Genomic DNA, 57,671 nt, shown 5'->3' on the forward strand with positions numbered 1-57,671 from the left:
AAATCCGGCGAGGAAAAGAAGGAAGGCTCCGTCGTTTCGCTGGATGCGTTCCGCAAGAAGCAATAACGGCCTCTACCCTAAGCCTGCGAAACCCGAGGAGACATATCCCCATGGCGGCCGATATCGTCAATCTGCGTCAGTTTCGGAAACAGAAAGCCCGTAACGAAAAAGAAAAACAGGCGGAGCAGAACCGCCTGTCTTACGGCCGCACCAAGACGGAAAAAAACCTCACCTCGGCCCTGAACCAAAAAGCCGAAAAGGCGCTCGATCAGGGGCGGCTCGAAAAGGGCGAAGACGCGGACGGGAAAGACTGACGGGCCGCTGCGGATTTCGCGACTGCCGGAAAAGAATCACAAAACAGGGACTTGCCGGGGAGACATGATTCAGACCTCTAACCGGACCCACCGGAGACCGATCTGATGATCCGCAAGCACTCCGCGACCCTGCACGGCCACCGCACCAGCATTTCACTCGAGGATGCCTTCTGGGACGAGCTGAAAATCATCGCGGAGAGGCGCAAGATCAGTTTCGCGGCCCTGCTTGCCGAAATAGACGACAACCGCTCCGCCGACAGCAACCTCTCCTCGTCCCTGCGGGTTTACGTATTGAACTGGCTGAAAAGCCACTGACCTTCTCGGTACAGACTGCGATAGCTAATCCGAATATTATCATCCTCGACTATAAGAATTTCCGCCTAAAACTCGTAACGGCGTGAAAGCATTCATTAAACATTGGCAGCCTAGTTTGCGTTACAAGGCATTTCCGTATTGCGTAGCCTTGCTTTCAAAGATTGTTTTCCGAGCCCTTCATTCCCCGCACTCACAGTCTGGCGATCCGAGGTTTCTACCGTTCCTGAGGCGAATGAATACGGCCGTTATCGTCCCGGATAGAGCCCGAGGACGATGCCATTTCAGGGAACAACCCCACATTCTGCAAAACTGAAGAGCGATCGGCTCCTGCCTGACCGCAAGCTTACGGCGTGGCAGGAGCATTTTCCGGCGCCAGCTGCCGAATGGCATTTTCCGTCGGGGGCACCACCAGAACCGGCGCGGACTGCCGCTCGGGTACCGGCTGCTGCTCCTGCTCTTGCTGTTGTTGCAGCCGTTCCTGCTGCTCCTTTTCCTGGCGAAGACGTTCTTCGGCCTGGGCCTTCAGACGGGCCTCTTCCTCAGCCTTGGCCCTGGCTTCCGCCTCCGCCCGTTCCTTCTCCGCCTGTCGCTCGGCCGCCTGGGAGCGATAAAGCGCCACTTCGCGGCGCAGTCGCTGCTTTTCAAGAACGCTGGCCTGCATGGCTTCCACCCGGCGGCGCTCCTTTTCGAAGGCGCGCAGCGACAGGTAGTTGCTCAGCGCCGAAACATCTGTTGTCAAAGCCGGAGCGGCAAGCGGGCCATTATAGTTCAGACGCACCGACGGCTCGGCGCCCGCGACCGTTTCGGTGCCGGGATTGAATAGAAGATCGAGATCGCCATTCACGGTCGACGCCGCGAGATCGACCGTCGCATCGGCGGCCAGCGTCACCGGGTCGATCCCCGCCCGCAGATTCTGGAAATGAAGCGCGCCACCATTCAGCGAGAATGGCAGGGCGACATCGCCAAGCCCGATTTCACCCTGCCACAGGCTCTGGTCCACCAGCGGCCGCACCTTGGGCGCGTCAATCGGCTGCTGCAAGCCATCGGCCGCCTGCAGGATCGGCGGCAGGGCCCCGGGGTTCAGCCCCTTCAACACCAGCCCGCTGGCACGGATTTCACCCGAACCGCCCGCCGATTTCAGCATTTCACCGACACTTTTGGCGGTCGATTCCGCCGTCAGGTCGATGGCCACCCGGCCTGCCGCGACGGGACCGTTGGCATTGGCCCACAGGATCGGCTCGGGATTGGCATCGCTCACCGCGATCTTGGTGCGGAAAATGCCCGCCCCCTCGCCCGTCGACATGGCGAGCCGTCCCGTCAGCTTGCCGCCCATGAAGGTGCCGGCAACATCATCGAGCGAGAGACTGCCCGCATCATGCGTGACCTTGGCCGAAACGCCCGTGATCGTGCCGAAGGGGCCGGCTTCGAAGCTTTCCGCTTTCAAGGCAAGCGAGGCCTTCAACTGCGGGAACGCCGCCATGGCCAGAGGCTTGGCATTGAGTGCGCCGGTTTCCGGATCGATCACCGGACCGTAGATCGCATCACCCAGCCAGGCGAGATCGGCGGTTCTGACCGCAAGATCGCCGGTGACGGGATAGGGCGCGGCACGCTGGAACGCCAGATTGCCGGAAAAGGGATTGCCGCCCGCCTGCCCGCCGATTGAGGAAAGCGTGATCTTCTGCCCGTCGACGGCCACCTTGGCGTTGGCCTTCAATGCCATACCGCCGCCAAGCTGCGGTAAACCAACGGCATTCATGATGAGATAAGGCTCGATATCAGCGCTTTCGAGCGCCATATCGGCGCTGCCTTCGCCGAAATTTGCGGCGGCAACGGAAAAGGAACCGTTCATCGAAAAATGCGTGCGTTCCGTCGAGAATCGCAGTTCGGTCTGGGCCGGTGAACCAAGAGTGCCGTTGAGCTTGACGGAGAGAAGCCCCTCGCCATCCGCATCGAAGGGCAACGGATCGAGCCCCGCCTGACCGAACAGGATGGCGGTCGACTGGTTCTTCAGCACCGCCTCCAGCGACATGGCCGTATCATCGGTGATAGCAAGGAAATCCGGCATCTTGGCGATGGCCGACAGGCGGCTGCCATTGACCGTGCCGGAAACGGCAAGATTGGCTCCGCCATTTTCGCTATTGACCGAAACATCGACGGCAAGGTCGGAATTGGCATACCACGGCGCGCTTACCGCCAGACGGCTGAGGAACGGATGGTTCGGCAGTTTCTGCTGCAACATGGTGAAGAAGGGCTGCATATCGGCCGCATGCAGGTTCACCGTACCCTTGCCCGCATATTTCAGCAGCGAGCCCTGTAGCTGGCCCGTCGCCCGCACCTCCGCACCGGCTATGTCGCCGGCCGTCATGTTTTCAAGCGAGAGAACCCCGCCCGCCATGGTAAAGGCGGTCTCGACATGATTGGCGGTCACCCCGGCCATGTTGAAGCGGTCGGCCTTGAATTTCGCGGTGATTCGATGGTCGAGCACCGAGCTTCCGACCTGATCGCCAAGCGCCAGGCTGCCGAGCGCCTTCAGCGCATCGAGATCGATTTCATTACCGGCAAGATCGATGGAAAGATTGGAGGTCTTGCCGTCGGAGCGCCGCTCCAGCTCACCCTTCAGCGACGCATCGCCGACTGCAAGCTCCAGATTGTCGAAACGCTGGTTGAGCGTCGTCAGCGAGACATCGGCGGAAAAACCGGCGGCATTGAGCTGGCGGATCGCCGGATCGACGGAACCGGAAAGCCAGTTCGCCAGACCCGAGGGCTGGTTGGAGGCGAGAAGCAGATTGCCGTTGAAGGCGGGGCCGCCGAGAAGCGTCAACGACCCCTTGGCTTCGAGTTGCGTCCTGCCCGGCAGGGTCGCCACGGCATTCACCACCTGCCAGCCGCTGCCTTCCGGGCGCACATCCAGCCTGATGTCGCGAATGGTCGTATCATCGGAAACGAGCGCCGGAAGGCTGATGCTGGCCTTGCCCGGCACCGGCGGCACCGGAATGCGGGCCACCATGGCCGCAAAGGCCTCGATACGCTGGCGCACCGAGGCGGTGGGCTGGCGCGAGGTCTTGCCCGCCTGCACAACGGGCGGCGCAAAGCGGGCGACATCGATCTGCTGGCCATCGGCCGTCAGCAGGAATTCCGGCTTGGCGCCGGTATCGAGTGTCGCTTCCCCGGTCACGACATAGGGGTTTTCGCTGCCGCCGAGCTCCATGCGGTAGCTCGGGATACGCACGCTTTCATTGGTGAGTTCAAAGCTGCCGCGGGTGCGCGGCGAGGAAAACAGCGATTGTCCGACCTGCTGCTTCTGCTTTTCGTCTTCGCGGAAGCTGAAGGAGAAAGAACCGCTATAGGCCGGCTTTCCCGCCGTTGCGGCAATCGCGCCATCGAGATCGACCTCGACCGGATGTTCGTCCGGCACCAGCCGCACCCTGAGCCCCATGCGGCCGGCGGCATAATCCGGCTCGCTGCTGGAGAGCGAGAAGGAGCCCGGATGCCCGTCAACGGCGGCGCGTCCCTCAGCCTTCCATGGCCCGGCCAGCGAATTGGCGGACATGTCGGCATTGAGGCCGGTCACGACACGGTTACGGCCGGATTGCTCATCGATGAATTCGATCTGCCCGCCTTCGATCTGCACGCTTTCCAGAACCACGGTGCGGGCGGGAATTTCCGCGCGGCTGCCGCGCATCCAGTCCAGCGTGCCGTCCTTCAGCAGCCTTATCTTGGCCTTGGGCTCCTCGATGCGCATGTCGAAGATGCGCGCCTCGCCGGAGAGGAACGGCGCAAGCTCGGCATCCATGGAAAAACGGGCGACCTGAATGAGCGGCGATCCATCCGCATCCGTTCCGGCGCGCACATCATGCAATGTTACCGAAGGGAAAGGCAGGATACGGGCTTCGACGCGGCCATGCACCACCACCTTCTTGCCGAGAATACGGCTTGCCTGATCCTCGAAATCGCGGCGGAAATCCGTCCAGTCGACGAAATAGGGAATAAGCAGCGCCGAAAACAGCACCACGGCCAGCAGTCCGCCCAGAAAAACCAGAATACGTCCGAGCACTGACCTGCATCTCCCTTCGCGAACGCTGCAAACCTATTCTTTTCTGCCTTAACGGCAAGCAGCCTTTTGTACCAATCAAATATGAGAATGATCAGACAAGACGGAACAACTTGCCCGGATTGAAGATGTTATCGGGATCGAGCGACGTTTTGATGGCACGCATGAGATTCAGTGCATTTCCCGCCTCTTCGGCGAGAAAACTCATCTTGCCCTGGCCGATGCCGTGTTCGCCGGTGCAGGTGCCGTCCATGGCGATGGCGCGGCGGTTGAGGCGGGCGACGAAGGCTTCGGTTTTCGCAACGCTTTCCGCATCCTTGCCGTCGAACAGAATAAGGACGTGGAAGTTTCCATCGCCCGCATGACCGACGATCGGCGCCAGAAAGCCGTTTTCCTCGATGTCCTGCTGCGTTTCCACCACGCAATCCGCCAGCCGCGAGATCGGCACGCAGACATCGGTGGAAAGCCCGTCGAGATGGGGCGCAAGCGCGCGGGAAGCCCAATAGGCGTCATGCCGCGCCTTCCACAGCTTGTTGCGCTCGGCCGCATCGCCCGTCCAGCGGAAATCGACGCCGCCGCATTCGGCGGCGATCTCGGCGAACTGCTGCGATTGCAGCGCCGCCGTTTCCTCGGTGCCATGGAATTCCACGAAAAGCGTTGGCTTCTCCGCGTAGTTCAGGCCGGAATAGGCGTTGCAGGCCCGCACCTGCACCTCGTCGAGCAATTCGATGCGGGCGACCGGAACCCCCATCTGGATCGTCATGATGACGGCGTCGCAGGCCGTCTTGATGCTGTCGAAGGTGCAGACGCCGCCGGCGATCTTTTCGGGAATACCCTGCAGCCGCAGCGTTACCGAGGTAATGACACCCAGCGTCCCCTCCGCGCCGACGAAAAGCCGCGTCAGGTCGTAACCGGCGGACGACTTGCGGGCGCGGCGGGCGGTGCGGATTTCCTCGCCATTGGCGACAACGGCGGTAACGGCCAGCACATTGTCCTTCATCGTGCCGTAACGCACGGCATTGGTGCCGGAAGCCCGCGTCGAGGCCATGCCGCCGATGGAGGCATTGGCGCCGGGATCGATGGGGAAAAACAGGCCGGTATCGCGCAGATAGACATTCAGGTCCTCGCGCGTCACGCCCGGTTCCACCGTCACGTCAAGATCTTCGGCATTCACCTCAATGATGCGATTCATCCGGCTGAAATCGATGCAGATTCCGCCGTTCGGAGCATTCACCTGCCCTTCCAGCGAAGAGCCCGTTCCGAAAGGAATGACCGGCACCTTATATTGCGCGCAGACCTTTACCACGGCCTTCACATCGTCCGCACTTTCGGCAAAAACGACGCCATCAGGCGCCTGCAGCGTCAGATAGGTGGTGGTGTGGCCGTGCTGCTCGCGAAACGCCTGTCCGGTCTGCAGCCTGTCGCCAAGCTGCTGCTTCAGCACCGCGAGCACAGACGCGATGCCCTCTTCGTTTCTCGTCCCTGCCACCACGTCTTTCAGCGCCATCGTCCGTCTCCACCGCAACATCTGCCCGTAAAGGATTCGATCCGTTACGAAATTCCGTCAGGTGGTATGGGATAAGGTTAACGCTTTGTCCAGCATCGCAATTGTGCCGGATGCCGTTTGGCGAGAACCCCATGCTATTCCGCAGCGAGCAGCGGCTTGTCTTCCTCCAGCGCCTTGCGGCGAGCGGCAAGTTCGAGTTCACGGTGAAGGCGAACTTCCTCATCCGCCTGAGGTTTGGCGAAACGGGCAATCAGCAGGTAGGAGACCGGCGTGATGTAAAGCGTCACCAGCGTCGCAAAGCCGAGGCCGCCAACGATGACCCAGCCTAGCGCGATACGCGCTTCCGCGCCCGCGCCCTGCGCCAGCACCAGCGGTACACCGCCGAGAATGGTGGCGATCATCGTCATCATGACGGGGCGCAGGCGAATGCTGGTGGCCTTTTCAATGGCTTCCCGCACGGTTGCGCCCTGATCGCGCAGGTGATTGGCGAATTCGACGATGAGAATACCGTTCTTCGCCATCACCCCGACGAGCAGCACAAGACCGATCTGGCTATAGACGTTGAGGCTCGAGCCGGTGACGAGCAGCGCGATGACCGCGCAGGCGAGACCGAGCGGCACCGTCGTCATGATGATGACCGAACTGAGCACGCTTTCAAACTGCGCAGCCAGCACGAGGAAGATGATGGCGATGGCGAAACCGAAGGTCAGCAGCATGCCGCTCGAATTTTCCTCCAGCGTCGCCGCTTCGCCGAGCGGCAGCAGGCGCGCGCCGGGTGGCAGGACGGATTGTGCAAGTTCATTCACCTTTTGCAGCGCCTCACCCAGCGAAACGCCATCCTTGAGATTGGCGGTAAAGCCGACCGAGGGAAGCTGCTGTTCGCGATTGAGCTGCGGTGCGACCGCATTTTCCTTCAGCGTTGCGATGACCGACATCGGCACGATCTTGCCGTCGCCCGTCTTCAGGAAGACGTTTTCGAGATCGGTCGGATCGTTGATCGGCCGGGTGGAGGAGAGAAGCCGCACCGGGATCGCATCGCCATCCACGAAGACATCGACGATGGAGCGCCCTTCCAGCAGCGACTGCATGGCGCGCGACAGGCCGGTGATATCGATGCCGAGATCCGATGCGCGTTCGCGGTCGATGGAGACGGAAATCTGCGCCTGATTGGGCTCATTGTCGAAACGCGGCGTATCGAACAGGCCGCTTTCCTCCATGGAAAGCAGCAATTTCTGCGTCGCCTCAGTCAGCGCCGGATAATTGCTGCCGACCATCGCCATCTGCAGGCCGCTGCCGGCGCCGCGAATTCTGAGGCTGTTCGGCTGCATCGCGTTGCCGCGCAGCGCCGGCACCCGGTTGGCGGCGGAGGTGACATCGGCGGCGATCTGGTTCTGCGCCCGCTCACGATCAGCCCAGGGAGCAAGCGTCAGCACCATGAAACCGGTATTGGACGAACCGTTCATGCCGGTAATGGAGTAGATATTGCGGATTTCACCGCTGTCGCGCAGCGGCTGCAGGTTTTCCTCGATCCGCTGCAGCTGGTCGCGGGTATATTCCAGACTGACGCCCTGCGGCGCGGTGACCCGCATCATGATCGAGGCGCGGTCCTCGCGCGGTGTCAGCTCGTTCTGGATCATGCCGAAGGCGATCCAGGAAAGGCCGGAAAAGATCAGCGCCACGACGATGACGATCAGCGGATTGTTGAGGCAGGCGGAAAGCGTCGACTTGTAGGTGGAGGCAAAGACATTGCCGAACCATGCGAGCGGCCCCGTCGGTTCCTTCAGCCCCTCCTTCAGCATGCGGGAAGCCAGCATCGGGCAGAGCGTCAGCGCCACGATGGAGGACAGGCCCACCGCGAAGGCCAAGACGAAACCGAATTCACGGAACAGGCCGCCAAGCTGACCCGGCAGGAAGGAGAGCGGAATGAACACGGCGGCAAGCGTCGCCGTCGTCGCGATGACCGCGAAGAAGACTTCCTGCGTGCCGAGAACGGCGGCGGCGCGCGGCCCCATGCCTTCCGTCCGGCGGCGCACGATATTTTCCAGCACGACGATGGCGTCATCCACCACGAGGCCCGTCGCGAGAACAATGGCAAGCAGCGTCAGGATATTGACCGAGAAGCCGACCATGTAGATGGCGACGATGGTGCCGATCAGCGCCACCGGCATGGTGATCGCCGGAATGAGGGTGGCGCGCCAGTCACGCAGGAAGAGATAGAGCACGACGACGACGATGATCGCCGAGAGACCGAGCGCCAGCTCGACCTCGTGCAACGCGCCTTCGATGAAGACCGCATCGTCGCTGGTCACGACAATACGCGTACCCTCGGGCAGATTGGCCGACATGGTCTCGACCGCTGCCTTCACACCAGTGGAAATGCTGAGCGTGTTCGACTGCGCCTGACGGATGACACCGAGACCGACGCCCTGCACGCCGTTGGAGCGCAGCGAGGTGGATTCGTCATCCGCACCCAGCATGACGGTCGCGACGTCGCGAAGGCGGATATTGTTCTTGATGAGAAGATTGGAAAAGTCTTCGGGTTTCGTCAGGCTGGCCGTAGCGCGCACGACGATGTCCTGCGTCGTGCTTTTCAGCGATCCCGCCGGCACATCGAGCGCAGCGCTGGCCAGCGCATTGGAAACATCGGTCACGGTCAGACCACGGCTCGCCAATGCCGCCTGATTGAGATCGACGCGGAAGACCTTTTCCTGGTCGCCGTAAAGCTCCACATCGGCCACGCCGTCGACGGCGGCCAGACGGTCGATGATTTCGTCATCAACAAGCTTGGTCAGGTCTTCCATGCTGAGCGTGGAGGAGGTGACGGCAAGGCGCATGATCGGCTGGCTGTCGGAATCCGCCTTGATGATCTGCGGCTCGTCGGCATCGTCAGGCAATTCGTTGGTAACGCGGCCGATGGCGTCGCGCACGTCGTTGGCGGCGACGGCCAGATCGACATCGTCGCCGAATTCCAGCGTCACGCGGCTGGTGCCGAATTGCGAGTTGGACGAGATGGACTTGACGCCGCTGACACGCGCCACCGCGCCTTCGATGGTCTGCGTTACTTCCTGATCGATGGTTTCGGGCGCAGCCCCCTCATAGGTGGTCCTGACGCTGATCGTCGGCCGGTCGACGTCAGGCAGTTCGCGCACTTCGACGCCCACTAGGGCGGCAAGGCCGGCAACGACCAGCAGCGTGTTGAGAACCGCCGCCAGGATCGGCCGGCGAACGAACAATGCGGTAAAGGCGAGCTTGGAATCCTGACCGGAGGGCGGCTGCGTCGTCATTGGCTGGCAACCTCTTCGGGTTTCGGTTGATTGCCGACGCGGACCGCGCCGCCTTCCCTGACACGCTGCAGGCCCTCGATCACGACAGGCTCGCCATCCGCCAGTTCCGCCTTGACGAGAACGGCATCCGGGTTGCGCTGCACGATCTGCACCCTCACCTTGTTCGATTTATTATCGGTCACGCGCCAGACGTAGGAGCCTTCAGCATCCCACTGCACGGCCAGCGGGTCGACCGAAGCATAGGTCTCCCCGGCAAAACGCATGGTGACGCCGAAGGACATGCCCGCCCTCAGCTCATCCTTCTCATTGCCGAATTTCGCCCGGATGCGGATCGTCCGGCTCGCCTCGTCGACGCGGTTGTCGACGGCTTCGATTTCGCCCTTGAAGGTCTCGCCCGGCCGGGAAATCGACGTCGCCTCCACCGGCATGCCGATCTTGATCGCGGTTGCGAACCTTTCCGGCGCCCAGAAATTGACGAGAATTTCGGAACGGTCGTCAATGCTGACGATGGTCGACTGCGTGGTGACGTTATCGCCGATATTGGCGGCGACAATACCTGCCACGCCTTCAATGGGCGCGACGATGTCGCGACGCTTGAGATTGAGTTCGGCGGTGCTCAGCGCAAGCTTGGCGGCTTCCTCGGCAATCTGCGCATCCAGCACGTCAAGGCGGGACACGGATTTCAGGTTCTTGTAGGAATTGGATTTTTCAACGGCGCTGCGCAGCGCCACCTGCGCCTTGTCGCGCTCGATCACCTGCTCCTCGTCATCGAGCCGCGCCAGCACCTGCCCCTTCACCACGCGGGCGCCGGAGGAGGTGCGGATTTCCGAAAGCGTGCCTGAAGCCTGCGGCATGACGACGACCGACTGGATCGCCTCGCCATTGCCGATGGCGTTCAGCCGGTCATTGACCGTGCCTTTCTTCACCGGGGCCGTCACCACCAGTGTGGCGTTGCCGTTGCGGCGCGCACCGCCGGCATTCTGTCCCGTCGGCGCACCGGCCGCCGAGCCGCCGGATGCAGCGACTTCAACCGCCCCGGCAGGCGTTTTGCCAAGCCCGATCGCGGTGAGCACATTGCGGGCTTCAGGCGAATAAAAGCCCCAGAGACAGAGCCCTGCTCCCACCACGGCAACACTGACACCCACCTGTTTCCAGACCCGCATATATTTCTCCGGTCGATCCGCGCAGCATAAGGAATTCCCGGAAGCGCACGCCCCGGGACATATGCGCAGTATTCCCGCTCGCTTGAAACGAGGCAACGCACAAATCCGTTTCTTACGTAATTGTAATTTGTGATGGATTCTCGTCGAACACACGACAAACGCCATTTTTATCGCAAATATTCTTCGGCGCGGTAATCTGCCCCCAGGAAAAGAGCCGGAGGAAACCATGAGCACTGTAACGAAAGCCCCAAATCCCGAAGCCGACCCGCGCGTCAAGGCGGTGTTCGATGACATCCGCACCACCCGCAAATCGGATTTTATCAACAATATGTGGCTCTACCTCGCCTTCGATCCCGATCTGCTTGAAAAGACCTGGGCCGAGGTCAAGGCGGTGATGGCGACACCTTCGGCGCTCGATCCCGTGGTGAAGGAAATGCTCTATATCGCCGTTTCCGTCACCAATGGCTGCTCCTATTGCGCCCATTCCCACACCGCCGCCGCCAAAGCCAAGGGCATGACCACCGAGCAGCACGCCGATCTCTTGCGGGTCATCGCGCTTGCCGCCAAGACCAACCAGCTTGCGGTGGCGCTGCAATTGCCCGTGGATGCCGCTTTCGACGCCGACAGGCAGGCATGAAGTGAAAAAATGCCTTGGAATGGGCGTTTTGACTGATGATACTGGAATAAAAGCAGAACACGGTTCTGGCCTTTATATCCCGAATCACTACATTGGGCCGCATGAGCAACAGTTTTGACGATATGCCGTTCTTCGATGAAGAACCCGTGACGCCGCGCAGGGCGACGAACAATGCCGGTGCGGAAAACGGCGGCGGGCTTGGCATTGCCGCCCGCGCCATGGCGGCGCGCGATCAGGCGCGTGCTGCGCCCGACTATCTTTCCGGCCTCAACCCGGAACAGCGCGACGCCGTGGAAACGCTTGACGGACCCGTTCTCGTCCTTGCCGGCGCAGGCACAGGCAAAACCCGCGTTCTGACCACCCGCATCGCCCATATTCTCGCCACCGGCCGCGCCTATCCGAGCCAGATCCTTGCCGTGACCTTCACCAACAAGGCCGCCCGCGAGATGAAGGAACGTATCGGCGTTCTGGTCGGCGGCGCTGTCGAGGGCATGCCCTGGCTCGGCACCTTCCACTCCATCGGCGTCAAGCTGCTGCGCCGTCATGCCGAACTGGTCGGCCTGAAATCGGATTTCACCATTCTCGATACCGACGACGTGGTGCGGCTGATCAAGCAGCTCATTCAGGCCGAAGGTCTTGATGACAAGCGCTGGCCGGCAAAACAGTTCGCCGGCATGATCGACGGCTGGAAGAACAAGGGGCTGACGCCGCCGGATATTCCGGAGGGCGACAGCCGCGCTTTCGCCAACGGCAAGGGCCGCGAACTCTACGCCGCCTATCAGGCCCGCCTGAAGACGCTGAACGCCTGCGACTTTGGCGATCTTCTGATGCACCCGATCAGCATCTTCCGCCGCCACACCGATATTCTGAAGGAGTATCACCAGAAGTTCCGCTACATTCTGGTGGATGAATATCAGGACACCAATACGGCGCAATATATGTGGCTCAGGCTGCTTGCACAGCGCGCCAAGGGTGAGCCGCAGAATGTCTGCTGCGTCGGCGATGACGACCAGTCGATTTATGGCTGGCGCGGTGCGGAAGTGGACAATATCCTGCGCTTCGACAAGGATTTCCCCGGCGCCAAGGTCATCAAGCTCGAACGCAACTATCGCTCCACCGAGCATATTCTCGGCACGGCCGGCCATCTGATCGCCCATAATGAAGGACGTCTCGGCAAGACGCTGTTCACCGAACGCAGCAGCCCGGATGACGAGAAGGTCATGGTGCATGCGGCCTGGGATTCCGAGGAGGAAGCCCGCGCTGTCGGCGAGGAAATCGAACAGCTCCAGCGCAAGAACCATAATCTGAACGACATGGCGATCCTCGTCCGCGCCTCCTTCCAGATGCGCGAATTCGAAGACCGGTTCGTGACGCTCGGCCTCAATTACCGCGTCATCGGCGGCCCGCGCTTTTACGAGCGCCTCGAAATCCGCGACGCCATGGCCTATTTCCGTCTCGTCTGCCAGCCGGCCGACGATCTCGCCTTCGAGCGGATCGTCAACACGCCCAAGCGCGGCCTTGGCGACACGACGATCCGCAATCTGCATGATTACGCCCGCGCCCGCGATATTCCGATGCTGGCGGCAGCCGCCGACATCATCGAGACCGACGAGCTGAAACCGAAGGCGCGCAAGGCGCTGTTCGACGTGGTGCAGGATTTCCGCCGCTGGCAGGGCCTGCTGGAAAACACCGAACACACCACGCTTGCCGAGCAGGTCCTCGACGAAAGCGGCTATACCGCCATGTGGCAGGCCGACAAGAGCGCCGAAGCGCCCGGACGGCTGGAAAACCTGAAGGAACTCATCCGCTCGATGGAGGCCTTCGAGAGCATGCGCGGCTTCCTCGAGCACGTCGCGCTGGTCATGGATGCCGAGCAGAACGAAAATCTCGATGCCGTCTCGATCATGACGCTGCACTCCGCCAAGGGCCTGGAGTTCGACACCGTCTTCCTGCCCGGCTGGGAAGAAGGCCTGTTCCCGCACCAGCGGGCGCTGGACGAAGGCGGCCGCTCCGGTCTGGAGGAGGAGCGCCGTCTGGCCTATGTCGGCATCACCCGCGCCAAGAAGCTCTGCCATATCTGGTTCGTGTCGAACCGGCGTATCCATGGCCTGTGGCAATCCACCCTGCCCTCGCGTTTTCTCGAAGAGCTACCGCCCGCCCATGTGGATGTCGCGGCGTCCGACAGCAATTACGGCGGTTATGGCGGACGCGGCGGTTATGGCCAGTCGCGCTTCGACAAGGCCGACCCCTTCACCAACAACTATTCCACCCCCGGCTGGAAACGCGCGCAGCAGAACCGCAGCGATGCCACCCGCGACAATTGGGGCACCCGCTCCGGCCATGCGGTCGAACGCATCGGTTATGGCGAAAGCGGCCCGCGCAGCCGCACGATCGACGGCGAACTGGTGGCGAAATCCGTCGCCGACACGCCATCGAAATTTTTTGTCGGCGACCGCGTCTTCCACCTCAAATTCGGCAATGGCAACATCTCCGCCATCGAAGGCAACAAGCTGACGATCGACTTCGATCGCGCCGGCCAGAAGCGTGTGCTGGACGGATTTGTGGAAAAGGTCTGATTCGACAACCATGAGTGCCTGAAGGCGGCTTTTTCCATAGCCCGCGTCATGCCGTTGCAATAAAGGAGTTGCAATGGGGACCTGAGAACCGGGCGAGGACTGCTTTGCATATATTACCGAAAAGTCAGCGCAGGCTCGCCGTTTTCCTGATCAATATGGACAGCGCCACCAAACGCCTCGCGGATATGACCGCGCGCCTCGACGCCATGGGGCTCAAGGCGGAGCGTGTCCCCGGCGTCAATGGCCGCGAACTGAATTATCCGATCCCGGAATTCAGCGAGATATCCTACATGCTCATGCATGGCCGCCGTACCTCGCCGCCGGAAATCGGCTGCTATCTCAGCCATGTCGCTTGCGCCAATAAATTCATGGCGGGTGATGCAGATATCGCGCTTATCCTCGAGGATGACGTGGTCTTCGACGATGATTTTCTCAACGCCATAGACGAGGCGGTGCTGAACGACGGCGACTGGGATTTGCTGCGGCTCACGACCGTCAGCAATGGCCGGAAATTCCCGTTCCGCCCGCTTTCCAACGGTCGTTCGCTCGCCATTGCCATCACGCGGGAAAAAGGGTCGGGAGCCTATCTCGTCAACCGCCGCGCCGGAAAATGGATATCGAAGCTGATCCCCATGCGGCTCGCCTATGATATCGCATTCGATCTCGAATATCTCGCGGGGCTGAAGGCGGCCTTCCTCTACCCGCTCTGCGCCACACAGGATGCGGATGGGGAAAGCCAGATTCAGAACAATCTGCGCATCTACCGCCTGCCGCGCTGGCGCTATTTCACCGTACTGCCCTATCGTGCCTTTCTGGAAACCAGCCGGTTCCTGCTTCACGGCATCCGTTATTTAATGGCGAAGACACGCGTGGCGATGGAACGCGGCAAGAACACGACCGCCCCGGCCGGTCATTGATCGATCCGCTTTATACTTCGCCGGGCGTGAAGCCGACCAGATAGACTGCCGCGACCACGGCTGCGAGAATAAAAAGCGAAATGACGAAAATCGTCATCCGGTTCAATGGTTTGCGCGTCGTTTTCTGCATATTGCAATAATGCGTGGCAGGCTCGCTTGTTCCGTAGCGCACAGGATAATGTCGCCCGACGCGGCAAAGCGGTGCAATTCGATTCCGCTTCAGGCACATATCGGCTAAAGCTCGGGTTCCTCTTCAGCTTTCCGGCCCGCCATGACAGATACGACGCATCCCCGCCTCAACCCGCTGCATCTTGCCGCCGCCTTCGCCAGCGGCTGCCTTTTGACATTGATGGTGCATTTCAACGGTCAGCTCGCCCACTACGGCAATGCGTTGTTTTCCTCCTGGACGGCGCACGGCACCGGCACGGTGGCGGCGCTGATCTATCTCGCCATCATGCGCCCGAAAAAAGACGCCGCGACACCGGCAAAGCCGAAAGCGCCGCTCTGGGCCTATTGCGGCGGGGTCGTGGGTGCGGCCATCGTCATCCTCACCTCGACCGCCGTCAATTCGCCGCTGGCGCTTTCCGGCACGATTGCGCTCGGTCTCGGTGGACAGGTAATCTTCAGCCTGCTGGCGGATCTTTTCGGCCTCTTCGGCCTGCCCAGAAGAAAGCCGGACCTGCGGGACATGGCGGCGGTGGCGCTGATCCTGTGCGGCAGCGCGCTCATCATCCTTGTCGGGAGAACGGCATGATTGTCTGGATCGCCATGGCCTTTGCCGGCGGCGTCTTCGTGGCGCTGAGCCGCCAGATCAACGGCCGCCTCAGCCTCTCGAATTCGCCGCTGATCGCATCGTTCTGGAACCACATTGTCGGTTTTGCCGTGCTGACGGTCATCGGCCTCATCGTCGGCGGCCTCATTCCGCCGGGCGCGGCCGATGCCCCCTGGCTCGCCTTTATCGGCGGCCCGATCGGCGTCGTCTTCATCGCTTCGGGAAGCTGGCTCATTCCGCGCATCGGTGCGGTCAATACCGCCCTTCTGGTCATCAGCGGCCAGATGGTTTCAGGCGTGGCTCTCGATCTTTTCAGCGATCACCCGCCGAAAATCTGGGCAAGCGCACTCGGCATCCTGCTCATCCTCGCCGGCATGGTGCTGACACAGCGGCGCGGTCGCTAGAGCATTTCCATTAAAAAATGCGCTGCGGTTTTACGTCCGGAAAATGCGTGGAACGAGGAAAGCTCAGGAATCGCTGCCGCGCGAGAACATGCCGAGCAGGGTCTTGCCGCCGCTTTTACCGCCACTGCTGGCCAGCGTCGGCCGGTTGCCGTTCAACTTCGGCACCACCACCATGCGCTTGACTTCGCCGCGCTTGAAGGCCGCAAGAAAGCGCGGGTAATCCCGGAACACCACGCAGCCATTCGATTCGCCGCGTTTCGCCAGCATGTAGGTATGCGCCAGAAGACCGTCGCGGCCGTGCGGGTTGACGCCGTTTTCCGGTGTCAGGCGAATGGCCTCGACGCCATGGAACCGCGCCTCGCGCATCGTCAGACGATAGCTGGAAGGCGGCGTCGAACCGCGCATTCTCACATGCACATAATCGGGGTTGTCGCGCATCTTGCCAATGCCGGAATGCGCTTCGAGCTTCTCGCCATTCGGCATGTGCACGACGCCAGAGGAAATATCGTAGATCGCCGTGCCATTGCCGCGATCCGGCCACGGAACCGCATCCATCTTGCTCGGCTCGTGCATTGGATTGTCAGGTTTTGCAAAGGCGAGCATGGCGCCGGTGCTCTGCTTCGGCGGCGCAGGCGCACGAAGGGGGACCGGCGCATCGAAAGCCGGTGCCGAAGCGACGGCCGGAACATGTTCCTCGGTCTTGGACGATGTCGCGGGACGCGGTGACGGCTCAACGGTCTGAGCCGTCGCAACCTCGGGACGGAAGCTTGGCAGCGGCACATCATCGGGCAGCAGGCTGCTTGCCTCTTCCTCGATCTGCGGCCGCGCCAGCGCCACTTCAAATGCCGGATGCTGCGGAACGGCGCTCCGATAGGCAACCTCGGAGGTGCGTCCAAGCGCCGAATCGACGATCGCCGAGGGATTGAGCGCAGCAAGTTCCTTCACCCTCGCCTGCCCCTTTGCATTGGCAGCCGCGCCGAAGCGCTCGCCGAATTCCTTCGCGCCGATCTCGGGCATGATACCGGCAAGTCGAACCGCCTTCTGCTGGCCCTGGCTATGGTCGCCCAGGCGGGAAAACTTGCGAACGTGAATATCCCGCGCAGCCGTGTGGGCAATCGCCGTCTCAGTGGAAGCTAGTCTCGTCACCAGCGTCTTTTCAAACTGACCGGCACCATGCGAAGCGGCAGCCATGCTGTGCAGCGAGGCGAAGGCGGCGAAGGCGAAAAGCCCGGCAAAGGCGCCGCCGCCGAGCAGGGCGGACATTCGGCCGAACGAAAAGGATTTGCCTCTCTTGACGGAAGACGAACCGGCAAGACCGGCGCCATTATAGGCCGCAGCAGAAAACGCCATGATACTCGTTACTCGAACCGTTCACGCACACCCGGCCGATGCCGGTGGGATTTTGGGGCATCCGAAAAGCGGGCGGACACCACGCCGGTTTCGGAACTGACTGGTTCGAAGCATGACGAATTATGGTAACCAAAGTGTTTACGAGTCCCTGCAAAAATAATTCATTAAGGTCTGCGCATTGTCAGGCGAAGGCAAAACAATGACTTGCGCGGGTACTGCGTGCATCCGCACCGCATCGTCCCGGGAAATGCCCCTGAGGGCGTCATCGGCCCTTAAAATTTCCGTCGCCGCATCGTCAGGTAAATTCCGACTTGGCCGGAAGTTTGCTGCAAATACGGCAGGACTGCGGCTGGGCGGCTCCTGCCCGACCCCCTGCCTGCCGGATAGGTCGAAAGGGGCTTGATCCGTCAAAGCCGGCTTGGCATCCTGCGATAAAAGGGAGGCACATCATGAAGGCGCTGCTGCTCATCGATATCCAGAACGGTTTTTGCCCCGGCGGCAATCTGGCCGTTGCCGATGGCGACAGGGTCGTGCCCATCGCCAATGCCCTCATCGACAATGGCGGCTACGATCTCATCGTCGCCTCGCAGGACTGGCACCCGGAAAATCACGGCAGCTTCGCCTCGCAACATCCCGGCAAGAAACCCTTCGACATGGGCGAACTCTCCGGAAAGCCGCAGATGATGTGGCCGGACCATTGTGTTCAGGGCACGCCGGATGCGGAATTCCACCCCGATCTGAAGACGGAAGCCTTCGATTACATCCAGCAGAAGGGCGAAAACCCCGCCGTCGACAGCTATTCCGCCTTTCGCGACAATGACCAGGGGGCGACGACGGGACTGGCCGACTATCTGAGCCGCCAGGGCGTCACGCAACTCGACGTCTGTGGCCTTGCCACCGACTATTGCGTCAGTTTTTCGGTGATCGATGCCCTCGACATGCTACCCGGTGTGAATGTCCGTTTCATCGAGGACGCCAGCCGCGGCATCGATCCGCAGGGCATCAAGGCGGCGATTGTGACAATGCGGGAAAAAGGCGCGGCCATTCTCAAAAGCCGCGACATATTGCGGGACTGAGAGACGAAGCACCCTTAGCGCGGCTTCGGCTTCTCCAGCACGTCGATATCGCCTGCCGCGTCCTCAAGGCGTCTCAGGATCGCCGCATGCGCATCCCTGAGCCCCTCATTATAGAAGGCATGCCCCAGCTCCTCGGCCAGAAAATCCACAAAGATTTCCGCCTGCAGCAGGCCGATTTCGGCTTCGGTCTCACGGGCGAGATAATCCCTGATGCGTGCGGCCAAAGCGGCCTTTTCCTGCTTTTCCAGCATCGATCTTCCAAAATCTGACTATCGAGGCGCACGGAGGAAGCGCAAGGCCCCTCCATCGCGCCAACCGCAAGAGGCGTTACCGTAACGGAAGCTTCAAGTTAATCAATCGATCCATTCATGCAATTCGTTTGTCAGCCGGACGTGACGGCGATAGAGCGGCGGACAAGGAGTTTCCAGACATGTTCAATGCAGATTTTCGCGAAGGATTGAAGAGCGGTTTCCCGATCGCCCTCTCCGCCGCCCCCTTCGGTGCGCTGTTCGGCGCGGTTGCAGTCGATAACGGGCTGAGCATCACTGAAGCCACGATCATGAGCGGCACCGTCTATGCCGGCGCCAGCCAGCTTGTCGGTATCGAATTGTTCGGCCAGAAGGTTGCCCCCTGGCTGATCGTTCTTTCCGTCTTCGCCGTCAATTTTCGCCATATCCTCTATTCGGCCGCCATTGCCCGAATGATCTCGAACTGGTCTTTCCTGCAGAAGGCCGCGGGCTTCTTCGTGCTGGTGGATCCGCAATTCGCCGAGTCGGTCAGGAAATACGAAAATACCGGCGCGGTCGGCTTTTCCTGGTATATGGGCTTTGCCGCACCGGTCTATGTGCTGTGGCTGGCCATGACCATTCTCGGCGCATCGCTCGGCAACCTCGTCGGCGATCCGAAAGCCATCGGTCTCGACGTGCTGCTGCCGATCTATTTCATGGGTATGGTCTTGAGCTTCCGCCAGCGGGAGAATTTTTATCCTGTCATGCTGGCCAGCGCGGTTGGTGCAACGGTCGCCTATCATTTCGTCGGCTCGCCCTGGCATGTCAGCCTCGGCGCGGTCGCCGGCATTCTCGTCGCGGTACTTTATCCACCGAAACCGGAAGCCGCGACGGATTCTGAAAGCAAGGTGGAAACGCCATGAGCGACATGCTGCACGCCGATACGCTGATCCTGATCGCACTCGCCGCCATCGCCACCTATATCACCCGCATCGGCGGTTACGTGCTGATGACGCGGATGAAATCCATCCCGCCGCGCATGGAGGCGGGACTGAACGCCGTACCGGTGGCGGTCCTGACCACGCTGGTCGCACCCGCCTTTTTCGAAGGCGGGTACGAGGTGAAGATCAGCATGGTGGCCGCCCTTCTGGTCTGCCTGCGGTTTCCCGGCCTGACGATGCTGGCCATCGGCTGGGCCATCGTCATCATCATCAGGCACTTCTCGCTGCTTTAAGCGCTCCGCTCCAGTGGCTTCGTCGCGGCAACCAGCCACGCCCTTACGTCCTCATCGGTGATCAGGGGAGAGAGCTTCTCCAGAACCCGGGCGTGATAGGCGTTCAACCAGCCCAGCTCCTCGTCGGTCAAAAGCGCCGCAACGACAAGCCGGCGGTCAATGGGGCACCAGGTCAGCGTTTCGAAGGAGAACATCGGCTGGTCGCCGCCGGCGACCTCCTCCGCCTCGCGAACATAGATCAGGTTCTCGATGCGGATGCCGAATGCGCCGGGGCGGTAATATCCCGGCTCGTTCGACAGGATCATGCCCGGCAACAACTCCTGCGTCGAAAGCCTGGATATGCGCTGCGGCCCCTCATGCACGGAGAGGTAGGAACCGACACCATGGCCGGTGCCATGGGCATAATCCGCCCCCGCCTTCCACAGCGCGATACGCGCCAGCGGATCGAGATCGCAGCCGCGCGTTCCCTTCGGAAACCGCGCGGTGCTGATGGCGATCACGCCTTTGAGCACCAGCGTGAAGAAACGCCTCTGTTCTTCCGGCACCGCGCCGATCGCGACGGTGCGGGTGATGTCGGTGGTGCCGTTGACATATTGCGCGCCGGAATCGACGAGGAACATCTCGCCATCGGCAAGCGTACGATCCGTATCCGTCGTGACGCGGTAATGGATGATGGCGGCATGTTCGCCAGCGCCCGAAATCGTATCGAAAGACACATCCTTCAGCGGGTTCTGCATTGCTTGCCCCACCTTCACCCGTGCGGCTTCCAGCGCCTTGACCGCGGCGATTTCGGTGACGCCGCCCGGCGGCTGACGATCCAGCCAGCTGAGATATTCGACCATGGCCGCACCATCCTGCACATGGGCGGCGGCCGAGCCGGCCAGTTCCGCCTTGTTTTTACGCGCACGCGGCAGGCGGACAGGATCGGCCTCCTCGACGAGCGAGCCGCCCGCCGCGGTGATTGCGCCGGTGAGCGCCACCGGGGTCAGATCCGCATCCACCATGACGCGGCCTTTGGCGCTGGCGATGGCATGCAGACGGTCAGCGATCTTCGATGGCGGCAATTGCGTCGCAAGCTGCGCCAGATAGGCCTCGGTCTCGATGCCGGTCTTGCGCTTGTCGAGAAAAATATCCGCCCTGCCATCCGCATAGATGATGCCGCGGGCAAGCGGGTGTGGTGTGTGCGGCACGTCATTGCCGCGAATATTGAAAATCCAGGCTATGGAAGACGGGTCGGTGACCAGCAGGGCATCCGCGCCTTTGGCCGAGACCGTTTCCGCCAGTGAGGCGATCTTTTCCTTCGCCAGCACGCCGGTAAAGCTCTCCGGCTGGATGACCACGGCTTCCAGCGGCTCGGCGGGGCGATCCTGCCACAGGGCATCGAGCGGGTTTTTCTCCAGCAGAACGACCGATCCGCCCTTGCCGGCCAGCACCTTTTCCAGCCGCTTCAGTTCAGCGCCTGTGTGCAGCCATGGATCGATACCGAGCCGGAAACCCTGCGGACCATGTTCCGCCAGCCAGACGGAGGGCGGCGCACCGACCAGATCGCCGCCGCTGAATACCGATTGATCGACCTGTGACTTGAGCTGCGTCGTATAACGGCCATCGACAAACACCACCGCTTCGGTACGCGTTACCAGTGCAATGCCGGCGGAACCGGTAAAACCGGTCAGCCATGACAGGCGCTCGGCGCATTCGGGCACATATTCCCCCTGATATTCATCGGCGCGCGGCACCAGAAAACCGTCAATGCCGAGGGCGTCGAAACCGGCGCGCAGCGCCTCGACGCGGGCCTTGCCGAATTGCGGCGCGGATTTGTTTTCGAAGGTCTGGAACATGGGTGTCTTTCGGGAACTGTCATGGGAAAAGCTATTCGGTCGCGCCATCAAATCACTGACGCGCAACGACAATGCCATGCGGATAAAGCCGGTTTCAAGCCATATATGACAGAGCGGATTGCGGCGATAAATTGTGCATATTTCGCGAAATAAGTAATACTCAAGGCAATAAGACATGCGAAATTCGCATATCTACCGTGAGATATCTCCCCTAACCAAACAAAAACACATCGCTTATCTTTGGGTCAACACAGCGAGAGAGACACTCTCCTGGCAAACAAGGATTTGAAGCAATGGCAAAATCTTTCTTCCGCACCGCCTTCGATCGCGTTGTTGAAGCACGCGAGCGTCAGGTCAGCCGCCATGTCAACGCCGCCCTTCTGAACCTCGACGACAAGTCGCTGGAAGCGCTCGGCATGAACCGCGCCGATCTGCGTCGCAAGGCAAAGTCCAGCTACGTATTCTGATCACGTCGGGCGCGGCGATCCTCCCTCCACCGCACCCAACAGGAATACGTCAACCCGCTTGAGCAAGCTCCTCCCATGCTCGCGGGTTCCCAGGCGGCGCGAAAGCGCCGCCTTTTCTTTTGCCCGAAAGGGATGTTGCCGCAGGTTCAGTCCCTGCGCAGATGCAGCGTGACCCAGCCGTTGCGCCAGATGGTGCGGACATGGGAAAGCCGCGCGCCATTATAGGCGGAAAGCACCTTCCAGCGCTGTGACGCCAGAATGCCGGACAGGATGACGGTGCCGCCGGGCGCCAGATGCGTGACGAGCTGCGGCGCCATCTTGATGAGCGGCCGGGCCAGAATATTGGCGATGATGAGATCGAACGGGCCGTGCTTGCGGAAGGCGTCCGAGTGGAAGCCCGGTGCTGTTTCCAGCGCCATCCCGGAGACGATGCCGTTCAGCCGCACATTCTCCTTCGCCACCTTGACGGCAATGGGGTCGATGTCCGTCGCCAGCACGGGAATGGGACGCATCTTGCGCACGGCAATCGCCAGAACGCCGCTACCGGTGCCGAGATCGAGCGCATTGCGCACGGTCCGCGCCCGCAGAACCTCCTCGATCATCTCAAGGCAGCCGGCCGTCGTGCCGTGATGGCCGGTGCCGAAAGCCTGTCCGGCCTCGATTTCGATTGCCAGATCGTTCGCCCGCACCTTGTCGCGATCATGGGCGCCATGCACGATGAAACGCCCTGCCCTGACCGGCTTCAGCCCCTCGAGCGACTTGGCGATCCAGTCGACATCAGGAACGGTCTCCTTCTCGATGACGAGACCGGGAAAGGCGGGAGCAAGCAGGGCTTCGACACGCTCGCGAAACTCCTCTTCCTGCTCGGCCATCAGATAGACGGAGGCTTCCCAGATATCGCGCTTCTCATCCACCTCGGTCGTGGCAATCGCGACATCCTCCTCGCCGAAATAGTCCGACATGAGATCGAGGATTTCACCCGCCTTGATTTCGGTCGTGGTGACGTAAAGTCGGATTTCGCTCACGGCGGGCTGCTTTCTCTGGATGAGGTTATTGTTCTTGCCTTTGCCACAAAACCTCGGCCAGTCCAATAAGCCCGGCGCAATTATGCCGCCTCTATCAGCCCTTCAGAAGATTCTGGAGCTTCTGCTCGGCAACTTCGGGGTTTTCGCCATAAGCAATGGTGCCGGAAAAACGGCCATTGGCATCGAGCAGGATGACGGACGCCGTGTGATCCATGGTGTAGTCGCCATTCGGATCCTTCTCGTCCACCGGCACCTTCTTGGCATAGATGCGGTAGCCCTTCAGCGTTTCGGCGATCTTGTCGACCGGGCCGGTGATGCCGGTGATGCGCTTCGAGACGTTGGAGACATATTGCTGCATGATTTCAGGCGTATCGCGCTCGGGATCGACGGAGACGAAATAGGCCTGCAGCTTGTCGCCGGCCGGGTCCACCTTCTCCATCCAGCCGTTCAGCTCGAAAAGGGTGGTCGGGCAGACTTCCGGGCAATGGGTGAAACCGAAGAACAGCGCTGTCGGCTTGCCCTGAAAGGCCTTTTCGGTGATCGGCTGGCCGTTTTGCGCCGTGAGTTGGAAGGGCACGCCATAGGCCGTCTCCACCATTTCATTACGCGTCTTCGTCATTTCGATCGTCAACCAGCTGACAACACCGGCGAGAACGAGCACGACGGCCCACAATACGATGCGAATATTTTTCATTGTCCAATCCTACCCCGAAAGCCGGCGGCATGTCGCTGGCCCTGGCCGACTGATAACGAACGGCGGCGGCAACGGCAAATCAACTGGGCGTATTTGCGGGAACCGCGCTGATTTGTCACAAAGCGCAGACGGCCAAAACGATCACAGACACCAGGCGATGCCGCTCTGCACCGTAGACAGGAAAATATCCGTGCTGTGCCGGACCCAACCGTCGAAGGCAAGAAGCACGACGGCAAGCGAGGCCACGGCGGCAAGACTTGCCAGAATAAACTTGAGCGGATGGGACGTGAGCGCGTTCATGCACCTGTTATAACCTGTTTGCAACGGTGCGAAAACCGCCAAAATACTGGGTTTCGGCACTCCTGCGGCGGCAATTGTTAGGGAAAGTTTAAAATCTTGCTGTGCATGATGACAGCAGCGGTTTTTAAAGCCTCGACATGATGTCTCCCGGTCCATTCTCCGGCCACCGCATAAAGCTCAATCCTGCGCGGGCCTGTTAGAGAGCCATCAGAGGAAACCTGCCGTCATGTCCAACGCCATCAAGCAATCCGGCGCATATCTCGAAATCGTTTCCTTCCATCTGGGCGATCAGGAATTCTGCATCGACATCATGGCGATCCGCGAAATCCGCGGCTGGGCGCCGGTGACCCCGATGCCGCACACCCCGCCCTATGTCCTCGGCCTCATCAACCTGCGCGGCGCCGTCATCCCCGTCATCGACATGGCCGGACGCCTCGGCATGAAAATGACCGAACCCTCCGAACGCTCCGCCATCATCGTCACCGATATCGGCGGCAAGCTGGTCGGCCTTCTGGTGGAACAGGTCTCCGACATGATGACCATCCGCTCCGAGGATTTGCAGCCCGCGCCCGATATCATTCCGGAAGAACAGCGCAGCTTCTGCCGCGGCATCGTCGCGCTGGAAAAGAGCATGGTCTGCTTCCTCAACCTCGACACCGTGATTGCGGACGAGCTGGCGCGCGAAGCGGCCTGATCGACACCGTCGATCATCGCCAGCTGCATGCGTGAGAAATCTTACGGTTTGCAGGGGAGCAGCGATGGAGATAAACGTATCTCCACACACGTCGTCATCCTCGGCCTTGCGCCGAGGATCCATCAATGCATCGTCGAGTCGCTAGGTCGTGGATTCTCGGGACAAGCCCGAGAATGACGGCGAGAGATTTACCACTCCAAGCTTCATAGAAGCAAACCTTCACGGCTTGCCCTTTTGCCATGTGACCTGCTGATTATAGAGCGGCACCGTGGAAATCGCCATCTTGGCCGAACCGTCGGTCAGCTCCCGCGCATGCACCAGATAGATCAGCGTGTCATTCGCCTTGTCATAGACGCGGCTGACAACGAGCTTCTTCCAGACCAGTGACATGCCCTGCCGGAACACTTCTTCCCCGCCCTTCGACAGATCGATGTCGCCGATCTCCACCGGCCCCGTCTGGCTGCAGGAAATGGCATTGTTGGAAGGGTCTTCGAACCAGTTGCCGTTCTTCAGTCGGTCGATGACGCCGCGCTCGAAATAGGTCACATGGCAGGTCACACCCTTGATCTTCGGATCGGCGATCGCCTCGATGACGATATCGTTGCCGATCCAGTCGACGCCGACCTCACCGACCACCTGCGAATGCGCCGCTGTCACCGGAAGCAACGCCAGAAAGCCCGCAAACAAACCCGACAGAGTTTTCATCGTCATCGCATCTTCTCCGTTACGCTGCTTCAAACATAAGTGCGCGGAACGGTTACGCAACCCGGGAGACGGCGCGTTTTTTCATGCTGCAGGGCTGGTAACCGGTGGAGGTGAGACGCCCCGCGACCATGCCGATCTTTTCCGGCAGCTCGCGGATATGGGCAACACGCAAGGCCTTGGCCGCTGCAATCGAAGCGGCCGCGCAGACGACGGCATCTTCGGCGGCATTATGGTGCACGAAACGCAGCTGGAGGTGATGGGCGATGACATTCAGCTTGTGCGACGCCAGATTGGGCCAGACATGCCGGGCGATCTTGACGCTGCATAGATAGGAAAGATCGGGATAGGACTGCCGGTATTTATCGAAGGACGCCCGCATGACGCTGAAATCGAAGGCGGCATTGTGGGCGATCATGGTGGCGCCGTGGAAGTCGTCGATGAACTCCTCCATCACATCAGGAAATTCCGGCGCATCTTCGACATCGGCCGGGCGGATGCCATGCACCGCGATGTTGAAGGGCGAAAACCGCATGTCCTTCGGCCGGATTAGCCGTTCCTCGACGCGAACAATCTCGCCGCCCTCTATCCATGCAAGTCCGACGGAGCAGGCGCTGCCCCGTTCCTCATTGGCGGTCTCGAAATCGATGGCGATGGTTTTCAAGAGTGATTCCCGTTGTTTCATTCCGGCATAGACCGGATTGACGTCAAAGAGAACCGGCCTCGGCAGAGCCCGCCTCCGAAAGCATCCAGTCGATGAGCGTCACCAGATCGGGATTATCAAGCATGCGCCGCGGATAAACGAGGAAATAAGCAAGCGTGCTGGCCATGTCTTTGCCGAAGGGCGCAATCAATGCGCCTTCCGCAAGCTCGCGGGAAACCAGCGAACGCCGGGTCAGCGCAATGCCGTGCCCGGCCTTGGCCGCATCCAGCGCACCATTGCTGTCGATGAAGACGGTGCCGCCGGAGGCATCGACATCCGATGCTCCCGCCGCCTCTAGCCAGCGCCGCCATTCATTGCGGTTTTCATCGTGCAGAAGCGGAATGGATTTCAGGTCCCCCGCCTCCTGAAGCGGCCCATATTTCTCCAGAAGCTGCGGCGAGCAGACCGGCAGGGTGCTGTCATCGATGAAGCGGATGCTCTCCAGCCCTTCATAACGACCAGAACCATGCCGCACCGCCAGATCGACATCGTCCCTCGAAAAATCCACCAGCCGGTTCGTCACGCTGATGCGGACATCCACATGCGGGCGTTGCTGCTGGAAGGCAGGCAATCGCGGCATCAGCCATTGCACGGCGAAGGTCGGCGTGCAGCTCAGCGTCAACACCGTAATCTCGGAGCGCGCCGTCAGTTCCGCCGTCGCCTCCCGCATCATCCGGAAGGCGGTGCGAAGCGCGCCGTAATAACGCTCCCCTTCACGCGTCAGCTGGATGCTGCGCGGCTTGCGGAAAAACAATTGCACGCCAAGGCGCGCCTCCAGTTCCCGGATTTGCAGGCTGACCGCACCGGGCGTGACATTCAACTCATTGGAAGCGAGCGTGACGCTGCGATACCGCGCTGCGGCCTCGAAGGCCTGCAACCCTTTCAAAGAAGGAAGTTCGGTCGCCATGATTTAGCTTACCTCAATTATCGCGCGAGAAACTATCGTTTGAAGACACCATAAAACAGGGAGTAAATAGAGACAACACGACATGAAATGCAGTGAGAGACACACATTATCAGCTTGAGTTAAGCTCAACCGATATCGGGTGGATGGCGTCGGCCTCATCTGCGATCATGTCGATACTCATGCTTTTGGGAGATGACGATGGCGATACAGAAACAGATGGATGCCGGCGAATGGGCGCTGCTCGTCGCGCTCTCGCTCCTGTGGGGCGGATCGTTCTTTTTCATCGGCATCGCCGTCAAGGAACTGCCGCCGGTCACCATTGTCACGCTGCGCGTCAGCCTGGCGGCAATCGCGCTTCTCATGGTCTGCCGCATCATGGGCCTTCGCCTGCCGCGAGAATGGCCGGTGTGGCGTGCGTTTTTCGGCATGGGGCTGCTCAATAACATCATCCCTTTCTGCCTGATCGTCTGGGGCCAGACCCACATTGCCAGCGGACTAGCCTCGATCCTCAATGCCACCACGCCCCTCTTCACCGTCATCGTCGCCCATTTTCTCACCGCCGACGAGAAGATGACCGGCAACAAGCTCGCCGGCGTGCTGATCGGCTTTGCCGGCGTGGCGACCATGATCGGCCCGGCCGCCTTCACCGGCTCATCCGGTCTCTGGGGCCAGATCGCCATTCTCGGCGCGGCCGTATCCTATTCTTTCGCAGGCATATTCGGCCGCCGTTTCAAGGCCATGGGCGTGCCGCCGCTGATGACCGCCACGGGCCAGATTTCATCCTCGACCCTGATGCTGATCCCGGCGGCCCTTCTTATCGATAAACCATGGGCGCTTGCCATGCCGAGCCTCGGCACCTGGGGCGCGCTTGTCGGCATCGCCCTGCTGTCGACGGCGCTCGCCTATCTCATCTTCTTCCGCATCCTTGCCAGCGCCGGCGCCACCAATCTTGCCCTCGTGACCTTCCTCATACCGGTCAGCGCCATCCTGCTCGGCTCGCTCATTCTCGGCGAGCAACTGGAAATCAAGCATTTCGCCGGCATGGCGATGATCGCCGCCGGTCTTGCCGCGATCGATGGCAGATTGCTTTCCAGATTGCGCCAGCCTCGCCAGCGGTTGCAGTGAAGACCGGAAGAACGAGGCCGGCCTGCAAGGTAACGACCTCGTTCTTTCCTCCCTCCAATATTTTCGGACATGAACCCTGCCATGCCGTCTTGACGCCCGGCGGCTCCTCTGGCCTTATGCCGCCATGACCGGCTTTGTTACCCACATGCATCTTACCGTGACCATTCGCCCCGCAGGGCGCGTGGCGGTGTCGGTGCGTTAATCAACCGGCCATCCGTCCACCACCCTGCCGCATATTGGCAGGGTTCGGTGTTCCCGCTCTGCCTCGGCTGAATATCCAAGGAGAGCAGACATGCCGGAATGCGATATACCCTCACCGCTGGACCCCGATGCGCGCTGGCCCGAAGGTCTGAGCATTCGCGCCCGTACCCCGGCGGATGCGCCGGGAATAACGGCGCTGCATAACATGGCCGGATATCGCTACGGGACATTGCGCTGGCCGCATCACAATCCAGAGGATATTCGCAAGGGGATCGAAACCCAGCCCGCCAACAGCTTTGCGCTGATCGCCATCCTCGACGGCAAGATCGTCGGCGATATCGGCTTGACGCGCCACACCAACCGCCGGGCGCATGCGGGCAGCATCGGCATGGGTGTTCATGATGCCTATAAGGGACAGGGAATCGGCAGCGCCATGATCGGCGAAATCCTCGCCATTGCGGATCGCTGGCTGAACCTGAAACGGATCGAACTGACCGTTTTCACCGACAATGAAGCGGCGCTGGCGCTTTATCGCAAATTCGGTTTCGAGGTCGAAGGACACCTCAAATCCTTCGCTTTCCGAGACGGTGAATATATCGATGCCTATTGCATGGCACGACTTCGATAGGTCCGGTCAGTTGCCCAGGTGATCCGCGAACACTTCCCGAATGGTCCGCCGCGACCATTCGGCCATTTTGTCGTTACGCCCGCGCTCGGCATCCAGCACGATCAGCGCCTTCCACAGCGCCCAGCCGCGCCCGCGCTGCCATGTAGCCTCATCCAGATCCAGTACTCGGCGAAAAACAGCGCGGCTTTCTGCATCGAGCACATTCCAGGCGAGGATGAGATCGGAAGACGGATCGCCGACGCCGGAACTGCCGAAATCGATGACAGCCGACAGGCGCCCGTCCTTCACCAGCAAATTGCCCTCGGCAATATCGCCATGCACCCACACGCCTTGCTCCCGCCAATGGCTGGAAAGCGCCAGCTGCCATATTTCCATGGCCAGCGCCTGATCCACCTCATCGGTAAGCCGCGCCGCCGAGGCCCGCGCCTCCCCGTCATAGACCGCAAGCGAGCCGCCGCGATGAAAATTATGCGCACCCGCAGGCGGTCCCTCCGAAGCGTCGATGCCGTGCAGGGTTTTCAAAAACGAGGCAACATCGATGGCGATGGCCGAAAGATCGACGCTGCCCGGATGCCGGGCAAGAGGTTCGCCCTCAAGCCAGCGATAGATGGACCAGCTGAATGGATACGCCTCTCCCGGTTGCCCCAGCGCCAGTGGCTCCGGGATAGAGCAAGGCAGGAATGGCGCAAGCAGGGGAAGCCAACGGTGTTCTTTCTCCACCTGCGCCACATAACGGCTGGCACTTGGCATGCGCACCAGCATCCCGTCACCAAGACGAAAGCTGCGATTGTCCCAGCCGCTCAGTTCCACCGGCCGGACATTAAGATGCGCCCATTGCGGAAACTGGCTGGCGATCAGCGCCCGGACCTGCTCTGTGCTGACGACAATGCGGTCATCCATGCTGTGCTCTCCGTGTCCGGTGCAAAGCTCTAGCGGCAGAGAACAACATCGCCATGACGGTGTATCAGCCGCCGATCAGGGCCAGCCACTCGTCCTCGTCCATAGTCTGCACACCCAGTTCCGTCGCCTTGGCAAGCTTGGAGCCAGCTCCCGGTCCTGCCACCAGAATATCGGTCTTTTTCGAAACCGAGCCGGCCACTTTCGCGCCGAGGCTTTCGGCACGCGCCTTGGCCTCATCGCGAGTAAATTTCTCCAGCGAACCGGTAAACACCACCGTCTTGCCCGCCACCGGGCTGCCGTCAGTGGAAGGCTTTTCGGCCTCCTTCGGGCGAAGCTCCCGTATCAGCCGGTCGATGACATCGAGATTGCGCGGCTCCCTGTAAAACTCGATGATGGCGCGGGCCACCACCTCGCCGATACCGTCGATGCTGTTGAGTTCGGCCCAGGCATCGCTCGCCGGATCGGCTGCCGCTTTCATGCTCTCTTCAAAATGCTCATAGGTGCCATAGGAGCGCGCCAGAAGCTTCGCCGTGGTCTCACCCACATGGCGGATGCCGAGCGCGAAGATCAGCCGGTGCAGATCGATCTCGCGGCGAGCATCGATGGCATCGAACAATTTCCTGACGCTGACCTTGCCGAAGCCGTCGATATTCTCGAGCTTGGTCAGCTGCGAGGCGTCCTGCCGCGCCTTCAGGGTGAAGATGTCAGGCGCGGTCTTGATCGAGAGCGCCGGATCGTCACTTTCGAAGAAGAAATCGATCTGCTTGGTGCCAAGCCCTTCAATGTCGAAGGCATTGCGGGAGACGAAATGTTTCAGGTGCTCCACCGCCTGCGCGCGGCAGACGAAACCGCCCGTGCAGCGCGTGACCGAATCGAGCTTGCCCGTCTTTTCATTGCGCTCCCGCACCGCATGGCTGCCGCAGACCGGACATTTCTCCGGAAACGCATATTTCACCGCTTCAGCAGGGCGCTTTTCCAGAAGCACATCCAGCACCTGCGGAATGACATCGCCGGCGCGCTGCACGATGACCGTATCGCCGATGCGAATGTCATGATCCTCCGGGCGGATGCGCTCGCCGCTATTGCCAATGCCTTCGATATAATCGGCATTGTGCAGCGTCGCATTGGTGACGACGACACCGCCGACGGTGATCGGGGTGAGACGCGCCACCGGCGTCAAGGCACCGGTGCGTCCCACCTGGATTTCAATATTCTCGACAGTGGTAAAGGCCTGCTCGGCCGGAAATTTATGGGCGGTGGCCCAGCGCGGGCTGCGCGAACGGAAGCCAAGTCTTTCCTGCAGATCGAGCCGGTCGACCTTATAGACCACGCCATCGATATCATAATCGAGATCGGGCCGTGCGACGCCGATTTCATTATAATGCTCAAGCAATTGCTCGGCGGAGGTGAATCGCTTCATCAGCGGATTGACCGGAAATCCCCACTCCCGGAACTTCTCGACGATGCCATATTGCGTATCGGCAATTCGCGCCGGCTGGCCGCCATTCGAAACCTCGCCCAGGGCATAAGCGAAGAACCGCAGCTTGCGTTTCGCGGTCACATTGGCGTCGAGCTGGCGCAGGGAGCCGGATGCCGTGTTGCGCGGGTTCACATAGGTCTGCTTGCCTTCGGCCTCCATCTGGGCATTGAGCGCCAGAAAGTCGCTCTTGGCCATATAGACCTCGCCGCGCACCTCCACCACATCGGGCGCATCGGCGGGCAGTTCCTCCGGGATTTCCTTGATGGTCCTGATATTGGCGGTGACATTCTCACCCGTCGTGCCGTCACCACGCGTCGCCGCCGTCTTCAGCCTGCGGTTCTCGTAGCGGATCGACATGGAAAGCCCGTCAATCTTCGGCTCGGCGGTGAAGGCGATGGAATCGTCGGGCAGCTGCCCGAGGAAGCGATAGACGGAACTGACGAAATCCCGCAGATCTTCTTCCGAAAACGTATTGTCGAGCGACAGCATCGGCCGCGCATGCACGATGGGCGCAAAGGTCGGAAGCGGTGCGAAGCCGACTTTCCTCGACGGGCTATCGGCCCGCACCAGCGCCGGAAAAGCCGCCTCTATGGCGTCGTTGCGACGCTTCAGCGCGTCATAGTCCGCATCGGAAATCTCCGGCGCGTCCTTGCCGTGGTAAAGCGCATCATGGCGCGCAAGCTCGGCTGCCAGAAACGCAAGCTCGGAAGAGGCTTCAAGCTCGGTGAGGTTTTCGACGGGTTTCTGGTCTTTCGACATGACGGCCTCTTTTCGGAATTACCGAACGCTTTTAGCCGAAATAACAAACATTAAAAACAGTTTTGCCGTTGGACTCACAACGCCGAAAGGCACTCCATCGGCATTGCCGCGAGCAGTCAGTCCTTGGCAGCAAGCAGGCGGGCCGCCGCAGCCCTCGCCTCGTCCGTCACCGACGCACCGGCGAGCATGCGGGCAATCTCTTCGGTACGGTGTTTCGGCTCCATGGTCGCCACGCGGGTGGCGATACGCTCGCTGCCGTCGCCGGATGGGCCCTTGGAAATGAGAAGATGGGTTGCCGCCCGTGCCGCCACCTGCGGCGCATGGGTAACGGACAGAACCTGCACGGTTTTCGACAGGCGGCGCAGCCGCTGGCCAATGGCATCCGCCACCGCGCCGCCGACACCCGTATCGATTTCGTCGAACACCAAGGTCGGTGCAGAACCGCGATCCGCCAGCGCCACTTTCAGCGCCAGCAGGAAACGGGACAATTCGCCGCCCGAGGCCACTTTCATGATCGGACCCGGCCGTGTACCCGGATTGGTCTGAACGTGGAATTCCACCGTGTCGATGCCATCGGCCGTCGCCTGTTCGGCATCCGAGGTCACCTCGACGGTAAACCGCGCCCGCTCCAGCTTGAGCGCCGGCAGTTCCGCCATGACAGCATTGGAAAGCGCATCCGCCGCATGGCGGCGTTTGTCGGAAAGCGATTGCGCGGCACGGTCGAAGTCGGCCTTCACCACCCCGAGATTGGCCTCGAGCTTGCCGAGCTTTTCTTCGCCGGCATCGAGATCGGCGAGATCGGCCACCATTTTTTCGGCAAGGGCCGGCAGGTCTGGCACGGCGACATTATATTTGCGTCCGGCGGCGCGCAGGGCAAACAGCCGCTCTTCCACCCGCTCCAGTTCACGCGGATCGAATTCGGTGCGGCGCAGCGCCGCCTCCACTTCCATCTGTGCATTGGAAAGGCTGTCCAACGCGGCATCCAGCAATTGCACCGTGTCTTCCAGCAAACCGGGAGCTTCGTGGCTCTTGCGCTCCAGACGGCGCATCATCGAGGCGATGACAGGCACGGGCGACGCATTGCCATTCAGAAACTCGCTGGCCTCGGCGATATCGCCGGCAATGCGTTCGGATTTCTGCATCACCGCCCGGCGTTCGGCCAGTTCGTCTTCTTCACCGTCGCGCGGCGAGAGCGTCTCCAGTTCCTCGACGGAAGAGCGAAGGTAATCCGCCTCGCGAGCTGCCGCCTCCACCTTGGCGCGGTGCGTCTTCAGCGCACGCTCGGCATCCTTCCAGGTGCGGTAGAGGCCCTGAACGGTGCGAGCCTCATCGCTCAGCCCGGCAAAGGCATCCAGCAGCGTGCGATGTGCATCGGTATCGACAAGCGCGCGATCATCATGCTGACCATGGATCTCGACCAGCAATTGCCCGAGCTGGCGCATCATCTGCACGCTGATGGCCTGATCGTTGATATAAGCCTTGGTGCGACCGTCGGAGGATTGCACCCGACGGAAAATCAGGTCGCCATCGTCGTCGAGACCGTTTTCGCGCAACAGGAGCCGTGTCGGGTGATTGTTCGGGACTTCGAAAGTGGCGGTGACCTGCCCCTTCTCTTCCCCGTGGCGCACAAGGCCGCCATCGCCGCGGCCGCCGAGCGCCAGCGAGAGACTATCGAGAAGGATGGATTTGCCCGCACCCGTCTCGCCCGTCAACACGGAAAGGCCCGCCTCAAAACCGAGGTCGAGCCTTTCGATGAGAACGATATCGCGTATCGAGAGCTGGACCAGCATGGCCTATGCCCCGTCTCAGGCGCCGATAAGCTTCTTGCCGGCACGCGAAATCCAGGACCCCTTGTTTTCCCGCGGTTCCAGCCCCTGACCCTTCAGCAGCTTATAGGAATCCGCATACCATTGGCTGTCGGGATAATTGTTGCCGAGAACGGCGGCGGCTGTCTGCGCTTCGTCCACCAGTCCCATCGCATAATAGGCTTCCGTCAGACGCGCCAGCGCTTCTTCGATCTGGTTGGTGTTCTGGTACTGCTCGACGACGATGCGGAAGCGCGAAACGGCGGCGAGATATTCCTTGCGTTCCAGATAATAACGGCCGACCTGCATTTCGCGGCCGGCGAGCTGGTCGCGGGCGAAACGGATCTTGGCCTGCGCATCAGCGACATATTCCGAATCGGGATAGTCGTTGACGACCTTGTTCATCGCCTCGACCGTGCGCTGTGCTGCGCGCTGGTCCTGCGTCACGTCGGAAATCTGCTTCGAATAGGCAAGGCCGATCATGTACTGAACATAAGCAGCATCCTTGGAACGCGGATATTGCCGCAGGAAGCGGCTGCCGTTCGTGATCGCCACATCGTTCTTGTTGGTGCGCGTGGCAATGAAGGTCTGCATGACAAGCGCCTTCTGGCCCCATTCGGTGAACGGGTACTGCTTGTCGATAGCCTCGAACTTGCGCGAGGCTTCCGTCATATTGCCGGCGTTCATGTTGGCAAGCCCCTGCTTGTACAGAACGTCAGGCGGATCGGTCTCGACGCCGAGCTTGGTAATGTCGATATCCGGATCGGACTGGCAGGCCGTGACGGCGACACTTGCACCGACCAATAACAACGAAACGGCGATCCCCCGCATCGTACCCTTCATTGCACCAGACCCTACATGCTTCATTCGACAGTTCCCACTTCCCGCGCAAATACATAAGCATCGGCTTTGCACTGGCGTTCTAGCCATAAAAGCATCCGCAGGGCAACGCAATGATGACGCATTAACGCATTTTTATGGCATCGGCCCGTGCAATCGCATGAATATCAGGCGATATAACGCAACTTCTTGTTCGCATCACGAAAAAGCCGCCCCAAAGGGAGCGGCTTTTTCTGTCAATTGATAGCCTGCGAAAGAACTCAAGCAGACCAGGGGGCAAATTCCGGCATGTTGACCGCAACGAATTCGCGGGCGCGCACCATCTGGTTGCGGGCGGCCGGCGCTTCGACGATCTCATAGGCGGTGCGGTCGCTCAAAAGCGCCTTCAGCGCATTCGCATTGACCTTGTGGCCGCCGCGATAGGAACGGTAACAGCCGATGAACTGCGCGCCGGCAAGCGCCAGGTCGCCCACGGCGTCCAGCGTCTTGTGGCGGACAAATTCGTCCTTGGCGTAACGCAGGCCTTCCATGTTGATGACGCTGTTGTCGTCGGAGATGACGACCGAGTTCTCAAGCGAGGAGCCGAGCGCATAACCGGCGGCCCACAGGCGCTCCACATCACGCATGAAGCCGAAAGTACGGGCGCGCGACAGTTCGTTCTTGAACGTATCCGCCGTCAGGTCGCCCTTCCAGGACTGCTTGCCGATCAGCGGCGTGTCGAAATCGATGTCGACCTCGAAACGCGTGCCGTCATAGGGACGGAACTCCGCCCAGGAGGCGCCCGAATCGATGCGCACCGGCTTGGTGACGCGAATATAACGGCGCTTCGCACCGAGATTCTTGATACCGACCGATTCAATAGCCTCGATGAAAGGTGCGGAGCTGCCGTCCATGATCGGCGCTTCCGGACCGTCGACTTCAACGATGAGGTTGTCGAGGCCCATGGCGTAGATGGCGGCCATGACGTGCTCGATCGTCGCCACCGACTGGGAAAGCGAACGGCCGAGCACGGTGCACAGATCGGTATTGCCGACGTTGGAAGACACCGCCTTCAACTCGGTGACGCTGCCATTGTCATGAAGGCGGTGGAAGACGATGCCCGTTCCGGCTTCTGCAGGCTGGAACGTCATCGAGACCGGATTGCCGGAATGCACGCCAATGCCTTTGAGCTGAACAGCATGTGCGATAGTTGTCTGAAATCCGAGCAGTCCGATAGTCATGCGTCTATGCCTTGTTTTGCAAACCGCGCCGCCTGGGCGCCGTTCAAGTTTTCAAGCCGGTTTTGGCAACCGGCCAAGTCCGTATTTTCCTCTACCCAGCCTCATACATACGCACATGTACGTGCCACGACAAATCACTGTTCGTTTCGGATTGTTACACGCGCAAGCAATTGAAAAGGCGAATTAATTTAGTGTTAATAACGTAAAATAAACAAAACGCCCGGATCGTGAAACCCGGGCGTTCGAAGAGGCGGATGGAATCGCCTTTAGTTGGACTGGCGGCGCAGGAAGGCCGGAATTTCCAGCTGGTCGTCGTCGTGGTGGCTGGCCGAAGAAGGCGTTGCGCGGCCGTGATCGTCAAGCTGGCCGCGACGCGGTGCGTAGAGGCTGGCTTCCGGCGAAAGCGGGGCGCGGCGCTGCTGCGGCGCCATGCTCGGCGCATCCATCATGTCAGACGGAACTTCTTCCTCTTCGCGGCGGCCAAGCGAGTTGGTGATGCGCTTCAGAAGACCCATCGGGCCACGCTCTTCCTGGGCGGCAGGAGCGGCGTGGGTGCGGTGGTCCAGCTCGGCCTTCACGACCGGCGGAAAGTCCTCGACCTTCGGCATGCGTACCGGCTCGGGCTGGCGGGCAACCGGTGCGGGTTCCTGATAGACAGGAGCCTGCGGCTGCTGCAGACGCGGAGCCTGCGCGGCAACCTGTTCCGGTGCATGATAGACCGGGGCCGGAGCAACCGGAGCCGGAGCGGCCTGCTGAACCGGCTGGGCCGGACGGAGAGCCGGTGCTTCAGCCGGAGAAGATGCGAACAGCTTACTCTGCGGACGGAAATCCTGAGCCGGCTGCTGGTGTGCGGCGAAACCGAGTTCGCGTTCCATTTCGGCTTCCGCCGAACGGATGGTCTGGGCGATCGGGTCTACGGCCTTCTGTGCCTGCGAGACTGCTGCAGGCTGTACTGCGGCCGGAGCGGGAGCAACGGCCGCGGAAGGACGGATAAGCGGCTTGGCAACGGCAGCTGCGGCGCGCATATCGGCGACGTTCTGCTCGCCGACGCCTGCAACGCGGTCAATGCCGGTTGCAACGACGGAGACGCGGATGAGACCTTCCAGAGCTTCGTCGAAGGTGGCGCCGAGGATGATGTTGGCGTCCGGATCGACTTCTTCGCGAATGCGGGTGGCCGCTTCGTCGACTTCGAACAGGGTAAGATCGCGACCACCGGTGATGGAGATCAGCAGGCCCTGTGCGCCCTTCATCGAGGTTTCGTCGAGCAACGGGTTGGCGATTGCCGCTTCCGCAGCCTGCATCGCACGGCCCGGACCGGAAGCTTCGCCGGTGCCCATCATCGCGCGGCCCATTTCACGCATGACCGAGCGAACGTCGGCGAAGTCGAGGTTGATGAGGCCTTCCTTCACCATCAGGTCGGTGATGCAGGCAACGCCGGAATAGAGAACCTGGTCGGCCATGGCGAAGGCGTCGGCGAAGGTCGTCTTGTCGTTGGCAATACGGAAGAGGTTCTGGTTCGGAATGACGATCAGCGTATCGACGGACTTCTGCAGTTCCTCGATGCCCTGTTCGGCAAGACGCATGCGGCGGCCGCCTTCGAAGTGGAAAGGCTTGGTGACGACGCCGACCGTCAGGATGCCCTTGTTGCGCGCAGCCTGTGCGACGACAGGAGCTGCACCCGTGCCGGTGCCGCCGCCCATGCCGGCGGTGACGAAGCACATGTGGGTGCCGTTCAGGTGATCGATGATCTCGTCGATGCATTCTTCAGCGGCGGCGCGGCCGACTTCCGGCTGGGAGCCGGCGCCGAGGCCTTCGGTGACGTTGACGCCGAGCTGGATGACCCGGTCTGCCTTCGTCATGGTCAGCGCCTGCGCATCCGTGTTGGCGACGACGAAGTCGACGCCCTGGAGGCCGGCCGTGATCATGTTGTTGACAGCGTTACCACCACCACCGCCGACACCGAAAACAGTGATGCGTGGCTTCAGCTCGGTGATATCAGGCTTTTGCAGCTGTATCGTCATTTTAGCATTCCTTCTTTCTCTGGCCGCATCGCCCCGCTGGCCGATTCTTGAAAACTCAACTCTGAAACCTCCGGCTTACGCCACGAGGCCACTCAAAAACTCTCTTTCAGCCATTGCCCCACCCGGGCTATCCGGCCGCTACCCGTACCAAACGGCGAGAACATTCCGCCTTGCGCCGCATGAATTTCGATGTCCGCCACCTGCGGATAGATCATCAGTCCGCAGGCGGTTGAAAATGCCGGTCCCTTCGCCGCGACCGGAAGACCGGCCACACCCATGGGGCGGCCGATGCGAACGTTGCGGGCGAGAATGCGCCGTGCCGTTTCCGGCAGCCCCGTCAGCTGGCTTGCGCCGCCGGTCAGGACAACGCGCTTGCCGACGATGGGACTGAAGCCGGACTTCTGGATACGATCACGGATCAATTCCAGCGTCTCTTCGATACGCGCCCGCACGATGCGGGTTACAAGTGCTCTTGAAACTTGCGATGGTTGATCGCGATCATCTTCGCCAATCGGCGGGATCGAAATCATGTCGCGCTCATCCGCGCCATTCAGCAATGCCGAACCATGCACCACCTTCAGTCTCTCCGCATCTTCGATTCGTGTCGAGAGGCCACGTGCAATATCTGTGGTGACGTGATGGCCGCCAAGGCCGATCGCGTCGGTGTGAATGAGCCGACCTTCGGCGAAAACCGAAATCGTCGTGGTGCCGCCGCCCATGTCGATGGCCGCGCAACCGAGTTCGACTTCATCGTCCACCAGCGCCGCCAGACCGCTGGCATAGGGCGTCGCCACCATGCCTTCCACGGAAAGATGCGCGCGGTTGACGCAAAGCTCGAGGTTCTTCAGCGCCGTGCGCTCGACCGTCACGACATGCATGTCGACGCCGAGAAGGTCGCCATACATGGAGAGCGGATCGCGAATGCCGCGCTCGCCATCCAGCGAATAACCCGTTGGCAAAGAATGCAGGATCGCCCGGTCCTGGCGCATGGACTGCTGGCTTGCCGCCACCAGAACCTTGCGCAGGTCGCTTGCTTCCACTTCCTGGCCGCCGAGATCGATGCTCGCGGTATAGATATCGCTCGCCAGCCGTCCGGCCGATACATTGACGATCAGGCTGTCGACGGTAAGGCCCGCCATGCGCTCGGCCGCATCGACCGAAAGACGGATCACGCCTTCCAGCGCGTCGAGATCGGCGATCACGCCGGATTTCACGCCGCGCGAACGCTGATGGCCGATGCCGATGATTTCGACCTTGTGGGTACGGCCGGGCAGGATTTCGCTTTCCTGGCGCGGCGTCAGCCGGCCGATCATGCACACGACCTTGGTCGAGCCGATGTCGAGCACCGAAACGATGTGGCTGCGCTTGGAAGAAAGCGGCTTCAGGCGAGGCAGGCCGAAATGGGAAGAACCGAAAAAGCTCATGTGTTCTTCTCCGCCTTCTTGAGAGCCTTGGTGCGCGCATCGACAGCGGCCTGACGGCGTTCCGTGGCGCCCTCGGTCAGCTGGATCGTGGTGCGGTCAGCAAGCCGGAGATCGACGGCGGCGACATCGCGCGACAGCACCTTTTCCTCGAGATCGAGCCGCGCCAGCAATTGCAGCGCCTGCGGCAGGTTTTCTTCCGGCAGCTTGACGACGATGCCATTGTCGAGATGCAGATCCCAGCGACGGCCGGCGATGCGCACATAGGCGCGGACACGGCTGCGGATTTCCGGCCAGTCGGCCAGCTGCTCGACAAAACCGGCGGCACCCGTTTCGGCGTCGCGGCCAACGAAGAGCGGCAGTGAGGCGAATTTATTGTCCCGCAGCGGTGCTATCACGCTGCCGCTTTTTTCGATCAGCGACAGTTCCGTCCCATGTTGCCAGATGCCGAAGGCCTGGCGCTCCTTCAGGCGAACTTCCACGGTCTTCGGGTACACTTTGCGGATATCGACATCTTCCACCCAGGGAAGCTGCACCAGCTTGCGGCGGGCCGCATCGATATCGAGCGCGATCAGCGAGGTGCTGCCATCGAGGCCGAGAAGCTGGAACACTTCAATTTCCGAGGTCTGCAGATTGCCGGAGACCTTCACGTCCTCGACCGCAAAGCCCGCAGCCGATGTCGTGGTCTGGGTGACGATATTGGTGTGCCCGCCAAGCGACATGCCGTAAAGCCCGGTCACCGCGTAAAAGGCGACGGCCGAAATCGTGCCGGTATGGGCGGGAATATGAATGCGTCCGGTCGCAAGGCTGACGCAGAAGCGCACGACGCGACGCATCGGACGCGGCAACACCCTGCGATCGTCGGCATTGGCCGCCGCCGCATATTGCTCGCGCTTTTTTGCCGTCGACTTTTTGCCGATCACCGCAAACACGAAGCGTCCTCCACCATCCAGCTGACAAGGTTACCAAAGGAGCGGCCAGCATGGGCCGCCATTTCCGGCACCAGGGAGGTCGGCGTCATGCCCGGCTGCGTATTCACTTCAAGCCAGATAACTTCGCCATCTTCTGAGAAACGGTCGTCGTAGCGAAAGTCTGAACGGCTTACGCCACGGCACCCGATCGCCCGATGCGCCATAACCGCCAGTGTTTGAATTTTTTGGTAAATTTTCGGTGAAATTTCTGCGGGAATGACATGTTTCGAGCCACCGGCCGCATATTTAGCGTCATAATCATAGAAATTGTGACCGAGCGGCACCACTTCCGTGACACCAAGCGCCTCGCCGTCGAGCACACCGCAGGTCAGTTCGCGGCCGTGAATATAGCGTTCGACCATGACCTGATCGCCGTAACGCCATTCCGACGAGGTGAGGATTTGCGGCGGATGCGACTGGTCTTCCTTGACGATGACAACGCCGAAGCTCGAACCTTCACGCACCGGCTTCACCACATAGGGCGGCGAGAGCGGATGTTCGCTGGTGAAATCGAAACGGTTCATGACGCGCTCGGCGGCAACGGGGATACCGGCCGCGGCGGCAACCTTCTTGGCCTGCGCCTTGTCCATGGCGAGTGCCGAAGCGAGCACGCCGGAATGCGTATAGGGAATGGCCAGATATTCGAGAATGCCCTGAATGGTGCCGTCTTCACCGAAGGGACCGTGCAGCGCATTAAAGGCAACATCCGGGCGCAGCTCATCGAGTACGGCGGCGATATCGCGCCCCACATCGACCCGGGTGACCTTGTAGCCCTCGCCCTCAAGCGCAAGCGCGCAGGCATTGCCCGACGACAGGCTGACCGGCCGCTCCGACGAAAATCCACCCAAAAGAACAGCTACATGCTTGCCGCCCATCGAACCCTCTGACACCAACTCTCCGTTACGGACCAGACCCGAACCGAACCGACCGAATTTGAAGAACGGTGATTCTGGCACATGACCCTTGAGATCAGTTAAACGCCATTAAGGTTAATGAATCGTTTACTTTCGTTAACCGCCGCGTCCAACGTGCCGAGTTCCGTTAAAGAATCAGCACCGATCCGGATTCCCTCCTTGGAATCAGAGAGTTGCATGGATTGCAACATGCAGGTTTTCAATGATCGGAAATAAAACGGCGCGCGTGCGTCCACCGCCCTGCGACAAAGGCAAGGTCGAAACGTTAACAGACGGGATTATTCCCCAGAGAAAATAATCTGGCGTTTCAGCGTTTTAAAACCACAGCCTGAATCAGTCTCTCAATCGCTAAACCATGACAGGCGGTCCGCCGCGAGGCGGTCATGTTCAACAATCACATTATTTGCATTATTTCTTTTTTAGCATTCCATAGGAACAAAAATTGCGTTAACGCAGTCTTCGCCTCCCAAGGCATGACATTGCAATCATCCACAATGGAACCAATACCATGACCGACGCGATATCTCCGGTATCGCCGACCGCTGACAATTCGAACGCTGTAAAGACAAATTCGCCTGCACGAGTTCTCACTGCCAGCCTGGTCGGCACGACCATCGAGTTTTTCGATTTCTACGTTTACGCCACGGCCGCAGTGCTCGTGTTCCCCACTTTGTTCTTCCCGAACAATGACCCGATGACGGCGCTTCTGGCGTCCTTCGCCACCTTCTCCATCGCCTTTTTCGCCCGCCCGCTGGGCGCTGTGGTCTTCGGCCACTATGGTGACCGCGTCGGCCGCAAGACCACCCTTGTCGCAGCACTCCTGACCATGGGTGTCTCGACGGTCGTCATCGGCCTTCTGCCATCCTATGAGACGGCGGGCGTTCTTGCCCCGCTGCTTTTGGCAATTTGCCGCTTCGGTCAGGGCTTTGGCCTTGGCGGAGAATGGGGTGGTGCCGTGCTCCTCGCCACCGAAAATGCACCTCCCGGCAAACGCAGCTGGTACGGCATGTTCCCACAGCTCGGCGCACCCGTCGGCCTGTTCCTTTCGTCCGGCGTGTTCTGGATTCTCCTGCACTTCATGTCGCAGGAATCGCTGCTCAGCTGGGGCTGGCGCATTCCCTTCGTCGCTTCGATCATCCTGATCGCGGTCGGCATGTGGGTTCGCCTGTCGATCACCGAAACGCCCGACTTCCAGAAGGCAATCGAAAAAGAAGAACGTGTGGCCGTGCCGGTCGCGGAACTGTTCCGCAACCACAAGCGCAGCCTCGTGCTCGGCACCTTCGTGGCGCTGGCCACCTTCGTGCTGTTCTACATCGGCACCGCCTATCTGCTGTCCTACAACGTCAAGGTTCTGAAAATCCCGTTCCTCGACGCGCTGGAAGTGCAGATCCTCGGCTCCATCGTTTTCGGCATCTTCATTCCGATCGCCGGCAAGCTTGCCGAGAGATTCGGCCGTCGTGAAATCCTGATCCTGACGACAGTGCTGATCGGCCTGTTCTCCTTCCTGCTGCCCGGCCTGATGACCGGTAGCGAAGGGTCGATCTTCGTCTTCGCGGCTCTGGCCATGATGCTGATGGGCATGACCTACGGCCTGATCGGCACGGCGCTTGCCGCGCCCTTCCCGACCCGCGTGCGTTACACCGGCTCGTCCATCACCTTCAACATGGCTGGCATCTTCGGCGCATCGCTGGCGCCTTACATCGCCACATGGCTGCAGGTGAATTACGGCATGGGTTATGTCGGTTATTACCTCTGCGTATCCGCGCTCATCACGCTGGCCTGCATTCTTCTGTCCCGCAAGGACGAAGTCTGAGCACCGTGAAATCCTGACAGCAAAGAGCCCGCGAAACCTTCGTTTCGCGGGCTCTTCCGTGTTTGCTTTCACGCTTACGCCACGGCCTGACGCCGCTCCACATGGCCGGTCGTGCAGACGCGATTGCGTCCCTCCCCCTTGGCCCGGTAGAGCGCCAGATCGGCATTGTGCATAACCTTGTCAAAGATTTCCGCATCGCCGCGGAAGGCCACGCCAATCGAAATCGTCACGCCGATCCGCAGGCCCTGATGCTCCACCGGTGCCGCCTCGATCGCCGCACGAACCCTCTCGCACATCTGCAGAAAGGAGAGCGGACTGGTCTCCTGTACCACGACAAATTCCTCGCCGCCCAGACGGGCGACATGGGCCGGCGGATCGAAATGGTCCCTTATCCGGCGCGCAACGCTCGCGATGACGAGATCGCCGACGAGATGGCTATACCTGTCGTTCACCGACTTGAAATGATCGATATCGAGAAAGGCGACACAATATTCCGCGCCGAGATTGGCGCATGCCGCATAAAGCCCAAGCCGGTTGCTCAAACCGGTCAGCGCGTCCGTATGGCTCAGATGCAGGAACCGTTCATGGGATTGCACGAGAGTTTGTACTTCCCTGGCATTCAGCCAGCAGACCAGCAACGTCACCACAAACGCCACGGCCGCACCAAGCGTCCCGCTCAACACGATCCCGTTGACGAGATCTGTCACCAGCCCGAACTGCGCCAGCAGCACAAGGCCGGACGTACACATCGCGATGACGATGACTGTCACAAGGCAGGCGACACGAATGGAAAAATCGAGCGGTTCAAGCCGCCGGCGCCCCTCCGCCGTTGCGACCGAAAAACTGATCATTTCGATCGGTTTTTTCCAAAGACCCAACATCATGTTCAAAAGTGCCTAAATCACGTAATGTCGCCGGCATTCTCTTATAAAATTACTTTGAATATTGAGGGGGCGAGACCCGCTGGACCTCGCCCGCTCACGCATTTCCCATAATATGGGCAAAAATCATTGATCGATCGTTACGATGTATGCTCGTATCAATCCTGCCATCGCAAATTACGGTTGAGCACCGCTCACGCCCCGAGGAAGGGTTCCACTTCCCGTCCAGGCATGAAAAGCCCGAGCCGCTTGATTTCCCATTCCAGCCGGATGCCCGACTTCTCGAACACCCGCTTGCGGATGGTCTCACCAAGATATTCCAGATCGTAACCGGTCGCATGGCCGGTATTGATCATGAAATTGCAGTGCAGCGATGACATCTGCGCGCCGCCGATGACAAGACCACGACCGCCCGCCTCGTCGATCAGTTCCCAGGCGGAATGCCCCTCGGGATTCTTGAAGGTCGAGCCGCCGGTCTGTTCGCGGACCGGCTGTACGGTTTCGCGGTGGTGGCGCACGGCATCCATATCGGCGCGGATTTTCGCCTTGTCTTCCGGATAACCTTCGAACAATGCGCCCGTGAAGATCAGGCCCGCATCGGCGCCGGAATGGCGGTAGCTGTAGCCCATATCGGCATTGGAGAGCACATGCTGCTTGCCCTGACGGTCCACCGCATAGACTTCCACCACACGCTCGCGCGTCTCGCCGCCGTTGGCGCCCGCATTCATGCGCAGCGCGCCGCCAATGGAGCCGGGAATGCCATAATAGAAATGGAAACCGCCAATGCCATTATCCATGGCCATGGCCGCAATATGTTTGTCCGGGCAGATCGCGCCGGCCTTGATGCGGTTTTCACCCGCAAGTTCCACCTGACCGAAACCCTTTGCCGACAGGCGGACGACAACGCCCGGAATGCCGCCATCGCGCACCAGAAGATTGGAGCCGACGCCGACCACGGTCAGCGGCACGTCTTCCGGCAGGATTTTCAGGAAGGCAATCAGATCGTCGACATCATGCGGCTGGAACATCACCTCCGCAAGACCGCCGGCCCTGAACCACGTCACGCGGTCCATGGGCGCATCCGGCGTCAGCCGTCCCCTCAGTTCATTGACCCCGTCGCCGAGCCTCCCCAGCAATTTAACCCCATCGACCTGTCTCATTCAGACTTTCCTGATATGCTCTTCAATTCCGAAGGCAGCACCGCTGCCCATTGCGTGATATTCCCAGCCCCCAAGAGAACCACGAAATCACCCGGATTCGCAATGGCTGCAACCTGCGACGCAAGGTCTTCCCGCTTTTCGAGAAAACGGGCGTCGCGGTGGCCGGCGGCCTTGATGGCCGAAACCAGTGCTTCGGAGCTTGCGCCTTCAATGGGATCTTCGCCCGCAGCATAAACCGGAGCAAGAAGAATCGTATCCGCATCGTTGAAACAATGCGCGAAATCGTCAAACAGGCTGGAAAGGCGGCTGTAGCGGTGCGGCTGATGCACGGCGATGATGCGGCCCTTGCAGGCTTCCCGCGCGGCCGCCAGAACGGCCTTGATCTCAACCGGATGGTGGCCGTAATCGTCGAACACCTGCACGCCATTGGCTTCGCCCGTCAGCGTGAAACGCCGCTTGACGCCGCCGAAGGAGGCAAGGCCCTTCTTTATGTCGGCTTCCGAAATGCCGAGACGGTTGGCAACGGCAATCGCCGCCGTCGCGTTAGAGACGTTATGGCGGCCGGGCATCGGCAGGACGAGGTCCTTGAACGAGAATATCTTGCCGGTGCGGCGACGGCGGATTTCCACGTCGAAGACCGAGCGCGTGCCGTCGATACGCACATTCGAAAACCGCACGTCGGCCTGCGGGTTCTCGCCATAGGTGATGACCTTGCGGTCCTCGATCCGGCCGACCAGCGCCTGCACTTCCGGATGATCGAGGCACATGACGCCGAAACCATAGAACGGCACGTTCTCGACGAACTGCCGGAATGCAGCCCGCACGGCGTCGAAATTGCCGTAATGGTCGAGATGCTCCGGATCGATATTGGTGATGACGGCCACATCGGCCGGCAGCTTGAGGAAAGTGCCGTCGGATTCGTCGGCTTCCACCACCATCCACTCGCCCTCGCCCATGCGGGCGTTGGTGCCGTAAGCATTGATGATGCCGCCATTGATGACGGTCGGGTCGAGATTGCCGGCTTCCAGAAGCGTTGCGACCATGGAGGTGGTCGTGGTCTTGCCATGGGTGCCGCCGATGGCGATGGCGTTACGGAAGCGCATCAGCTCGGCCAGCATTTCGGCCCGGCGAACGATCGGCAGGTGCTTTTCACGCGCGGCGATGAGCTCCGGATTGTTCTTCTTGATGGCGGTCGAAACGACCACGACCTCGGCATCGCCGATATTATCCGCCGTATGACCGACGAAGACCTCGATGCCCTTGTCGCGCAGACGCTGCACATTGGCGCTGTCGGCCTGATCCGACCCCTGAACGCGGTGGCCGAGATTGTGAAGCACTTCGGCAATGCCGCTCATGCCGATCCCGCCTATGCCGATGAAATGCACAAGGCCTATGGCTTTCGGCATCTTCATGCCCCAACTCCTTCATTCTTCTTCTTGAATTCCTGTACGGACTGGCCGGAGGCAATCGCCTCGACCAGATCGGCCAGCACATCCGCCGCATGCGGTTTGCCCGTCGCCTTTGCCGCCGCCGCCGTCGCGCTCAAACGGTCAGGCTCGGAAAGCGCCGACGACAAAAGGCCGGAGAGCTTCTGCGGCGACAGTTCCGCCTGCTTGATGACGCTTGCCCCGCCCGCCGCCGAAAGCGCTGCCGCATTGGCGGCCTGATCGTGATCGAGCGCATGCGGATAAGGCACGAGGATCGACGGACGGCCGATCACCGAAAGCTCCGATACCGTCGAAGCGCCCGAACGGCTGATGACCAGATCGGCCTCGCCGATACGTGACGCCATGTCACCGAAGAAGGGCGAGATATCCGCCTTGACGCCGAGCTTCTGATAGGAGGCGATCACGCTGTCCTTGTCTTCCGGCCGCGCCTGCTGGGTGACGACGATGCGCTTGCGCTGCTCGTCCTTCAGCAGGCAGATCGCTGCGGGCACCGCACTCGAAAAGAACTGCGCCCCCTGGCTTCCGCCGAAGACGACAAGCTGGAATGCCTCACCCGTCTGCGACGGCGTATAGGGTATCTCCGACGCCGCCAGCACCGCCGGGCGTACGGGATTTCCGGTCGCCACCGTCTTGTCGGAATATTGGCCGTTGGCAGGCGGCAGGAACCCGCCGGCGATTGCCTTCACTCGGGCCGCCAGCGCCTTGTTGGCGCGGCCCATCACCGCATTCTGCTCGTGAATGATGGAGGGAACGCCGAGCCCGGTGGAAGCCAGAAGCGGCGGCACGGTGGGATAACCGCCGAAACCGACAACTGCGACCGGCTTCAGCTTCGCCACCAGCCGGCGCGCCGCGCGCAGACCAACCCATAGCTTCCACAGCGAACGCGCCACGGAAATGGGGTTTTTCGAGCCGATGGTGGCGGAAGGCACCACATGAATTTCGTCCGCCGGGAACTTGCCGGCATAACGCTCGGCGCGGCTGTCGGTAACGAGATGCACCTGATAACCGCGCGCTTTCAGCGTATGCGCCAGCGCTTCTGCCGGAAACACATGGCCGCCGGTTCCCCCGGCGGCAAGAAGAACAATACCCTTGCTCATGATCGTTTACTCCGCGGGAACGCCGGAACCGACGCGGAAGAAACTCCGCTCCTGCGCCCGCTTTTCGGGTCTGTGGCGTGTCAGCGCCAGAAGGAAGCCGGCGGTCACGCAGATCGCCATCATCGACGAACCGCCATAGGAAATCAGCGGCAGCGTCATGCCCTTGGCGGGCATCAGTTCCAGATTGACGCCGATATTGATCATCGACTGCATGCCGATCTGCAGCACAAGGCCGGCCACGGCGAAGCGGCAGAAATCATCCTTTTCCTTGAAGGCGTGCGAGAGGCCGCGCAGCACGATGAAGGCGAAGATCGCAACGAGGAACATGCAGAAGACGATGCCGAATTCTTCCGCCGCTACCGAGAAGATGAAGTCGGTATGGCTGTCGGGGATGATGCGCTTGACGATGCCCTCGCCCGGTCCGCGCCCGAACCAGTCGCCGCGAATGATCGCCTCACGCGCCGTGTCCACCTGGAAGGTGTCGCCCTCGCCCGTCCAGAAACGGTCGATACGGCCGGCCACGTGCGGCAGAAGCAGATAGGCGGAAATAATACCACCGAGGCCGACGCCGCCAAGCATGATGATCCAGAACCACGGCACGCCGGCCATGAAGAACATGCCGCCCCAGACCACTGACGTCAGGATGGTCTGACCCACGTCCGGCTGGGCGATCAGGAGTGCGGCCACGATGCCGAAGGTGATGATGGCGAAGAGATTGCCCGGAATTTCAGGATGACGCGCCCGCTCGGCGAAAAGCCAGGCGCAGACGATGACGAAAGCCGGCTTCATGAACTCCGAGGGCTGGATCGAGAAGGTGCCGATGGAAATCCAGCGCCGCGCGCCCTTGACCTCCATGCCGAAGAACAGCGCGAAGATCATCATCAGCAACGAAACGATCAGCATGATGACCGCCACACGGCGCACCTGGCGCGGCGACAGGAAGGAAAGACCGACCATGATCGCCAGCGACGGCACGATGAACATTGCCTGGCGCTCGACGAAGAAGAAGCTGTTAAGACCGATGCGTTCGGCAACTGCGGGCGACGCTGCGAAGGACAGCATCAAACCGATGCCCATCAGCGCAACGAACGCCGCCAGAAAGAAACGGTCAATGGTCCAGAACCACTCCGCGACCGGACCGCGATCAACTCGGCTTACCATGGCCTTCAGCCCCCTTTTCCAGAGTCAACCAGCATCGTCATGCCATCGAGCGCCGCGACCTGCGCGACGAACGAATCACCTCTGATCTCAAAGTTCTTATATTGATCGAAGCTTGCGCAAGCCGGGGACAACATCACGATATTGCCGGCCGTCGCATCTTTTTCCGCATCCGCCGCCGCATGTTGCACGGCCTTGTCCAGCGTGCCGGATATTTCGTAAGGCACGGCCTCGCCCAGCGTCGCGGCAAATTCGGCCGCCGCCTCGCCGATCAGATAGGCTTTGGCGATACGTGGAAACAGCGGCGAAAGACTGGTGATGCCGCCCGCTTTCGGCAGGCCGCCGGCAATCCAGTAGATACGGTCGAAACTCGAAAGCGCAGGCGCGGCAGCATCGGCATTGGTGGCCTTGCTGTCGTTGACGAAGGTGACATTGCCACGTCGGCCGACCGGCTGCATACGGTGCTTGAGGCCGGGAAAAGACTTCAGGCCTGCGCGAACTTCCTCTTCGGAAACCCCAACCGCAAGGCAGGCGGCGATTGCCGCCGCAGCATTCTGCGCATTGTGGCTGCCGCGCAGGGTCTGGATACCGTCGAGATCGGTGAGCAGCGAAGAAGTGCCGCCATGCGCACGGAAAATGCGGCTGCCTTCGGCATAAAGACCTTCGGAAACGACATTGCGCTTGGAAATGCGCTCGACCTTGACACCGGCGCGCTCGATGCGGTCGGCAATCAACGTCGAATAGCTGTCATCGACGCCGACGATTGCCGTGCCACTGCCGGCAACAAGCCGTTCCTTGATGTCGGCATAATGCTGCATGGTGCCGTGACGGTCGAGATGGTCGGGCGTCAGATTGAGCAGAATGCCGGCAGTCGGATTGATCGTCGGCGCCAGATCGATCTGGTAGGACGAGCATTCGACAACGTAGAAACGCTGCGCCTTCGGCGGATCGAGGCTCAATACCGCCGTGCCGATATTGCCGCCGAGCTGCGTATCGCGGCCAGACGCCTTGAGGATATGGGCGATCAGCGCCGTCGTCGTCGATTTGCCGTTGGTGCCGGTAATGGCGATGAAAGGGCAATCCGGCGCGTGCGCACGGCGCTCGCGGATGAAAAGCTCGATATCGCCGATGATCTCGACGCCCGCAGCTTTCGCAAGGTCGACCGACCAATGCGGTTTCGGATGCGTCAGCGGCACGCCGGGCGCCAGAACGAAGGAAGAGAAGCTCGGCCAGTCAATCGTCCGAAGATCCGCCGTCTTGATGCCTTCGGCCTCGGCCTTCGCGACACTGTCGGGATTGTCGTCGAAGGCGACAACCTCCGCCCCGCCGGCGACCAGCGCGCGGGCCGTGACGAGACCCGAACCGCCAAGCCCGAAAAGCGCGACCTTCTTACCTCTAAACGACGTGACCGGGATCATCGCTCACCTCAGCTTCAGGGTGGCGAGGCCAAGCAACGCGAGACCCACGGAAATGATCCAGAAACGGATCACCACCTGGCTTTCCGTCCAGCCCTTTTTCTCGAAATGGTGATGGATCGGCGCCATCAGGAACACACGCCTGCCGGTGCGCTTGAACCAGAAGACCTGGATGATGACCGACAGGGTTTCCATGACGAAAAGACCGCCGACGATGACCATGACGATCTCGTGCTTGGTGGCGACAGCGATGGAGCCGATCAGGCCGCCAAGCGCCAGCGACCCCGTATCGCCCATGAAGATGGCGGCGGGCGGCGCGTTGAACCACAGGAAGCCGAGGCCCGCGCCGATGACCGCACCGACGATGACGGCGAGTTCACCCGTGCCGGGCACGAAGTTGATCTGCAGATAATTGGCGAAAACCGCGTTGCCGGCGAGATAGGCGATCACGCCAAAGGTGGCGGCCGCGATCATCACAGGCACGATGGCGAGCCCGTCGAGGCCATCCGTCAGGTTCACCGCATTGCCAGCGCCGACGATGACGAAAGCACCGAACAGCACGAAGAAGTAGCTCAGATTGATCACGAATTCCTTGAAGAAGGGAAAGGCGATGGAGCTGCCGAGCGTGCCGCCATGCGGCGCGGAAGCCAGCGCCATCTTCATCATGAAAAACACGGCAATCGCCGCAATCAGGAATTCGATGCCGAGACGGGCCTTGCCGGAAAAGCCCTTGTCGCTCTGTTTGGTGACCTTGAGATAATCGTCGTAAAAGCCGATGGCCCCGAAACCGAGCGTCACCATCAAGACGGCAACGACATAGACATTCGACAGATCGCCCCAGAGCAGCGAACCGCCGAGAATACCGGCAAGGATCATCAGCCCGCCCATGGTCGGCGTGCCGGCCTTCTTGAAATGGGTCTGCGGCCCGTCGGCGCGGATCGGCTGGCCCTTGCCCTGGCGCACGCGCAGCGAATTGATGATGGCCGGCCCGAACAGGAAGACGATCAACGCAGAGGTGAACATCGCGGCACCCGCCCGGAAGGTGATGTACCGGAAGAGATTGAAGAGTTGAATTTTATCCGACAGTTCGACGAGCCAGATCAGCATAATTGCCCTTTCAAAAGGCTATTTCAGACTTGGCGTTCCGTCTCGGGGAATGCCGGATACTTGTCAAGCAGGGCGGCGACAATCTTGCCGAAACCGAGGCCAAGTGACGATTTTATCATCAGCGCGTCTCCCGGTTGCACCCATTGCAGGGCGAAATCGGTCAGTTCCGCCGTCGTCGGGAACCAGATCACAGTGACGCTGTCGGGAAGCGCATCGCGTAGAGCGGCCATCGCCTCTCCCGCCAGCCAGACATGTTCGATACCCGCCGCGAGCAGCGGCCCGGCCAGTTCCTCGTGCAGCTGCGCTGAGAACTCGCCCATTTCGAGCATGTCGCCCAGAACAGCAACACGACGGCCATGGCCCTGCGTCGGCGTTTCCGCCAGCACGGCAATCGCCGCGCGCATGGAGGCCGGGTTGGCATTGTAGCTTTCATCGATCAGCAGGAAGGTGCCGTCATTGATCGTCAGACGATGGCGCTGGCCACGCCCTTTTACCGCCTCAAGCGTTCCCAGCGCCTCGAAGGCGCGGTCAAGATTGGCGCCGGTCACGGCAACCGCGCCGAGAACAGCCATGGCGTTATCGGCAATATGCCGGCCGGGAATATTGATATGCAGCTCGCTCGTCTCGCCGTTCAGGATCGCCCAGATCGTCGAGCCCGTTGTCGTGCTCTCGAAATCCGCGAGGCGGAAATCGGCCTTGGCGTGCTGCCCGAAGGTAAGGATGTGTTCGATACCCTCATCCTGCGCCGCTTCTTCAAGCTGTTCGAACTGGGCATTGTCGCGGTTGAGGATGACCGAGCCGCCCTCCTCCACACCCTCGAAAATCTCCGCCTTGGCGGCGGCGATCTCTTCGATGTTCTTGAAGTTGCCGAGATGGGCAGGTGCGATGGTCGTGATGATCGCCACATGCGGGCGCACCATCTTGACCAGCGGCCGGATTTCGCCGGAATGGTTCATGCCGATTTCGAACACGCCGAACTCCGTGTCGGCAGGCATGCGCGCCAGCGTCAGCGGCACACCCCAATGGTTGTTGAAGGAGGCCACCGCCGCATGCACCCGGCCCGACGGGGCAAGCGCCTGCCGCAGCATTTCCTTGGTCGTGGTCTTGCCGACCGAACCGGTCACCGCAATGATGCGCGCCGATGTTCTTTCACGCGCCGCGATAGCGAGCTTGCCGAGTGCGGCAAGCACGTCTTCCACCACGATCATCGGCACGGTCAGGCGGCCGAGCGCCGGCAGCTTGGCCTCGGCAACGACCAGAAGTCCAGCGCCGTTCGCAACCGCGAAGCTGGTGTAATCATGACCGTCCACCCGGTCGCCCTTGATCGCGAAGAAAGCTTCGCCCGGCTTGACCGTCCGGCTGTCGATGGAAATGCCGGTGATTCCGGTCGGCAGGTTGCCCACCGGGCGTCCTGCCGTGATGGCGATCATGTCGGCGACTGTCCATAACCAGCTCAAATCTTCGATCCTTCCAGCCCTGCCAGTGCAGCGCGCACCTGTTCATGATCGGAAAACGGCAGCGTCACGGAACCGACGATCTGCCCCTCTTCATGCCCCTTGCCCGCAACAATCAGCGTATCGCCATGCGAAAGCATCGACACCGCATGGCGGATCGCTTCAGCCCTGTCGCCGATCTCCAATGCGCCTGGCGCCGCCGCCATGACTTCGGAACGTATCGTCGCGGCATCTTCCGAACGCGGATTGTCGTCGGTGACGATGACGATGTCGGAAAGCCGCGTCGCCACTTCGCCCATGATCGGGCGCTTGCCCTTGTCGCGGTCGCCGCCGCAGCCGAAGACGGTGATGATGCGCCCCGAGGTGAAGGGCCGGACCGAGGTGAGCACATTTTCCAGCGCATCCGGCTTGTGGGCATAATCCACATAGGCAAGCGCGCCGTTCTTCGTCTGGCCCACGAGTTCCAGACGGCCGGCGGCGCCGATCAGCTTTTCGAGCGCCTTCAGCGCCGTTGCCGCGGGAACGCCGGTGGACATGGCAAGACCGGCAGCGACGAGAGCATTCGCAACCTGAAAATCACCCGCCAAGGGTATGTCGACTTCATAAATCTCGCCGTCATGATGCACTTCGATCATCTGCTTGTGACGGAAGTGCTCCACCCGCTTCAGGGCCAGATATTCACCCTTGCGGCCGACGGTGCGCACATCGAGACCGGCTTCGCGCGCCGCCCGGATTGCCTTGTCCGACCATGGATCATCGGCGAAGATCACGGCGGGAGCGCCCTTTTCCATCAGCGTATCGAAGAGCCGCATCTTCGCGGCCATATAGTCTTCCACGGTCGGATGATAATCCATGTGGTCGCGGCCGAGATTAGTGAAACCGGCCGCAGCGAGCTTTACGCCATCGAGACGGCGCTGATCGAGACCATGGCTCGAAGCTTCCATCGCCGCATGCGTCACGCCCTCGGCCGCAAGCTCGGCCAGAAGCGCATGCAGAGTCACCGGATCCGGCGTGGTGAGTGCGCCGTAATCTTCCCGGCCAGGTGCAATCACACCTGTCGTGCCGATCTGTGCCGCGGCATGGCCCGCAAAGGCCCATATCTGCCGTACGAAGGAGGCAACCGAGGTCTTTCCCGCGGTGCCGGTGACGGCGACCATGGTTTCCGGCTGTTTTCCATAAAAGCGGGAAGCGGCAAGGGAGAGATAAAGGCGTGGATCCGTGACCGAAAGCACCGGCACATCGGCGTCCACAGGATGCCCGGAAACAACGGCGACCGCGCCTTTGGCAACCGCGTCCTTCACATAGGCCGCGCCATCCGCCCTGGTGCCCGCAACCGCCACGAACAGGCTGCCGGGCGCAGCCTTGCGGCTGTCTGCGGTGATCCCCCCGATTTCGATCGCCCCGATCTCAGACAGGAGCAATTCATTCAATTCCGGAAACGCATTTCCGGATATATCTCGCAAATTCATCGACTGTGTCCGTCTTGTCCCCCCGGCGCGAATCGCCGGAACATCATAAGCTAACAATCAATAAGACACGAGCAAGGCCGAGCCATCCTTGCCGAACTTCGGCTTCACGCCCAGCACCGCCGCCGTGCGGGCGATGATATCGCGCACCATCGGCGCTGCGGATGTGCCGGCGAGTGCCGCGCCATTGCCCTTGTCCGTCTTCGGCTCATCAATGAAGGTCAGCACCACATATTGCGGATCGTCGATCGGGAAGGCCGACAGGAAGGCGTTGAAGTTCTTGTCACGCACGTAACGGCCATTGACGACCTTGTCGGCCGTGCCGGTCTTGCCGCCGACGTTGAAACCGTCGACACGCGCATTGCGGCCGGAGCCGTTGACGCCGTTCCATTCGAAGAGGAAGCGCATGTCCTTGCTGGTGGTGGGCTTCAGAACCTGCTTGGCCACCAGGTCAGCCTGCTCACGGGTGCGCGGCAAGAAGGTCGGCTCGATCAGCTTGCCGCCATTCACCAGCGCAGCGCCTGCAACCGCCGTCTGCAGCGGCGTCGTCGAAACACCGTGACCGAAGGAAATGGTGATGGAGTTGATCTTCTTCCATTCACGCGGCTGCGACGGCAACGCCACTTCCGGCAATTCCGTCTGCATGCGGCTCAAAAGCCCGAGCTTCGTCAGAAACTCCTTGTGACCTTCGGTGCCCACCGTATCGGCGATCTTGGCCGTACCGATGTTGGACGAATACTGGAAGATTTCCGGCACCGACAGAACGCGGTTCTTGCCGTGGAAATCCTTGATGGTGAAACCGCCGATCCGGATCGGATAACGGGCATCGAAACTGTCACCCAGACGGACACGGCCCGAATCGAGGCCCATGGCTATGGTGAAGGACTTGAAGGTCGACCCCATTTCGAACGTACCGTTCGACATGCGGTTGAGCCAACCCTCTTTCGCGCCTTCCGCCGGGTTGTTGGGATCGTAATCCGGCACGGAAGCCATGGCGAGCACTTCACCGGTGTGTACATCCAGAACCACCGCGCCGGCGCCGATCGCCTGGAACTTGGTGATGGCCGAGGTTACGACTTCACGCACGATGGACTGGACGCGCAGGTCGATGGAGAGCTTTACCGGCTCCAGCGGCTGGTCGCTGGTCATGCCGAGCGCCGTCAGATCGGCGAGCCCCTGGCTGTCGACATAACGCTCCATGCCCGCCACGCCGCGATTGTCGATGTTGACGTGGCCGACGACATGGGCCGCCGTTGGGCCACCCGGATAGAACCGGCGTTTTTCCGGACGGAAACCGATGCCGGGAATACCGAGCGCCAGAATCTGGCTCTGCTGCTTCGGCGTCAATTGGCGGCGCAGCCACTGGAAGCGGGAATTGGAGGTGAGCTTCTGATAGGTGCCGCGCTGATCGAGATCAGGCAGGACGGTGCGCAGCTTCTCGATCGCCTCGTCGATATCGACGATGCGATGCGGCTCGGCAAACAGCGAGACGGTGCGGATATCGGTGGCCAGCACCTCACCGTTGCGGTCGAGGAGATCGGGACGCGACGCCATCAGCCGGTCGGCGGGTGCGATGCTCGAAACCGTTTCCTGTTCCGCCATGCCATATTGCACGAGGCGGCCGCCAACGATGGTGTAAAAAGCAACGAAGCCGAAAATGATAAGGCCGACGCGGCTTTTCGCCTGGGCGGCGCGCTTCTTGCGGGCGCCCTCAAAGGCCGCATGATCCGTAAAGACACCGGTGGTGCTGGCGGAAAAGTGAGCCTTGCTCTTCAAAACCATGACACGGGAGAGAAAAGACATCAGCGGTTCACCGATCCTGTTATCGTGTCATCCATGTCGCCGGATTCATCACCCGCGACGTCGGAGACGGCCGGAGCCGCCGGGGGACGGGAAACACGCGCCCGGGGCGTCGGAACCGGAGCGCCATTGGCGGCAATCTGGCCGGCTGGCGGCGATTTCTTTTTGACGGCCGCACCAAGCGTCGCGCCCGGCTTGGAACCGTTGACGGCGGCGGCGATCACATCTTCAACGCTCATGCCTTCCGGCTCCGGCGGCTGCGGCAATTGCGAACGCAGCATGGGCAGCTCGCGCGGCTGCGCCAGTTGCGTCGGCAGCGTCGGCGAAAGGCCAAGCTCGTCCTGATAGGCATTCACGAGCCGGTGCAGACGGTTCGGCTGCGTCAAGAGCGCCCAGTCGGCCCGCAAAAGATCGATCGTATCTTTTTCAAGCTTGATTTCGGCCTCGAGCTTTCGGACCTCCTCAAGCTTGAGATCGGCCTTGTGCTTGATCGAATAGGTGACGACCGCCGCGGCGACCATCACACCCATCAAGATGACATCGAAAGTGCGCAGCATATCAGCCTCCCATCTTTTCAAGGCTGGCGAGATCCGGAAGCTCGAAGATCGAGAAATCCGCCGCCCGCGCCGGAGCGGTGGTGCGCAGGCCCGCACGAAGCTTGGCCGAACGAGCCCGCGGATTGAGTTCCGCCTCCTCATCGCTGGCGGCGATCATCGGTTTGCCGATATTGTCAAAAATGGCGGGCCTGTCCTCAACCATCGGCAGATGCCGGGAACCGGCGGCCTTGCCCGAACGGTCGGCGAAAAATTTCTTGACGATGCGGTCTTCCAGAGAATGGAAGGTGACGACGACCAGCCGGCCGCCGGGCTTCAAAACCTGTTCGGCGGCAAAAAGCGCCTGCGCCAGCTCGCCCAGCTCATCATTGACGAAAACGCGCAGCGCCTGAAACACCCGCGTTGCAGGATGAATCTTGTCTTTGGCCTTACGCGGCGTGACGATCTCGATGAGGCCCGCCAGATCGCGCGTGGTGCGGAACGGCTCTTCCGCCCTCTTCTTCTCGATGGCGCGGGCAATGCGGCCCGGCTGCTTTTCCTCGCCGAGAAAACCGAAGATGCGGATCAGGTCGCCAACCTTGGCGCGATTGACGACATCCGCCGCCGAAACGCCGGAAGCGGACATGCGCATGTCGAGCGGACCGTTTTTCTGGAAGGAAAAACCGCGCTCGGCCTCGTCGATCTGCATGGAGGAAACGCCGATATCGAGAACTACGCCGTCAAGACCGCCTTCCGGCGCGTGCCTGGCCAGATCGGAAAATTGCGATTGAATGAGACTGAGCCTGCCGCCATTTGCGGCTACCATGGACTGACCGCCGGCGATCGCGGTCGGGTCGCGGTCGAGCGCTATGACGTTTGCGCCCTGATCGAGAATGG

General features: G+C 60.9%; 50 protein-coding genes (2 of these 50 cut by a window edge). 16 read left to right on the plus strand and 34 right to left on the minus strand.

Annotated elements, in window-relative coordinates; genetic code table 11:
• The 3 genes from N5D22_RS10165 to N5D22_RS10175 form a co-directional block, all read left to right on the plus strand.
• A protein-coding gene (locus tag N5D22_RS10165) for an SspB family protein (RefSeq protein WP_279656248.1) crosses the window boundary here: on the plus strand, positions 1–66 show its end. The gene continues 447 nt to the left of window position 1, outside the view; 66 of the gene's 513 nt are visible here — the last part of the coding sequence; its start codon lies beyond the left edge, outside the window; its stop codon occupies positions 64–66.
• Between the two features lie 44 nt (positions 67–110).
• On the plus strand, positions 111–314 hold the full coding sequence (locus tag N5D22_RS10170) for a DUF4169 family protein (protein ID WP_279656249.1): 204 nt from the start codon (positions 111–113) through the stop codon (positions 312–314).
• A 105-nt stretch (positions 315–419) separates the two neighbouring features.
• Positions 420–629, plus strand: a complete 210-nt coding sequence (locus tag N5D22_RS10175; protein ID WP_279656250.1) for a ribbon-helix-helix domain-containing protein — start codon at positions 420–422, stop codon at positions 627–629.
• Positions 630–972: 343 nt separating this feature from the next.
• On the opposite strand, the gene N5D22_RS10180 is transcribed toward N5D22_RS10175, so the two are convergent.
• The 4 genes from N5D22_RS10180 to N5D22_RS10195 form a co-directional block, all read right to left on the minus strand.
• Entirely contained in the window at positions 973–4,683 is a 3,711-nt protein-coding gene (locus N5D22_RS10180) for an AsmA-like C-terminal region-containing protein (RefSeq protein WP_279656251.1), read from the minus strand.
• 91 nt (positions 4,684–4,774) lie between these two features.
• On the minus strand, positions 4,775–6,187 hold the full coding sequence (locus tag N5D22_RS10185) for an FAD-linked oxidase C-terminal domain-containing protein (RefSeq protein ID WP_279656252.1): 1,413 nt from the start codon (positions 6,185–6,187) through the stop codon (positions 4,775–4,777).
• A gap of 134 nt (positions 6,188–6,321) precedes the next feature.
• Entirely contained in the window at positions 6,322–9,471 is a 3,150-nt protein-coding gene (locus N5D22_RS10190) for an efflux RND transporter permease subunit (protein WP_279656253.1), read from the minus strand.
• Entirely contained in the window at positions 9,468–10,634 is a 1,167-nt protein-coding gene (locus N5D22_RS10195; protein ID WP_279656254.1) for an efflux RND transporter periplasmic adaptor subunit, read from the minus strand. Before N5D22_RS10195 ends, N5D22_RS10190 begins: the two co-directional genes overlap by 4 nt.
• A 226-nt stretch (positions 10,635–10,860) precedes the next feature.
• Here N5D22_RS10195 and N5D22_RS10200 point away from each other — a divergent pair, with 226 nt between their 5' ends.
• The 5 genes from N5D22_RS10200 to N5D22_RS10220 all read left to right on the plus strand — a co-directional run bounded on the left by N5D22_RS10200 (position 10,861) and on the right by N5D22_RS10220 (position 15,940).
• Positions 10,861–11,271 (plus strand): carboxymuconolactone decarboxylase family protein, encoded by a 411-nt coding sequence (locus tag N5D22_RS10200; protein WP_279656255.1) that lies wholly within the window; start codon positions 10,861–10,863, stop codon positions 11,269–11,271.
• A gap of 101 nt (positions 11,272–11,372) precedes the next feature.
• Positions 11,373–13,847 (plus strand): UvrD-helicase domain-containing protein, encoded by a 2,475-nt coding sequence (locus N5D22_RS10205; RefSeq protein WP_279656256.1) that lies wholly within the window; start codon positions 11,373–11,375, stop codon positions 13,845–13,847.
• Between the two features lie 104 nt (positions 13,848–13,951).
• Positions 13,952–14,764: a glycosyltransferase family 25 protein gene (locus N5D22_RS10210; protein WP_279656257.1), complete on the plus strand. Its 813-nt coding sequence runs from the start codon at positions 13,952–13,954 to the stop codon at positions 14,762–14,764.
• Between the two features lie 271 nt (positions 14,765–15,035).
• Entirely contained in the window at positions 15,036–15,518 is a 483-nt protein-coding gene (locus tag N5D22_RS10215; RefSeq protein WP_279656258.1) for a DMT family transporter, read from the plus strand.
• Positions 15,515–15,940 (plus strand): DMT family transporter, encoded by a 426-nt coding sequence (locus N5D22_RS10220; protein WP_279656259.1) that lies wholly within the window; start codon positions 15,515–15,517, stop codon positions 15,938–15,940. Before N5D22_RS10215 ends, N5D22_RS10220 begins: the two co-directional genes overlap by 4 nt.
• Before the next feature lie 63 nt (positions 15,941–16,003).
• Here the strand turns inward: N5D22_RS10220 and N5D22_RS10225 are convergent, their stop codons facing one another.
• The gene (locus tag N5D22_RS10225; protein ID WP_279656260.1) at positions 16,004–17,290 is read right to left on the minus strand and encodes a DUF2778 domain-containing protein; all 1,287 of its coding nucleotides are present in this window, start codon (positions 17,288–17,290) and stop codon (positions 16,004–16,006) included.
• A gap of 449 nt (positions 17,291–17,739) precedes the next feature.
• On the opposite strand from N5D22_RS10225, the gene pncA reads away from it, so the two are divergent.
• The gene (gene pncA, locus N5D22_RS10230) at positions 17,740–18,366 is read left to right on the plus strand and encodes a bifunctional nicotinamidase/pyrazinamidase (protein WP_279656261.1); all 627 of its coding nucleotides are present in this window, start codon (positions 17,740–17,742) and stop codon (positions 18,364–18,366) included.
• A gap of 14 nt (positions 18,367–18,380) precedes the next feature.
• On the opposite strand, the gene N5D22_RS10235 is transcribed toward pncA, so the two are convergent.
• On the minus strand, positions 18,381–18,617 hold the full coding sequence (locus N5D22_RS10235) for a DUF2164 domain-containing protein (protein ID WP_279656262.1): 237 nt from the start codon (positions 18,615–18,617) through the stop codon (positions 18,381–18,383).
• A gap of 179 nt (positions 18,618–18,796) precedes the next feature.
• On the opposite strand from N5D22_RS10235, the gene N5D22_RS10240 reads away from it, so the two are divergent.
• On the plus strand, positions 18,797–19,516 hold the full coding sequence (locus N5D22_RS10240; protein WP_279656263.1) for an AzlC family ABC transporter permease: 720 nt from the start codon (positions 18,797–18,799) through the stop codon (positions 19,514–19,516).
• The gene (locus N5D22_RS10245; protein ID WP_279656264.1) at positions 19,513–19,827 is read left to right on the plus strand and encodes an AzlD family protein; all 315 of its coding nucleotides are present in this window, start codon (positions 19,513–19,515) and stop codon (positions 19,825–19,827) included. The genes N5D22_RS10240 and N5D22_RS10245 overlap by 4 nt, the downstream gene beginning before the upstream one ends.
• Here N5D22_RS10245 and N5D22_RS10250 read toward each other — a convergent pair.
• Positions 19,824–21,665: an aminopeptidase P family protein gene (locus N5D22_RS10250; protein WP_279656265.1), complete on the minus strand. Its 1,842-nt coding sequence runs from the start codon at positions 21,663–21,665 to the stop codon at positions 19,824–19,826. The two genes, N5D22_RS10245 and N5D22_RS10250, sit on opposite strands and share 4 nt — an antisense overlap.
• Positions 21,666–21,958: 293 nt before the next feature.
• On the opposite strand from N5D22_RS10250, the gene N5D22_RS10255 reads away from it, so the two are divergent.
• A complete protein-coding gene (locus N5D22_RS10255) occupies positions 21,959–22,132 on the plus strand; it encodes a hypothetical protein (RefSeq protein WP_279656266.1) in 174 nt (57 codons plus the stop codon).
• 146 nt (positions 22,133–22,278) lie between these two features.
• On the opposite strand, the gene N5D22_RS10260 is transcribed toward N5D22_RS10255, so the two are convergent.
• The 3 genes from N5D22_RS10260 to N5D22_RS10270 form a co-directional block, all read right to left on the minus strand.
• Positions 22,279–23,157 carry a 50S ribosomal protein L11 methyltransferase gene (locus N5D22_RS10260; protein WP_279656267.1) on the minus strand — a complete coding sequence of 293 codons (879 nt, stop codon included), beginning with the start codon at positions 23,155–23,157 and terminating at the stop codon, positions 22,279–22,281.
• Between the two features lie 94 nt (positions 23,158–23,251).
• Positions 23,252–23,851: a cytochrome oxidase assembly protein Sco gene (gene sco / locus N5D22_RS10265; RefSeq protein ID WP_279656268.1), complete on the minus strand. Its 600-nt coding sequence runs from the start codon at positions 23,849–23,851 to the stop codon at positions 23,252–23,254.
• A 141-nt stretch (positions 23,852–23,992) separates the two neighbouring features.
• Complete coding sequence (locus tag N5D22_RS10270) at positions 23,993–24,151, minus strand: hypothetical protein (protein WP_279656269.1); 159 nt, start codon at positions 24,149–24,151, stop codon at positions 23,993–23,995.
• A gap of 226 nt (positions 24,152–24,377) precedes the next feature.
• On the opposite strand from N5D22_RS10270, the gene N5D22_RS10275 reads away from it, so the two are divergent.
• Entirely contained in the window at positions 24,378–24,845 is a 468-nt protein-coding gene (locus tag N5D22_RS10275; protein WP_003522339.1) for a chemotaxis protein CheW, read from the plus strand.
• A gap of 219 nt (positions 24,846–25,064) precedes the next feature.
• Here N5D22_RS10275 and N5D22_RS10280 read toward each other — a convergent pair whose 3' ends face one another.
• From N5D22_RS10280 to gcvA, 3 genes are read right to left on the minus strand one after another with little or no spacing between them, the layout of a single operon-like run.
• The gene (locus N5D22_RS10280; RefSeq protein ID WP_035220532.1) at positions 25,065–25,556 is read right to left on the minus strand and encodes a CreA family protein; all 492 of its coding nucleotides are present in this window, start codon (positions 25,554–25,556) and stop codon (positions 25,065–25,067) included.
• Between the two features lie 46 nt (positions 25,557–25,602).
• Positions 25,603–26,211 (minus strand): 3'-5' exonuclease, encoded by a 609-nt coding sequence (locus N5D22_RS10285; protein ID WP_279656270.1) that lies wholly within the window; start codon positions 26,209–26,211, stop codon positions 25,603–25,605.
• 43 nt (positions 26,212–26,254) lie between these two features.
• Positions 26,255–27,157: a transcriptional regulator GcvA gene (gcvA, locus tag N5D22_RS10290; protein ID WP_279656271.1), complete on the minus strand. Its 903-nt coding sequence runs from the start codon at positions 27,155–27,157 to the stop codon at positions 26,255–26,257.
• Positions 27,158–27,355: 198 nt separating this feature from the next.
• On the opposite strand from gcvA, the gene N5D22_RS10295 reads away from it, so the two are divergent.
• A complete protein-coding gene (locus N5D22_RS10295) occupies positions 27,356–28,282 on the plus strand; it encodes a DMT family transporter (RefSeq protein ID WP_279656272.1) in 927 nt (308 codons plus the stop codon).
• Between the two features lie 292 nt (positions 28,283–28,574).
• Positions 28,575–29,111, plus strand: a complete 537-nt coding sequence (locus tag N5D22_RS10300) for a GNAT family N-acetyltransferase (RefSeq protein WP_279656273.1) — start codon at positions 28,575–28,577, stop codon at positions 29,109–29,111.
• A 6-nt stretch (positions 29,112–29,117) separates the two neighbouring features.
• Here the strand turns inward: N5D22_RS10300 and N5D22_RS10305 are convergent, their stop codons facing one another.
• The 9 genes from N5D22_RS10305 to N5D22_RS10345 all read right to left on the minus strand — a co-directional run bounded on the left by N5D22_RS10305 (position 29,118) and on the right by N5D22_RS10345 (position 41,403).
• Positions 29,118–30,011 carry an aminoglycoside phosphotransferase family protein gene (locus tag N5D22_RS10305; RefSeq protein ID WP_279656274.1) on the minus strand — a complete coding sequence of 298 codons (894 nt, stop codon included), beginning with the start codon at positions 30,009–30,011 and terminating at the stop codon, positions 29,118–29,120.
• 64 nt (positions 30,012–30,075) lie between these two features.
• A complete protein-coding gene (gene ligA / locus N5D22_RS10310) occupies positions 30,076–32,250 on the minus strand; it encodes an NAD-dependent DNA ligase LigA (protein ID WP_279656275.1) in 2,175 nt (724 codons plus the stop codon).
• 116 nt (positions 32,251–32,366) lie between these two features.
• Positions 32,367–34,040 (minus strand): DNA repair protein RecN, encoded by a 1,674-nt coding sequence (recN, locus tag N5D22_RS10315; protein ID WP_279656277.1) that lies wholly within the window; start codon positions 34,038–34,040, stop codon positions 32,367–32,369.
• Positions 34,041–34,055: 15 nt separating this feature from the next.
• Entirely contained in the window at positions 34,056–34,922 is an 867-nt protein-coding gene (locus N5D22_RS10320) for an outer membrane protein assembly factor BamD (RefSeq protein ID WP_279656278.1), read from the minus strand.
• Between the two features lie 233 nt (positions 34,923–35,155).
• The gene (gene lpxC / locus N5D22_RS10325; RefSeq protein WP_279656279.1) at positions 35,156–36,115 is read right to left on the minus strand and encodes a UDP-3-O-acyl-N-acetylglucosamine deacetylase; all 960 of its coding nucleotides are present in this window, start codon (positions 36,113–36,115) and stop codon (positions 35,156–35,158) included.
• Positions 36,116–36,381: 266 nt separating this feature from the next.
• Positions 36,382–38,136 (minus strand): cell division protein FtsZ, encoded by a 1,755-nt coding sequence (gene ftsZ / locus N5D22_RS10330; RefSeq protein WP_279656280.1) that lies wholly within the window; start codon positions 38,134–38,136, stop codon positions 36,382–36,384.
• Between the two features lie 92 nt (positions 38,137–38,228).
• Positions 38,229–39,560: a cell division protein FtsA gene (gene ftsA, locus N5D22_RS10335; RefSeq protein WP_279656281.1), complete on the minus strand. Its 1,332-nt coding sequence runs from the start codon at positions 39,558–39,560 to the stop codon at positions 38,229–38,231.
• Positions 39,557–40,480, minus strand: coding sequence for a cell division protein FtsQ/DivIB (locus N5D22_RS10340; protein ID WP_279656420.1), 924 nt, complete (start codon positions 40,478–40,480; stop codon positions 39,557–39,559). The genes ftsA and N5D22_RS10340 overlap by 4 nt, the downstream gene beginning before the upstream one ends.
• Positions 40,477–41,403: a D-alanine--D-alanine ligase gene (locus N5D22_RS10345; protein ID WP_279656421.1), complete on the minus strand. Its 927-nt coding sequence runs from the start codon at positions 41,401–41,403 to the stop codon at positions 40,477–40,479. Before N5D22_RS10345 ends, N5D22_RS10340 begins: the two co-directional genes overlap by 4 nt.
• Positions 41,404–41,950: 547 nt before the next feature.
• Between N5D22_RS10345 and N5D22_RS10350 the strand changes: the two genes are divergently transcribed.
• Positions 41,951–43,255, plus strand: coding sequence for an MFS transporter (locus tag N5D22_RS10350; protein ID WP_279656282.1), 1,305 nt, complete (start codon positions 41,951–41,953; stop codon positions 43,253–43,255).
• Positions 43,256–43,329: 74 nt separating this feature from the next.
• On the opposite strand, the gene N5D22_RS10355 is transcribed toward N5D22_RS10350, so the two are convergent.
• The 12 genes from N5D22_RS10355 to rsmH all read right to left on the minus strand — a co-directional run.
• On the minus strand, positions 43,330–44,139 hold the full coding sequence (locus N5D22_RS10355; RefSeq protein ID WP_279656283.1) for a GGDEF domain-containing protein: 810 nt from the start codon (positions 44,137–44,139) through the stop codon (positions 43,330–43,332).
• 191 nt (positions 44,140–44,330) lie between these two features.
• Positions 44,331–45,296, minus strand: coding sequence for a UDP-N-acetylmuramate dehydrogenase (gene murB, locus N5D22_RS10360; protein WP_279656284.1), 966 nt, complete (start codon positions 45,294–45,296; stop codon positions 44,331–44,333).
• The gene (murC, locus tag N5D22_RS10365; protein WP_279656285.1) at positions 45,293–46,708 is read right to left on the minus strand and encodes a UDP-N-acetylmuramate--L-alanine ligase; all 1,416 of its coding nucleotides are present in this window, start codon (positions 46,706–46,708) and stop codon (positions 45,293–45,295) included. The genes murB and murC overlap by 4 nt, the downstream gene beginning before the upstream one ends.
• Positions 46,705–47,841: an undecaprenyldiphospho-muramoylpentapeptide beta-N-acetylglucosaminyltransferase gene (gene murG / locus N5D22_RS10370; RefSeq protein ID WP_279656286.1), complete on the minus strand. Its 1,137-nt coding sequence runs from the start codon at positions 47,839–47,841 to the stop codon at positions 46,705–46,707. Before murG ends, murC begins: the two co-directional genes overlap by 4 nt.
• Positions 47,842–47,847: 6 nt before the next feature.
• On the minus strand, positions 47,848–49,002 hold the full coding sequence (ftsW, locus tag N5D22_RS10375; RefSeq protein ID WP_279656287.1) for a putative lipid II flippase FtsW: 1,155 nt from the start codon (positions 49,000–49,002) through the stop codon (positions 47,848–47,850).
• Positions 49,003–49,007: 5 nt separating this feature from the next.
• Positions 49,008–50,417 carry a UDP-N-acetylmuramoyl-L-alanine--D-glutamate ligase gene (gene murD, locus N5D22_RS10380; RefSeq protein WP_279656288.1) on the minus strand — a complete coding sequence of 470 codons (1,410 nt, stop codon included), beginning with the start codon at positions 50,415–50,417 and terminating at the stop codon, positions 49,008–49,010.
• 3 nt (positions 50,418–50,420) lie between these two features.
• Entirely contained in the window at positions 50,421–51,521 is a 1,101-nt protein-coding gene (gene mraY / locus N5D22_RS10385; protein WP_279656289.1) for a phospho-N-acetylmuramoyl-pentapeptide-transferase, read from the minus strand.
• Positions 51,522–51,544: 23 nt separating this feature from the next.
• Positions 51,545–52,978, minus strand: coding sequence for a UDP-N-acetylmuramoylalanyl-D-glutamyl-2,6-diaminopimelate--D-alanyl-D-alanine ligase (locus N5D22_RS10390; protein ID WP_279656290.1), 1,434 nt, complete (start codon positions 52,976–52,978; stop codon positions 51,545–51,547).
• A complete protein-coding gene (locus N5D22_RS10395) occupies positions 52,975–54,444 on the minus strand; it encodes a UDP-N-acetylmuramoyl-L-alanyl-D-glutamate--2,6-diaminopimelate ligase (RefSeq protein ID WP_279656291.1) in 1,470 nt (489 codons plus the stop codon). Before N5D22_RS10395 ends, N5D22_RS10390 begins: the two co-directional genes overlap by 4 nt.
• A gap of 57 nt (positions 54,445–54,501) precedes the next feature.
• Positions 54,502–56,244, minus strand: a complete 1,743-nt coding sequence (locus N5D22_RS10400; protein WP_279656292.1) for a penicillin-binding protein 2 — start codon at positions 56,242–56,244, stop codon at positions 54,502–54,504.
• Positions 56,244–56,798: a hypothetical protein gene (locus N5D22_RS10405; RefSeq protein WP_279656293.1), complete on the minus strand. Its 555-nt coding sequence runs from the start codon at positions 56,796–56,798 to the stop codon at positions 56,244–56,246. Before N5D22_RS10405 ends, N5D22_RS10400 begins: the two co-directional genes overlap by 1 nt.
• Position 56,799: 1 nt before the next feature.
• Positions 56,800–57,671, minus strand: partial view of a 16S rRNA (cytosine(1402)-N(4))-methyltransferase RsmH gene (rsmH, locus tag N5D22_RS10410; protein WP_279656294.1) — the 3' portion only. The gene runs 154 nt beyond the window's last position; only the last 872 of its 1,026 coding nucleotides appear in the window; the start codon falls outside the window, past its right edge; its stop codon occupies positions 56,800–56,802.

The organism is Agrobacterium sp. GD03872, from assembly GCF_029840625.1.
Taxonomy (GTDB): Bacteria; Pseudomonadota; Alphaproteobacteria; order Rhizobiales; family Rhizobiaceae; genus Agrobacterium; species Agrobacterium fabrum_A.

Bases quoted from the DNA above. Each gene is read 5' to 3' on its own strand.
- N5D22_RS10170 (WP_279656249.1), top strand. From the start codon at position 111: ATGGCGGCCGATATCGTCAATCTGCGTCAGTTTCGGAAACAGAAAGCC.
- N5D22_RS10175 (WP_279656250.1), top strand. From the start codon at position 420: ATGATCCGCAAGCACTCCGCGACCCTGCACGGCCACCGCACCAGCATT.
- N5D22_RS10185 (WP_279656252.1), bottom strand. From the start codon at position 6,187: ATGGCGCTGAAAGACGTGGTGGCAGGGACGAGAAACGAAGAGGGCATC.
- N5D22_RS10190 (WP_279656253.1), bottom strand. From the start codon at position 9,471: ATGACGACGCAGCCGCCCTCCGGTCAGGATTCCAAGCTCGCCTTTACC.
- N5D22_RS10195 (WP_279656254.1), bottom strand. From the start codon at position 10,634: ATGCGGGTCTGGAAACAGGTGGGTGTCAGTGTTGCCGTGGTGGGAGCA.
- N5D22_RS10200 (WP_279656255.1), top strand. From the start codon at position 10,861: ATGAGCACTGTAACGAAAGCCCCAAATCCCGAAGCCGACCCGCGCGTC.
- N5D22_RS10205 (WP_279656256.1), top strand. From the start codon at position 11,373: ATGAGCAACAGTTTTGACGATATGCCGTTCTTCGATGAAGAACCCGTG.
- N5D22_RS10215 (WP_279656258.1), top strand. From the start codon at position 15,036: ATGACAGATACGACGCATCCCCGCCTCAACCCGCTGCATCTTGCCGCC.
- N5D22_RS10220 (WP_279656259.1), top strand. From the start codon at position 15,515: ATGATTGTCTGGATCGCCATGGCCTTTGCCGGCGGCGTCTTCGTGGCG.
- N5D22_RS10225 (WP_279656260.1), bottom strand. From the start codon at position 17,290: ATGGCGTTTTCTGCTGCGGCCTATAATGGCGCCGGTCTTGCCGGTTCG.
- pncA (WP_279656261.1), top strand. From the start codon at position 17,740: ATGAAGGCGCTGCTGCTCATCGATATCCAGAACGGTTTTTGCCCCGGC.
- N5D22_RS10235 (WP_279656262.1), bottom strand. From the start codon at position 18,617: ATGCTGGAAAAGCAGGAAAAGGCCGCTTTGGCCGCACGCATCAGGGAT.
- N5D22_RS10240 (WP_279656263.1), top strand. From the start codon at position 18,797: ATGTTCAATGCAGATTTTCGCGAAGGATTGAAGAGCGGTTTCCCGATC.
- N5D22_RS10245 (WP_279656264.1), top strand. From the start codon at position 19,513: ATGAGCGACATGCTGCACGCCGATACGCTGATCCTGATCGCACTCGCC.
- N5D22_RS10250 (WP_279656265.1), bottom strand. From the start codon at position 21,665: ATGTTCCAGACCTTCGAAAACAAATCCGCGCCGCAATTCGGCAAGGCC.
- N5D22_RS10255 (WP_279656266.1), top strand. From the start codon at position 21,959: ATGGCAAAATCTTTCTTCCGCACCGCCTTCGATCGCGTTGTTGAAGCA.
- sco (WP_279656268.1), bottom strand. From the start codon at position 23,851: ATGAAAAATATTCGCATCGTATTGTGGGCCGTCGTGCTCGTTCTCGCC.
- N5D22_RS10270 (WP_279656269.1), bottom strand. From the start codon at position 24,151: ATGAACGCGCTCACGTCCCATCCGCTCAAGTTTATTCTGGCAAGTCTT.
- N5D22_RS10275 (WP_003522339.1), top strand. From the start codon at position 24,378: ATGTCCAACGCCATCAAGCAATCCGGCGCATATCTCGAAATCGTTTCC.
- N5D22_RS10280 (WP_035220532.1), bottom strand. From the start codon at position 25,556: ATGACGATGAAAACTCTGTCGGGTTTGTTTGCGGGCTTTCTGGCGTTG.
- gcvA (WP_279656271.1), bottom strand. From the start codon at position 27,157: ATGGCGACCGAACTTCCTTCTTTGAAAGGGTTGCAGGCCTTCGAGGCC.
- N5D22_RS10295 (WP_279656272.1), top strand. From the start codon at position 27,356: ATGGCGATACAGAAACAGATGGATGCCGGCGAATGGGCGCTGCTCGTC.
- N5D22_RS10300 (WP_279656273.1), top strand. From the start codon at position 28,575: ATGCCGGAATGCGATATACCCTCACCGCTGGACCCCGATGCGCGCTGG.
- N5D22_RS10305 (WP_279656274.1), bottom strand. From the start codon at position 30,011: ATGGATGACCGCATTGTCGTCAGCACAGAGCAGGTCCGGGCGCTGATC.
- ligA (WP_279656275.1), bottom strand. From the start codon at position 32,250: ATGTCGAAAGACCAGAAACCCGTCGAAAACCTCACCGAGCTTGAAGCC.
- recN (WP_279656277.1), bottom strand. From the start codon at position 34,040: ATGCTGGTCCAGCTCTCGATACGCGATATCGTTCTCATCGAAAGGCTC.
- N5D22_RS10320 (WP_279656278.1), bottom strand. From the start codon at position 34,922: ATGAAGCATGTAGGGTCTGGTGCAATGAAGGGTACGATGCGGGGGATC.
- lpxC (WP_279656279.1), bottom strand. From the start codon at position 36,115: ATGACTATCGGACTGCTCGGATTTCAGACAACTATCGCACATGCTGTT.
- ftsZ (WP_279656280.1), bottom strand. From the start codon at position 38,136: ATGACGATACAGCTGCAAAAGCCTGATATCACCGAGCTGAAGCCACGC.
- ftsA (WP_279656281.1), bottom strand. From the start codon at position 39,560: ATGAGCTTTTTCGGTTCTTCCCATTTCGGCCTGCCTCGCCTGAAGCCG.
- N5D22_RS10345 (WP_279656421.1), bottom strand. From the start codon at position 41,403: ATGGGCGGCAAGCATGTAGCTGTTCTTTTGGGTGGATTTTCGTCGGAG.
- N5D22_RS10350 (WP_279656282.1), top strand. From the start codon at position 41,951: ATGACCGACGCGATATCTCCGGTATCGCCGACCGCTGACAATTCGAAC.
- N5D22_RS10355 (WP_279656283.1), bottom strand. From the start codon at position 44,139: ATGATGTTGGGTCTTTGGAAAAAACCGATCGAAATGATCAGTTTTTCG.
- murB (WP_279656284.1), bottom strand. From the start codon at position 45,296: ATGAGACAGGTCGATGGGGTTAAATTGCTGGGGAGGCTCGGCGACGGG.
- murC (WP_279656285.1), bottom strand. From the start codon at position 46,708: ATGAAGATGCCGAAAGCCATAGGCCTTGTGCATTTCATCGGCATAGGC.
- murG (WP_279656286.1), bottom strand. From the start codon at position 47,841: ATGAGCAAGGGTATTGTTCTTCTTGCCGCCGGGGGAACCGGCGGCCAT.
- ftsW (WP_279656287.1), bottom strand. From the start codon at position 49,002: ATGGTAAGCCGAGTTGATCGCGGTCCGGTCGCGGAGTGGTTCTGGACC.
- murD (WP_279656288.1), bottom strand. From the start codon at position 50,417: ATGATCCCGGTCACGTCGTTTAGAGGTAAGAAGGTCGCGCTTTTCGGG.
- mraY (WP_279656289.1), bottom strand. From the start codon at position 51,521: ATGCTGATCTGGCTCGTCGAACTGTCGGATAAAATTCAACTCTTCAAT.
- N5D22_RS10395 (WP_279656291.1), bottom strand. From the start codon at position 54,444: ATGAATTTGCGAGATATATCCGGAAATGCGTTTCCGGAATTGAATGAA.
- N5D22_RS10400 (WP_279656292.1), bottom strand. From the start codon at position 56,244: ATGTCTTTTCTCTCCCGTGTCATGGTTTTGAAGAGCAAGGCTCACTTT.
- N5D22_RS10405 (WP_279656293.1), bottom strand. From the start codon at position 56,798: ATGCTGCGCACTTTCGATGTCATCTTGATGGGTGTGATGGTCGCCGCG.